Genomic DNA, 57,207 nt, shown 5'->3' with positions numbered 1-57,207 from the left:
GCGAACTATCCCCGCACGGAACATGAAGACGCGCAAAAGCTGGCCCCTTATGGCGTGGATGCGATCTATGTGCCGGACCTTCAGGAAATCTATCCCGACGGCTTTTCCACCACGGTATCCGTGGCCGGTTTGACCGACATGATGGAAGGCCCTTTCCGCCCCGGCCATTTCGAAGGCGTGGCAACTGTAGTGGCCAAGCTGTTCCTGCAAACGCAGGCGGATCGAGCCTATTTCGGGGAAAAAGACTACCAGCAGCTGCTGGTGGTGCGCCGCATGGCCCGCGATCTGGACATTCCCATCGAGGTTGTTGGCTGCCCAACCGTGCGCGAGCCTTCGGGGTTGGCGATGTCGTCGCGCAATCTGCTGTTGTCGCCCGAGGGCGTAAAGGTCGCGTCCCGCATGAACGAGGTCATGCGGCGGGTGGCGGATAAGCTTGCCGCTGGCAAGGAATTCACGGTGCTGGCGCAAGACGCAAAAGCCGCATTATTGGACGCTGGTTTTAACGAGGTGGAATATATCGATCTGCGCTGCGCCGAGACGCTGGAAAGCCTGCCCAATGCCTGCAAACCCGCGCGCTTGTTCGTCACGGCCTGGGCCGATGGCGTCCGCCTGATCGACAATATTCCCGTCGATCCGGTCTGATTTCTGCTCTGGCCCCGGCGCCGTTGTTTGCGCTAAAGTCGCGCAAAATGACACCGGGGGAGAGCGGACATGACCTATATTTTAGCAATTGATCAGGGCACCACGTCCTCGCGCGCGATCCTGTTCGACGGGCAGATGAACCGTGTTGGCACCGCTCAGCAGGAGTTCCCCCAGCATTTCCCGCAAGAAGGTTGGGTTGAACACGACCCCGAGGATATCTGGTCCAGCGTTCTGCATGTGTGTCGCGAGGTGATGGAAAGCGCCGGTGTTTCGGCTGACCAGATCACCGGTATCGGCATCACCAACCAGCGTGAAACCACTGTGGTCTGGGACAAGCAGACCGGCAAGGCCATCCATAACGCGATTGTCTGGCAGGACCGCCGCACCGCCGAAATCTGCGCCCGATACAAGCAGGCCGGGTGTGAGGATGACGTCACCGCCCAGACCGGCCTGCTGCTGGACCCTTATTTCTCGGGAACCAAGGTCAAATGGCTGCTGGACACCGTTTCAGGCGCACGCGCGCGGGCTGAGGCCGGAGAGTTGCTGTTCGGCACCATCGACAGTTTCCTGATCTGGCGTCTGACCGAAGGTCGTGTCCATGCCACTGACGCCACCAACGCCGCCCGCACCCTGCTGTTCGACATTCACAAAGGCGCCTGGAGCGCTGAAATTTGCGAGTTGCTGGATGTACCCGTTCATATGTTGCCGAACGTGCAGGATTGCGCCTCGGATTTCGGCGCAACCACCTTGCTTGGTGGGAACATCCACATTCTGGGTGTGGCAGGCGATCAGCAGGCAGCCACCATCGGTCAGGCCTGTTTCCAGCCCGGTATGATGAAATCAACCTATGGCACGGGCTGTTTCGCACTGCTGAACACAGGTGCGCAGCCGGTTGAATCGAAAAACCGTCTTCTGACGACAATCGCTTACCAATTGGACGGTCAGCGCACCTATGCGCTGGAAGGGTCGATCTTTATCGCCGGGGCCGCCGTGCAATGGCTGCGCGATGCGTTGCAGATCATCGATTCGGCCCCGCAAAGCGGCGATCTGGCGGCGCAGGCCGACCCGAACCAGCATGTGATTCTGGTGCCAGCCTTTACGGGTCTTGGGGCTCCTTACTGGAAGCCGGATTGCCGCGGTGCGATGTTCGGGCTGACGCGCAATTCCGGCCGGGCCGAGATTGCCCGCGCCACGCTGGAAAGCATCGCCTTTCAGACCCGCGACCTGTGGCACGCCATGCAGGGCGACTGGGGGGCCGAGGCGGATGTCATCCTGCGCGTCGATGGCGGGATGAGTGCATCTGACTGGACAATGCAAGGTCTTTCAGATTGTCTGGGTGCCCCGGTGGATCGCCCGGTTATGCAGGAAACGACCGCCCTTGGCGCCGCATGGCTGGCAGGTATGAAAGCCGGGATATACCCGGATCAGGCCGGTTTTGCCCAAACATGGGCGCTGGACCGCCGGTTCGAGCCAACGCAAGAACAAGCCGAACGCGACGCGGCCTATGATCGCTGGCAACGGGCGGTTCAAGCGGCGATGGCGTTCTAGCTGTGATCTTTCAACAAGCGCTGCTTCTGCCTTGACCAGTCACGCTTGGCCTGAGTTTCGCGCTTGTCGTGGGTTTTCTTACCCTTGGCGATGCCGATTTTAACCTTGGCCAGTCCTCTGTGGTTGAAATACAGAACCAGCGGCACCAGAGTCATGCCCTTGCGCTGCGTCGCGTTCCACAGGTTCGACATCTGCTTGCGGGACACCAGCAGTTTGCGGCGGCGACGTTCTTCGTGCTTGAACATCTTGGCCTGCTCATACGGCGCGATATAGCTGTTGACCAGCCAGAGCTCTCCGTCATCGACCGTGGCATAGCTTTCGGCGATGTTCGAGCCGCCCGCGCGCAGGGATTTGACCTCGGACCCTTGCAGGATGATGCCACATTCAATGTCCTCTTCGATTGCGTAATCGAAGCGGGCGCGCCGGTTTTCGGCGATTACCTTGTAATTCGGGTCTGTCTTCTGCTTGGCCATGACGCGTTGATTTAGGCGGCTTGGGCCGCCCTTGCAAGGCAGGGATTTTCGGAGTGCGTCAGGATTTGGCAGAAATGATCAGGTCCGGGCCGAAAATCGTGTCCGCATGGTTGTGCAGGTAGATCTTGAGCCACGGTGTAAACCGGTCCGGGTGGCGGGCCACTTCGGCCAACAGGTCATGGTAGTCGATCCAGCGGATATCCATGACTTCGTCCGGATTAGGTGAGATTTTCAGCGGTCCGCGCACATGGGCCAGAAAAACGTCGACAACTTCGTTTTCCACCATGCCGTTCCCAACATCGGCGTGGTATTCCAAACGGTGACGGTATTCAGGGTAAAGACCTGTGATCCCCAGCTCTTCGTTCAAGCGGCGCACGGCGCAGGTTGAGGAGCTTTCGTCCCAGTCGGGATGCGTGCAGCAAGTGTTCGCCCACAGGCCGGGCGTGTGGTATTTGCCCAGCGCCCGGCGCTGCAACAAAATCTCGGTGCCCCTTACGACAAACACCGACACGGCCTTGTGCTTGAGGCCCTTTTCGTGAGCTTCAAGTTTGTCTACCGGGGTCAATTCACCATCAACCCAAGCCGGGATCATAATGCCCATCTGTCCTCTCCTGCTGCCAATCCGCCTGACGGGCGCTGATGTTGGGTTTAGCTATTGCCGGGTTGGCTTGGCGTTGCGGCACACTCTGCGGTTTGCCGTCAGATACCAAAGTGGCGCTGTTCTACACTGGTATCAATCGCACCAAAGGCCGCAGGGGCTGCGGCCTTTGGTCCTTGTGCGTGGGTGCACAATGTTAGCGTTTATTCGCCTGATACACTGACTATATAGGCAAAGACGTCTTCACTGCCACTTTTCAGCTTGAAGGTCATTTTCGACTTGGCAGCGGTGTCGTCCAGATAAGATTGCAGGAAGCCCTTAGGGTCCTGCGTGTATTCCACAAAGGACGTCTCATCCCAGACCAAACCCTTCTCACCGGCTGCGACGATGCTGTCGCCATATTTGAAGTCTTCGTAGGTTCCGGCAGAGCGGCCAGCGACGCCATAGAGGTTGGGGCCGGTTTTTCCGCCTTTGACGATGACTTCTCCGGCCGGATCAGCGATCATGTGGCAGGACTTGCATTTGTTGAAAGCTTTCTCACCGGCTTCGGCATCGCCTTCGGCATGAGCGGGCAGCGCCAGCAGGCCAGCGATTGCGATAGTGAGGATACGATTCATAGCTTGTGCTCCGATACAAATTGGCTGCACCGAATGGACCCCCGGCGCATAAAAGTGTCAACGCGCGGATTGCCGCGCGCATCTACAGTGCCACTGCGACACATGGTGTGTCCTTAACTTAAGTCATGTACAGTGGTCCAGCAGGGCAACAGGTCTCCTTCCGCCGGGGTCGCCAGATAGACCGCCCGCGCAATGGCCCGGGACAGGCACAGCGAGGCCGCGTGCCCGATCAGAGTTAGATCGGCCTCTGACTGCAACGGACGTGCTGCTGTGCTGAGGGCAAAGACCAAATCGCCGTCGTTGGGGGTATGGGCAGGCAGGATGGCCCGAGCGATTCCGTCATGCGCCGCTACTGCAAGGCGCTGGCATTGTGGTTTGGTCAGAACGGCATCGGTGGCGACAATGGCGATGGTCGTGTTTGTCTGTTCGGGTTCCGCTGGACTCATGGCCAACGCCTTGCGGCTGCGGCGGATCCGGCTTTGATCCGGCGACATATCGGGGCCCAGCCCGCCAAATTCATCGCCAACTTCGAAGGGGGCTGCCCAGAAATGCCGGTCACCCGGTGTTGTGACACTGCCCAGCGGGTTCGCCGCAACGAGGGCCCCGACCGTGACTCCATCAGGCAGAATGGACGAGGCAGAGCCAAGCCCGCCCTTCTGCATTGCGGCCAACGCCCCGGTGCCCGCCCCGACGGACCCCAAATCAAAATCTCTTGAAGCGCCCAGATAAGCAGCCCGCCCCAGCGCACGATAGGGGTTTTCCGCCCAATCCTTTGCACCGCCATTGAGCAGGTCAAACAGGATCGCGCCGGGAATGATCGGAACCTTCGCTGAACCGACGGGAAACCCGCGCCCTTCAGCCCACATCGCATCTGAAACACCCGAGCAGGCGTCCAGTCCAAAGGCCGATCCGCCGGACAGAACCAGCGCGTCCACCCCTGTGACGGTTTTATCAGGCGCAAGCAGATCGGTTTCGCGCGTACCCGGTGCACCGCCCATCACATGGACCGACGCAACGAACGGTTTATCTGCCGTGAGGACCGTGGTCCCGGACTTCAGCGCATCGTCCTGAGCGTTTCCAACTGCCAGGCCGGGGACATCGGTAATCAGGTTTCTTGGTCCAGGGATCATCTTGAACTCGGGATTGGTGCGGGGAAGCGCGCGGGCGCGCGCTGCCTCCGGCGGGGATATTTTTGGCCAGATGAAGATCGGATCAGATACATCGGCCGCCATCGACCTCGAGCGCGGTGCCGGTGATCATGCTGGCCTCGTCCGAACACAGGAAACAGGCGGCGTTGGCCATATCTTCGGGTGTTGAAAACCGTCCCAGTGGGATGGTCGCCAGGAACTTGGCGCGGATCTCGGGCGTGTCTTCGCCCATGAAAGATTTCAACAGCGGTGTTTCGCCCGCCACTGGGCAGATCGCGTTCACGCGTATGCCGGTTGGGGCCAGTTCGACCGCCATGGTCTTGGTTGCCGTGATCATCCACCCTTTGGACGCGTTGTACCAGTTCAGATTCGGGCGCGGAGACAGGCCCGCCGTCGAGGCTACGTTCAGAATTGCACCCGCGCCGCGCGCCTTCATATGGGGAACAAATGCCCGGGCGGTCAGATAGACGGACTTCATGTTCACCTTGAAGACCCGGTCGAAATCATCCTCGGTGACATTTTCCAGAGGGGTTGGCAAGTGGGTGACACCTGCGTTGTTTACCAGAATATCGAGCGCCCCAAAGGCGGCGAGTGCCGTGTCCGCCATCTTTTGAACTGAAGCCCTGTCGCCGACGTCGACCTGGTGCGCCAATACCCCGGCCCCAAGTTGCCCCGCCATATCAGCGGCTGCGTCACCATTGATGTCCGCGATCATGACGCGTGCGCCTTCGGCCAGGAATTTCTGCACGATCCCCGCGCCAAAACCCGATGCACCACCGGTGACGATTGCGGTTTTTCCCTCCAGCCTCATGACGTTGCCCTTTTGCAGCCTTTGCGGGCCAGACTATCAACGCCCCGGCAAGATGCCAGATCAATCTTCAGACACCTTGCCCCGCAGCGCCTTGACGTCGCCACGCGCCTTTTTCGCGGCAAGTCGACGCTTGACCGAACCATAGGTCGGTTTCGTTGCGATCCGCCGTTTGGGTTTGACCAGCGCGCGGGCGATCAGTTCTGCCAGCCTCGCGCGCGCGATTTCACGGTTGCGGGCCTGCGAGCGTGTTTCCTCACATTGAATGATGATCGCGCCGTCTTTGGTCCAGCGTCGCCCGGCCAGTCGCTTTAGCCGGACCTTGACCGGATCGGGCAAGGACGGTGAGCGTACCGCTTCGAAGCGCAGCTCGACTGCGGTCGACACCTTGTTGACATTCTGCCCTCCGGGACCGGACGACCGCACAAAGCTCTCGGTCATTTCCCAGTCTTGCAGAGCAATATCTTCGGTGATGCGCAGCATGTCAGTGTCAGCTTGGTGACTTGGGCGAATGAAAAGGAAGAGTCGCGATCCTGACCCGAGCCGTCGGAAACCCGCAACAAGCGGGCGGGCGTAAGCCATAGCGGCACAGCATTTCAGCAAGTCTCCTCATCCTCGGTGCCTAGCGCAGTGCATATGTGCGATCAAGCCTGCTTTGGCAGTTCGCGCAATGCAGAATCCTGGCGGTGGCTGGGACGTCCGTTCGCATCAGTTGCGTTCGCCGTCAGGTATTCCAAGCCCAGCTCATTTAACGTCAGGTGCCGCCAACGCTGTGGCCATATTGCGTTACTTATGCAGAATCGAATGCGCGAAGGGCTGCAACGATCTTTCGTGAATGTTGGTTGTGAAAGGGATCGTCATGGATATGAGGCGCGTGCTCGAAGACTTTGATGAAGCGTACAATCAGGCATTTAACCGAGGCGATGCTGCTGGCTGCGCTGCGTTCTTTACCGAAGACGTCATGTTGTTGGCGCCCGGAGAACCCCTGCTGCGCGGGCGCGAGGCGTTCATCGCAGCCTATCGGGAAAGAATGAAAGAAAACACCGGTGGAACGCATACAAATGAGTTGATCGATTTCAGTGTGGATGGAGGTACCGCCTATCAGGTCGGGTCTTTTGCTATCGCTGATTCTGACCCGCCGGAGAAAGGGAAGTTTGTGAACGTCCTGAAACGCCAGACGGATGGCACCTGGACAGTCAGCATTTCCATCTTTAACAGTGACTTTCCATAGCGGCCTTGAATGTAGAGTGAGCAGACATGGAACCGGGGTGTCAGGCTATTGATTGGCCCTGAGCACCGCGGGCGATGTCACGCAACACATTCAGCTCCAACTCGTCTTCCTCATGCACCCGTGCCAGGATTTCTTTACTGCTGACGATGGCAATTGCTTTTCCATTCTGAGTTACGACAAGATTTCGGATTTTGTGTTTGGCCATCAGATTAAGACCACTGGACAACTTCGAGCCCAGCGCGCAGGTGACAGGTTTTTCCGTCATCCAGTCACCCACTGTCTGCTTGTAGAAAGCTGAGCCGGAATCCGCCAGGCACAGCAGCACGTCATGATCCGTGATTATCCCGACCAGCTTCCCTTCGCTGAGAACCGCCAGCGCGTTCACATCCAGCAACGCAATGGTGACGGCCGCATCGAACACCGTTGTGTCAGTGTCGCAAAATGGCGGCTTTTTAAGGTTCTGCGTTTTGACAATGCTTGAGATCGTCATGTCTTCCTCGTGGTTGAGCGCCCGACCCCTGTGTTGATCGGGGCGCATGAAAAACACTAATTCAGGAGCGGCATCATCGCTGTTGCAAGGCTCAGGACCAGGAAAAACCCTGCCATGTCTGTGATCGTTGTCAGCAAAGGGCCACTGGCGACCGCCGGGTCCTGACCGATGCGCTTTAACAGCAAAGGCAGAACGCCACCGATCGATACCGCGATGATCGTGTTCAAACCCAGCGCGCCGCCAATCACCAAACCCAGAAACGGGTTTCCTTTCCACATCCAGGCAACGAGTCCGATCAGCAGGCCAAGGACACAGCCGTTGATGATGCCGACCGAAACCTCTTTTAGCCAGACCCGCATAGCATCAATGGGCCGGACCAGACCAAGCGACAGCTCGCGCATGCTGACCGCAACGGCCTGATTGCCGGAACAACCGCTCATATCCGAGACCATCGGCAGGAACACAGCCAGAGCGATCACGGCAGAAAGGGTCTGTTCGTAGGCGGCAATCACGCTGGCCGCGATTACGTTGAGCACGATGTTGGCCGACAGCCATTGAAGCCGCCGCCGCGCCCTGAGCGGCAAAGGCATCGATCGCAGTTCGTCTCCAAAGACACCATGGCGTTTCAGGCTTGCCGATTCCGCGCGCTTCAGCAGGGCCTCATTCACGGCAGAGCGGGAAACGACACCCACAAGATTCCTGTCCGTTTCGACAACCGGCAACCCAAGAAAAGGGTGCTCATCGAAAAGGTCCTCCAGTTCTTCCAGCGGCATGCTGGCCGGAACCGTGATAGGGGGCACCATGATATCGGTGAGTTTGATGCTTCGCCGTGTGGACAGCAGGCTACGTAATGAAAGCACCCCGACAGGCACGCCATCGGAATTCAAAACGTAAGGGTGCTGGCCACGGTAACGTTCAAGGTCGTACTCTTCATGAGCGAAACGCCGCAGAACCTTTCCGACTGTATCACCATCGGAAAAGGTAAAGGCTTCGGCCACCATCAGACCACCGGCGACATCGTCGTCATACTCGACCAGTCGCCGGACATCCGCCGCATCTTCCGGATTCATCCGGGCAAGGATCGCTTCTGCATCGGCGTCTTCAAGTTCCCCGATGACATCCGCCTGAATGTCGGAATCCAGCTCAAGGATAATTTCGGCGGCCTGATCGGAAAACATGCGTTCAACAAGATCGACCGCCAGCGCGTTTGGCGCTTCTTCGACCAGTTCGGCCGCACGTTCCGGCGGCAGCAACGAGAGCGCGGCGCTTCGCTGGTCAACGGGCAGGTTGAGCAATTCCCGCAAGGCATCGCTGAGCGAAAGCGGATCAAGCAGGTCTGCCAGCGCCGCCCCGTCGCGATTTTCCAACGCCAGCTGAAGCTGCGTCCCTGTTTCCCTTGGTAAGGAGTCCGTATCGCTCATCCGCCGACCTGTGGGGGTAAAAGTTTCTTACTTTCACCCATATAACAGAAAATATTTGCCTATAGACAAAAAAATTTCTGATTTGTAAGAAAGTGCATGCAGGAAAATGACTGGATATCAGCCGCAGCCGAACGTCTGGCCGCCTTGTACGATCAGGAGTTTGGCGGCAAGGTCAGCGGACGGTATCGCATTCCGGACAAGCTGGTGCGTCGGATCGCCAGGCGCAGGCGTTTGTATGAAACAGATATCCGCGCCCTGTCGATCGCGCTTTTTGAACTTGGGTACGTGTTAATCGATATGGATAGTTTTTACGTTGTAATGAGCGCGAATTCGTTTGTGAATTACCGGCGCGCCAATGATGACAGCGTGGCTTAGTCGCCATGGTCAAACAAACAGGATACCCCGAAGTCATAGGATGGCGCGAGCGGATCAGCCTGCCTGATTTCGGGATCGAGCATATTCCGGCAAAGATAGACACAGGTGCCAGAACCGCAGCCCTGCATGCCGTGGACCAGACCGTGTTCGAGGTTGATGGCGAACGATGGGTCGAGTTCATGATCCCGGTCCATAACCGCCGGTCATCGGGCCGGGTGCGTACGCGGGTTGTAGACGAGCGGGAAATCAAGAACACTGGTGGCATTCCGGAACGCCGGTTGATCGTCAGAACACAGCTTCTGCTTGGACGGCATCGGTGGCTAATCGACGTTTCGCTGGCCAATCGCGCGAGGATGGAGTTTGATCTGATCCTTGGCCGTACCGCCATTCGCAGGCGTGGGATCCTTGTCGATCCCGGCCACTCATATCTTCTGGATGCACGAAAAGATCCGAAAAAGATGAAAAGCAAGACAAGATCCAAGGACGCAGAAGGACGACATCAATGAAGCTTGTCATGCTTGCCCGAAATCCAAACCTGTATTCCCACCAGCGTCTGAAAGAGGCTGCTGAACAACGCGGGCACCAGTTGGATATCGTGAACACGCTACGCTGTTACATGAATATCGCGTCGCGCCGACCCGAGGTTTATTACGACGGTAAGAAGCTTGGGCGCTATGACGCGGTGATCCCACGGATCGGCGCTTCGGTCACATTCTATGGGCTGGCCGTGTTGCGGCAGTTCGAAATCATGGGTGTCTTTCCGCTCAACGAGTCGGTTGCAATTGGCAGATCCCGTGACAAGTTGCGGTCCATGCAGCTGATGGCACGTGACGGGATCGGATTGCCGGTCACCACCTTCGCGCATGACCCGAAACAGACCGACGAAGTTCTCAAACTGGCAGGGGACGCTCCGCTGGTGGTCAAGCTGCTGGAGGGCACGCAGGGCATCGGCGTGGTGCTTGCGGATTCAAACCGGTCGGCAAAATCCGTGGTCGAGGCGTTTCGCGGTGCCAAGGTCAACATCATGGTACAGGAGTTCATCAAGGAAGCAGGCGGCACGGATATTCGTGCGCTTGTGGTCGGTGGAAAGGTGATCGCGGCGATGCAACGAAAAGGGGCCGAGGGCGAGTTCAGATCAAACCTGCATCGGGGTGGCAGCGCCAAGCCCATCAGAATCTCGCCCGAGGAACGCTCGACAGCCGTGCGTGCGGCCAAAGCGATGGGCCTGAATGTCTGTGGTGTCGATATGCTGCGGGCCAATCACGGTGCCGTGGTTATGGAAGTGAACTCCTCACCCGGGCTTGAAGGCGTTGAAAAGGCCACCGGCATCGATGTCGCGGGCAAAATCATCGAATTTCTCGAAAAGAATGCGGCCAAAGGCAACACGAAGACACGAGGCCGTGGGTAGAGGCGATGCGCGGTCCCTTTGAAATCGGGGGTTTTCGCGTACCGCCCGGTACACGAACCACTCTGGATTTGCCGGTCAGCGTGCTGTCGGATCATACCCCAGTGAGCATGTCAGTACACGTGGTTCACGGCCGCCGCCCCGGACCGGTCCTGTTTGTCAGTGCCGCCGTTCACGGCGATGAGGTGATCGGCGTGGAGATCGCACGGCGGCTGCTTCGGGCGCCACAGCTTGACAAGCTTGCGGGTACCTTGCTGGTTATCCCGATCGTGAATGCCTTTGGTTTCATGACACATTCCCGATACCTTCCTGACAGGCGCGACCTGAACCGATCCTTCCCCGGCAGCGAAGGAGGGTCGCTGGCCGGTCGGCTGGCGCATCTTTTCATGACCGAGATCGTCGAGCGGTCGGACCTGGGGATTGATCTTCATTCTGCCGCGATACACCGCACCAATCTGCCGCAGATCCGCGTCTCTCCGGCTTCGGATGTCACCCTCAAATACGCTGATGCGTTCGGTGCGCCTGTTGTGCTGATTTCAAAGCTGCGCGACGGGTCACTGCGCAAGGCCGCGCAAGAGCGTGGTGTGGATATCCTGCTGTTCGAAGGTGGTGAGGGTCTGCGTTTCGACGAACTGTCTGCGCGGGCGGGGGTTGCAGGCATCCTTCGGGTGATGAACGCAAAGGGAATGGTTGCCAAGCGTGGCATTGCCGCTGTGCGCGAAAAGCCTGTCCATGTCAGGTCAAGTTCGTGGATGCGCGCGCCCGCCGGTGGCCTGTTGCGGACTTTCAAAGCCGCCGGAGAATACGTCGCCGCTGGTGACCTGCTTGGACGCATTTCCGACCCGTTCGGAGAACTCAGGACCGATATCATCTGCGAAACCACGGGTATCATCGTTGGGCGTACAAATCTGCCTGTCGTTCATGAAGGCGACGCGTTGTTTCATATTGCTGAAACGACCGGCTCGGATGTCGAAATGCGGGTCGATACGATTGCCAGCCAGCTTGACGGCGATCCGATGTTCGATGAGGACGAGATCATTTAGATTTTGGAGCCAAAAGAAAACGCGGGGCAGTTGCCCGCCCCGCGCCAGCCTACAGGATTGCACGCAATCTGTTGCTCGCCAGCGCCTCCCAAGCGGCGAGCGCGATCAGCGCAGATCCCGTGAGCCAAGCATTTGCCACTGCCACACCATGACCGGTAAAATGCAGCACCTCCGGCGCGGCGATCAGTATTGCCCCAACCGCCAATACCGGAGCCACCCGTGCGAGAAGGTGGCCCCGGCCGCTAGCGCCTGACATGACCAACACACCAATACCGATCGTCATGAAGGCGAGCGACTCACGGTCAGACGAACCGTGAGCTAGGGTTTTCTGGCTGAACAGTACAAATGGGGACAGCACTAACCAGATACCCATCCCGGCAAGCATCCACCTGTAGGGTGGAGAGGGGTTTCTCATGTTCTTGGCAACCCCGGCTTATTCGTCACCTTTGGGATCAGGAAGCAACTCGGCCTCGACCGCGGCGACCATTTCTTCGTCATTGACGAAACCATCGGCATCCGTGTCAATTTCGGCAAAGCTCTCACTGGTAATATCGGGGTACTTTGTCTGTAGCTCGGTCAGCGAAGCCAGACCATCACCGTCCGTGTCCAGTCCTACCGGCAAGGCAGCGGCCGGAAGGGCAAGGAATGACGCGAGCAGAGCAACAACAGAAACTCGACTCATTTTGTTCTCCATCAGGGAATGGGCGGTTTACCCATTGAGGGGTTGGTGCAGCGCTAGGGTGTCGGAGGCTTATCTAAGGCAGACAGATTGCACCTGTTCCGCAGATCGGGTTGTCCACTTTGCGATGAAAACTGTTGATTGGCGGTCCGATCCGGTGGGGGCACTTTCGCGCTACAAGGCGTATATCGCACATTCGCATAGCGTTGAATAACGAATTTATATCGCCAATAATATCGAATATTCAAATAGGTGAACGATGGATATTGAACTCGCCCGAACCTTCCTTGCGGTCGTTGAAACCGGCACTTTTCTTGATGCAGCGGACAAGGTCCATGTTACGCAATCGACCGTTAGCATGCGAATCCGAACGCTCGAACAACAGCTTGGACAGCCCGTGTTTGAACGCAGCAAGTCTGGTGCGACCTTGACCATTGCCGGGCGGCATTTCCTCAAACATGCACAGGTTCTGGTGCGAACGTGGACCCAGGCCAAGCTGGATGCCGGTCTGCCTGCCTCGATGGCAGCTGCTTTGGAAATCGGCGCAACACCAAGCCTTTGGGACGGCTATCTGATCAACGCCCTTCCCGAGTTGATGGCGGCACTACCTGACGTCGCTATCCGGGCGACAGCGGCCCCGTCGGAAACACTCACGCGCGAGATCGAGGAAGGCAACCTGGATCTTGCCATCATGTACCGGCCGCGAAACGCACCTGGCTTGACCGCGCTCCAGCTTTTCGAGGACGAGTTTGTTCTTGTCAGCAGCGGCCCGGAAGCCCTCCCCGCTGATCTGGGCAACGCTTATATCCTGATAGACTGGGGCCCGGAGTTTCGCGCCGATCATATGCTGAACTTTCCAGGGCTTGATGCGCCGCGCCTTCAGCTGGGCATAGGCACCCTCGGCCTGCAATATCTTCGGTCGGTTCCCTCGGCCGGATATTTCCCTAGGCGCGTTGTCGAACCGGAACTTTGCAACGGGTGGCTCAAGCTGGTCGAAACGGCACCCAGATTCGCTTATGCCGCCTATGTCGTGTTCGATGAAAGCGAGGAAGAAGGATATCCGGGTCAGGCCGCTCGGCAGCTTTGCCAGACATCAAGTGCACGCGGCCAGGCACCGAAGCTTTGACAACACGTATTCACGCCTTTGCCGCGATCGGGTTCTAACATTGGATCGAACTCAGCCAGCCCCAGCGCATAGTGAATTTTGACCGCCCCCAGAAGGTGACGGGAACAAAAAGGGCCGCCCCAGCAAGACGGCCCTTCGAAAGTTCAGGAGGTCGGGTCGGTTAGATCAATCGACCAGCCGGAGCGAGCGCTCCGCCAAGGGCTGCCCTAACGGGCGATCCCCCCGGTTGTTCCGACACCTCTCTCCAATCTCTTTCTTGACACTGGATCACCTCCTTTTCTATCTGTTGCGGTTGAAAAGAAGCGTGCCACAAGTTGTGCCATTCTCAAAGCGTTTTTTTACACAGGCTGCGCAGTCAGCCGCGCAACGATCACCTTGAACGGGATCAGGGCGATCAGCGCCAGTGAAAGCTTCACCATCCAGTCCGCAAAAGCCAGCGTCACCCAATGCGGTGCCATCGGGCCGGACAGCATGAAAGGAACAGGTTCCCACGCCCAGTTGATTGCAGCGTCGGCATTGGCGCCGAAGAAAGTGACCGAAGCCGAAAAGGCAAGCGTGAAGAAGATCGCGGTATCCAGTGCCGACCCTACCAGCGTCGACACCAGCGGCGCGCGCCACCAGCGACCACCGCGTAGGGAATTGAACACGGTAACATCCGTCAGTTGCGCGATCAGGAAAGCGGTTCCCGATGCAACGGCGATGCGCAGCGGTACGGCAGCATAGGTGAACCCGTCACCCTGCAACATGATCTGGCTGCCGATCAGCGAACAGATGACACCGGTGACAAATCCGGCAAACACGACCTTGCGGGCCGGACCAACGCCATAGACGCGGTTCATGATGTCAGTGACCAGAAAGGCCAGCGGATAGGTGAAAGCACCCCAAGTCAGCAGACCGTCAAGGATCAGGAACTGGACCAGAATGTTCGAGGCCACAACAATGGCGGCCATGGCAATAATGCCGGGAATATAGTTACGTTGCATGTTTTGATGCCCGTTTTGACAAGGTAGCGGCGACTTGGCCAAGGGACCGTCCCAAGGCAAGCCGTGCCTTTAGACCTTTGCCTGCGCCCTGTCAATCGGGCAGCAGGTATTCCACAAGTTCGGTCCGCTGCACCGCCAGAAAGTTGTCATCAGAGATCATCGTGGCGCGCAACAGGCCCTGCCCGTCGCGCCAGACCGACAATCCTTCGAGGTTGTCATGCGCGCCCGTTCCGGTTTCGAACAGGGTTTCCTCGGCGCCTGGGTTCTCGTTTACCACGACCCATCGCCGCAGTCGTGATCGGAAACCGACCAAGGATACCTTGCGTTCCAAAACGTAAAACCGCCCATCGGGACCGAAATCCGCGGCAACGGGTTTAAAGCCGCCACGCTGTGGCAGAACAAACGGGGTCGACCATGTGTCGCCATTCCAACGGTAAACCGGAATGTCCCCCTTAGCGGTGCGGTTCTTTTCCGGCAAAGTGTAAAGCCAGCCGCGTCCATCAATGGCCAGAGCTTCGAAAGAACCATTTTCGGCAAGGTTCCGGAACGCATTCGGGCGTGGCAATACGCGCGCGCTGGAGCCCGGCGCAAGGTAATAGGCGACACGGTGCACCCCTTCGAACGAGATGAATATCCCGCTATCCGGCGTCACTGCGATCCCTTCGGAGTCACCTACGCCGCCTTTCATGATGTGTCCTTGGCTGGACAGCACCGGCCATTGACCAAGAACGTGAATATCCGCGATCTGGCCTTCGCTCCGCTCAATCAGCGCAGTCACGATCCGCGCCCGGTCGCTAAGCGCAATCATATGGCGTCCGTCGTCCGAGATGTGAATCGCTGAAAACCCGCCAAACCAGCTTGCTGGATGCCGCCAAACGAAACTATTCAGGTGGGCTGCGGATTTCACATCCAGCGCGGCGGCCACCGGGGCAAGAAACAGCGCTACACTCAGTTGGATTGCAAAACGGCGGAGCATTGTTGCGGCAAGTCGGACAGAACGTATTCCCGGCGTTTCTTCGGCGGCGGCGCATTCGGATCGGGTGGCGGCGGGTTCAGGATGTTGTGTACCCATTGACGGGCCTCAGCGCAGCCATCGCCCTTGGGGGGTGGGTCTTGATTCACGCAGCCCTTTGACCCTCTGGGACAGTTCAGTCGCACGTGGAAATGATAGTGATGTCCCCACCAGGGCCTAATCTTGCGCAGATAGTCGCGGTTCCCCTTTTCATCGTCGCACATCTGAACCTTGGCCCCAGGAAACACGAAGATCCGGGCGACGCGCTTGTCTTTTGCCGCTTCGCGCAACAGCGCATGATGCTGCTTGGTCCAGTTTCCGTTGACGTAAGCGCCATTGGAACGACGAAGAGAGATGGACGAGATATTTTCGCGCGACTTGCGGCTCAGGCGCATGTTATCGCCGGGCAACATCCAGACATCGATGTCCAGCCCCAACTGATGACTGCGATGGCCCGAGGTCATCGGCCCGCCGCGTGGCTGGCTGATATCCCCTATATAGAGACCGTTCCATCCCGGCTGGCTGGCTGCAAACCTGCTGAGGTCCTGAACGTAGTCAATCGTCTGCGGATGCCCCCAGTTGCGATTGCGCGACAAGCGCATTGCCTGCCATGTAGGCCCCGTTTCAGGCAGTTGAATTGCCCCCGCAGCACATCCGCGCGAATAACTGCCGAAAGCGGCCGGTTTTTGCTGGGAAGCTTGTTTCTGCGCCCCGAACAACTGCTTTGCCAGCGGTTCTGCCGCCGCAGTGCCTGCAAAAGCAAGCGCAGCCAAAACGATCAAAAAGCGTTTTATTTTCATCTGCTCTGATCCCCTTCAGGTCTCACCCAGCGCATCAGGAATAGACCCAGAATAAACAACAGAACGATGGGTGACACCCCCAGACGAGCGCTACCGGTCACCGTGGTGGCGATCCCGATCAGAAGTGGCGCAGCAAAGGCGGTGGCACGACCCGACAGACCATAAAGGCCAAAGCTCTCGACGGGGGTTGCCGGGTCCGTATGCCGGACCATCATCGACCGGCTACAGGACTGTAGAATGCCGCCCATGCCTCCGATCAGGATACCGCAGCCAAAGAAAACCACATCCGGCAAGCCTGACCCTTCGGACATGGCGATACCGAAAATCTGGGACCGGTCCATTGAGACGATGGTGATGCAGACAAGGATCAACACCCAGATCGCAACGATAATCACGGGCTTGGGGCCATATTTCTTATCCAGTTTGCCGCCCACCCAGGAAAAGGCCGCTGCGGCCAGAACGCTGACGATGCCGAAAACACCGATCTTGATCAGGTCCCATTCCAACACCAGCCGGGCATAGACCCCGCCAAAACTGTAAAGCCCGTTCAGCGCATCCCGATAGAACATGGATGAGCCCAGGTAACTGGCCAAACTGGTGCGATGGCGCAGGTTAGACACTGATTTTGCCAACAGTCGCAGCGCCTCGGCAACGCTGCCCTTTTTGTTTTTCGGTTCGTCGTCATGGACCCAAAGGAAGTAGGGCACCATGAACAGAATGAACCACCCAGCAGTAAACGGGCCAACAAAGCGCGTGCCCTGCTGTTGCGACGCATCCAGCCCAAACAAGGGGTCCATTCCGATCAGCGTTTTGCCGTTGGCCTGCTCCACAAACAGCGCAAGCATGATCGCCAGCGAGATCAGGCCACCGAAATAGCCAAAAGCAAAGCCCGAGCCGGAGATTTCGCCCACTTCGCTGTCATCACCCAGATCGGGCAGTTGGGAATTGATGAAAATCAGGGCGTACTCCGCACCGATGAAACCCAGACCGAAGGCAGACAGCATCAACCACATGTTCGAGCCATCGGGCATCGTGTACCAAAGCGCGCCGGAACCTACGGCGTACATCACGGAAAAGGCGAATATCCAGGGGATGCGCCGACCCGACACATCAGCCATCGCCCCCATCAGCGGCGCACCGAAGGCAATAATCAAACCGACTATGGTCATGCAGTTGGCCCAGACCACCTGTGCCTGTGCGTCTGCAGACCCTGCGTCCAGGCCGGATGCCAGATAATACTCCGCAGCGACACCTGCGAAATAAGGGCCGAACACGAACGTTACCAAAAGGGTGTGATAGGGCTGACTGGCCCAATCGAAGAACCACCAGCCCCAGATACGCCTGCGCTTGGATATTTCTGCCATTTCTGCCCCTGTTTTCTTGTTGTGGTCATAAAACGGGGCTTTGGGGCAATTCGCAAGCGCAGAGTTCAGCCTACTTGCTCTTTGCTGAAAGGGTGCTTAGGTCTCGACCAACAAGAAAACGGAGACCCCATGCTGTCGCTGATCCAAATCCTGCTGCTGATCCTGGACATTGTCTGGTTCATCATTCTGGCCCATGTGATCATGAGCTGGCTGATTAACTTTCAGGTGCTCAACCTGCACCAACAACTGGTTGCACAAATCTGGTACGGGTTAAATCGCATTTTAGAGCCTATTTACGGGCCGATCCGCCGCGTTCTACCCAATATGGGTGGGTTGGATTTGACCCCGCTGGTGGTGCTGATCGGCGTCTATGCTTTGCGGATCATCCTTATCAACAACGCGCCCTATTTTTACTGACCACTTGTTCACTGAATCTTAGTATGTGATTGTCCTGTCTTAAGAGCAGATAAACCTTAAAACAGGGCACCCCCGCATATGTTCGACGCCGCACCCTTGCTGCGAGATGTCTTTGGATTCGACGCCTTCCGCCCTGGGCAGGAAGAGATTGTCGACGCCGTGAAGGCAGGTGAAAACGTGATGGCGATCATGCCCACGGGTGGCGGTAAATCCTTATGTTTTCAATTGCCTGCCCTGCTCCGCGACGGGGTGACGGTGGTTATATCTCCACTCATAGCCCTGATGCGCGATCAGGTACGCGGCTTGCAAGAGGCCGGGGTCGAGGCCGGTGCGCTGACATCCGGCAACACGCCCGAGGAAACCGAGGCCGTCTGGGATGCGCTGGAGGACGGGCGGCTGAAGCTGCTTTACATGGCGCCCGAACGTCTGGCTGCCGGGTCTGCGCTTGGGATGCTCCGTCGGATCAACGTCAGCCTGATCGCTGTGGACGAAGCCCATTGCGTCAGTCAATGGGGGCATGACTTTCGCCCTGATTACCTGCGGATCGGAGAGTTGCGGCGCGCCCTGAAAGTGCCGCTGGCCGCGTTTACCGCCACGGCGGACGCCGAAACGCAGGATGAGATTGTCGAAAAACTGTTCGATGGCATTGAGCCGCGCAAATTTCTGCGCGGATTTGACCGGCCAAACATTCATCTGGCCTTTGCCGCAAAGGACGGGCCGCGCAAGCAGATCCTTGATTTCGCAGATGCGCGCAAAGGCCAGTCCGGCATCGTTTATTGCGGCACCAGAAACAAAACCGAGGTGATTGCTCAGGCCCTGCGCGCCGAGGGACACTCGGCCTGCTACTATCACGGTGGAATGGACCCCGAAGATCGCCGCATTGTCGAAACCCGTTTCGCGCTTGAGGACGGGTTGATCGTCGTCGCCACAGTGGCTTTTGGCATGGGCATCGACAAACCCGATATCCGTTGGGTCGCCCATGCGGACCTGCCCAAATCGATCGAAGCCTATTATCAGGAAATCGGACGTGCCGGACGCGATGGCGGCCCGGCCGAAACGCTGACCCTGTTCGGCCCCGATGACATTCGCCTGCGGCGTTCACAAATTGACGAGGGTCTAGCGCCGCCCGAGCGCCGCATGGCCGATCATGCGCGCCTGAACGCCTTGCTGGGTCTGGCCGAAGCCTTGGAATGCCGCCGTCAGACATTGTTAGGTTACTTTGGCGAGACCATAGCACGCTGCGGCAAATGCGATCTGTGCGACAGCCCGCCCGAAGTTTTCGACGGCACAACTCCGGTACGTATGGCCCTGTCCGCGATCCTGCGGACCGAGGAATGGTTCGGTACAGGCCATTTGATCGATATCCTGTTGGGAAACGAGACCGACAAAATCTGCGCCCGCCGCCATGAGGATTTGTCCACCTTTGGCATCGGAAAGGATTGGACGCGCCCGCAATGGCAGGCCATTTTCCGGCAGATGATGGGCCACGATCTGGTCCGCCCCGACCCCGACCGTCACGGCGCATTGCGCATGACCGAGGCGGCAAAACCAATCCTGAAAGGCGAGGCGCAAATCAACTTACGCAAGGATACGTTGCGCAATGCGGTACGTCGGCCTGCGGTCAAGGCAATGGTTTCCGAAGAGGACGCCCCGCTGCTGTCAGCGCTCAAGGCCAAACGCCGTGCCCTGTCTGAAGCTGCACGTGTTCCGGCCTATGTGATCTTTCCCGACCGCACGCTTATCGAGATGGCTGAAAAGCGCCCTGTAACGCTGGACGATATGGCCCGGATCGGCGGTGTTGGCGCCAAAAAGCTGGAACGCTATGGCGATACGTTCCTTGAAGTAATCGCGGGCGAAGCAAGAAGCGTTCATCCGGCGCGGCGAAAGCTGGCTGGACGCGATCAGGGTGAGATTTACGACCGCTTGATGAAAGTTCAGTCTTTGCTGTCGCGCGGTCCAGCCGGGATCGACAAGCCCCTGACCTGCTCGGCCTCACAATTGGCAAAAGTTGCGCAACTGCGCCCCGATGATCCCCGTGGAATTGCACAGGTGCTGGGTGATCGACGTCACGAAAGGTTTGGCGCCGCTTTTCTGGAAGTGCTGCGTGAGGCGGGCTAGATACCCCCGAACAGGCAAGAAAGAGGGCGGATATGCTGATCGTGATTTCCCCGGCCAAACGGCTGGACTGGGCAGAGCGGAATGTCGGGGTAACGCAGCCCGATTTTCAGGAGGATGCGATCCGGCTGTCCAAAACCGCTCGCAACCTGACGCTGGGTGATCTGAAGAAACTGATGGACCTGAGCGACGATCTGGCACGCCTGAACCGCGACCGGTATCGCGCTTTTTCGGATGCACCCGACGCCAAGGTCACACGCCCGGCTGCGCTTGCTTTTGCTGGCGACACATATCAAGGGCTTGAAGCTGCTTCGCTGGACGAAGACGAGCTGTTATGGGCGCAAGACCACTTGCGCATCCTTTCCGGGCTTTATGGTGTGTTGCGGCCACTCGACGCGATACAGCCCTACCGGCTTGAGATGGGCAGCAAGCTGAAAACCCGAAGAGGGAAGAACCTTTACGAATACTGGTGCGATCAGCTCAGCAAGGCACTGAACGCGCAAGGAGCCGAAATTAACAGCGACATTCTGGTGAATTGTGCCAGTCAGGAGTATTTTGGTGCGGTGGATTTGAATGCCCTGAACCTGCGCGTCATCACACCGGTCTTCATGGAAGATAGGGGCGGCACCCCAAAGATTGTGAGCTTTTTTGCCAAAAAGGCACGCGGTGCCATGGCGCGGTATGTCATCCAACACCGCCTGACCGATCCTAAGGCGCTGCTGGATTTCGACAGTGGCGGCTATGAATACCGCCCTGATCTGTCGGAAGCGGATAAGCCCGTTTTCGTCAGACCATATGCGGCCTGAAACCCAGGTCACTTGAACTTGCAACCCGGTGTTAATCGCCTGAAGAGTCCGCCAGGCGAGGTTGGGTCCGGGTTTGCGCCACGCTCACGCCGGGCTTTGGCGCCGGGCATGGTGTCTGCGACCGAGCAGACGCAATCGGGTTGGTGTTGCAGGATCATCTGGTGAATGCGGTTCTTGTGTAGCGGTTTGGTCAGGTAGTGGTCCAAGCCGGCTGACAGAATTCCCTGATCATCCCCCGCCATGGCATGGGCCGTCAGGGCAACGATTGGAACGTGGTGACCAGTTGAAACCTCGAGCCTGCGAATTTCCGCTGTTGCCTGTTTGCCGTCTATCTTCGGCATGGAAATATCCATGAAGATCAGATCTGGCTCGAACTCCTGATAGATCTCAACCGCTTCAATCCCATTCGAGGCAAAGCGAAGATCGATATTCAGATCCTTGACCATCTTCTTCAGGATCAATTGGTTAGTGCGGTTGTCCTCGGCGGCAAGAACCCTCATGTGTCGGGGGTGCACAGATTCAGAATCTTGCTTTTTAGAGACTGTTTTGTCCACATCCAGAGCGCCCCTTTCCAACGATTTGCCGTCGAGTGCCATCAGCCTGCCATACAACTCGGATCGAGGGATGGGTTTCTGCAAGACACCGTCGATCAGGTCACGGGCAGGATGCGCGTGAATCAAACCGGGGCTTGCAGACATCACGACCACCGGAATGTCACCCCACCCGCGATCCCTGAGCGCGACCGCAAGATCCAGCCCATCCATATCCGGCAGATCGTGGTCACAAAGAACCAGATCAATCTGATCATTCATCTGTGACAGCGCCTCGGTCCCCGACGTGCAAACCGTCACCTCAGCCCCCAGTCGCCCAAGCTGTTTGGCAAGAATGGCCCGGTTCACGGCAAGATCTTCGACCAGCAGGACATGTTTCAAACAATCCGCCAGGTTCGGAGGTTCGGGTCGCGGGCCTTCTACCGTGGGCAGTGTCACGCGAAAACCGAAACAGGATCCCTGGTCCGGCTCGCTTTCGACCCAGACCGTGCCACCCATCAAGGTGATCAGCCGCTTGGTGATGGCAAGGCCAAGCCCGGTGCCTTCAAATTGGCGGTTACGCTCGTCTTCGACTTGATTGAACTCGCCAAAAATATGGCCGGTTTTTTCTGCGTCGATGCCAATACCGGTATCTTCGATCGCAACATGGATATCACAGATCTGCGCATCCGGATTGGGCACCCCTGTCACCCGGACCAGCACATACCCTTCGGAGGTGAACTTGACGGCGTTGCCGACCAGATTGGTCAGAACCTGCCGTATCCGACCAGGATCGCCCACAAAAAGGGTTGGCAAGAACAAGTCGTAATCAACCAGCAATGTCAGGCCTTTATCGCGCGCACTGGGCTGTAGCAGCATCGCAACCTCAAGAATGCAGCGTTCAAGATCGAACTGCTCCGGGTGCAGAGCCAGCTTGTCCGCCTCAATCTTGGAATAATCCAGCACGTCGTTGATGATGACCAGCAACGCCTCGCCCGAATTTCGGATCGTGTTGACGTATAGCCGCTGCTCTTCGTCCAGCGTTGTCTCGTCCAGCAATTCGGACATGCCAACGATGCCGTTCATCGGAGTACGGATTTCATGGCTCATATTGGCCAGAAAGGCCGACTTGGCCCGGTTTGCCGCTTCGGCTCGCTCGCGCGCCGCCTTAAGCTCGATTTCATGCCGGACCGACGCTGTGATGTTGAGAGCAAGGCTCACCATATCATTGCCGCTGCCGCGCTGGTCGATCAGGCGGATATAGTGACCGTTCCAAAGCTGCATAACGATTGGAGGCGGGTTGGCGCGGCTCCAGCGGGCCAGCATTCTGTCCTGCCAGTCTTCCGCGGATTCGTCCCCGATATCGACAATACCTTCTGACGTCAGCAAATGCAGAATACGCGGGTATGATATTCCCGGCGCGACTTCGTCCAGACCTTCAAAAACGCTCAGATACGCGGTGTTTGCGCCGATCAGCCGGTTGTCACCGTCAAAAAAGGCAAACCCGTCCTGAATTGTCTGAATCGAGTGCCACAAGCGGCGTTCGGCAACCTCGATCTTGGCGTTGGCCACGCAGAGGTCGGATTTGACCTTTTCGTTTTCATCCCGAACGGTTTCAACCTCAGCCTGCGTTTCGCCAATTCGTTTGGTCAATGCCATGGCATGTTGACCCAGTTTGCGATTGGCTGCCGAAAGCTCGGCCTGTTTCAGGGCCAGCATCCGTTCAGCTGCCAAACGCGCGCGCCGTTCCTGTGCCAATTTATGTGCAAGAGTCATTTGATTGATTCCAGAACGCTCTGCGCACAGCATCCCGGCAGAGGATGAAAAACTGTTTAAGCCGTTGCACAACAGGCGCACGCCATGCAACGCTGTGCCCAAAGAGGAGGGCACCATGCGCCGCTTTGTTTTTATTTCAATAACTTACATCATTTCACTTTTAGTCTTGCCCAGCGCCACCCAGGCGCAGGATGCAGTGCCTGATTTCCGCTATGTCACGACGCGGGACGCAGATTTTTACGGCTCGGATCTGGATGCCCTTTTCGATACCGATCTGAAGTCCTGCATTCAGGCCTGTTCCGCCAATACGCTTTGCACTGCGTTAACCTACAACACCCGATCCAATGCCTGTTTTCCAAAAAGCGGTGTAAACCGGCAAGAGGCCTATCAGGGGGCAGTATCTGCGCAGAAAGTAACTACCCCAGATCAGACCCAAGCATTGGCTGATGCGCGTGCAAACGCGTTAAGCGCACTTGGTGCCGCCGACCTGAAGCAAGCCGTTGATCAGGCGCGCGATCTGGGCTTTGTTCATATGGCGCAAGGTAACGACCTGCAGGTTGTTCTGGACGCGGCACGCAGCGCCGGCAGCCCGCGACTGGCAATGATTTGGACTGGTGTGGCCGTATCGCTCAGTGACGCGCCCGATCTATGGGTGGAATACGCGCGCTTGTTATTGGCGATAAACCCTACGGACCGGAGTGAAGGGCGCGATCTGCACAACCGTGCGCTGAATGCCGCAACCAATGGCTATTTGCGCGCGGACGCTCCCGGCACGCAGATTGCCGCCCTGATGACATTGGCCCGCGCCCTGGAAGAGGTCGAGCGCGGGCGCGATATGATCCCCGTGCTGCGGCTGGCCCAGGAAATCCAACCACGCGAGGATGTACTGGTCGCGCTGAATGATGCCATCGGGAAATACGGGTTTCGCGTGGTCGACAGTTCTGTTGAAAGCGACGCCGCCGCGCCGCGGATCTGTGTTGAGTTTTCGGAACCGCTGGTCAAGGCAGGGGTCGACTATGACCCGTTTGTCCAGCGCAATGATGACGGGTTGGTGGTACAGGCTGAGGGCAGGCAGCTTTGCGTTGACGGTGTCGCCCATGGTCAGCGTTATCGCCTGACGCTACGCGAAGGCTTGCCCTCCGCCTCGGGCGAGGCGCTGAACCGCAATGTTGAGCTTGCCCATTACGTGCGCGACCGGGCGCCTTCGGTCCGGTTTCCCGGGCGCAGCTACGTTTTGCCGAAATCCGCTGACGCCGCTTTGCCTGTTGAAACAGTCAACGTCACCGAGCTGGATTTGATCCTGCGGAGGGTCAGCGACCGGAACCTGTTGCGCGCGGTTCAGCAGGATTTCTTCGGCCGCCCGCTCAGTGAATGGCAGGAAGCAGAATTTTCCGATGAAATTGCCCAGGATATCTGGACCGGCACCGCCGAAGTGGCCAACGAACTGAATCAGACCATGACTGCGCGCCTGCCCATGGCAGAAGCGATCGCGGATCAGCCCGCTGGCATCTATGCGCTGACCGCCCGTGTTCCGGGGGCCGATCCCTATGACGACCCGGGCGCGACGCAATGGTTTGTTCTGTCCGATCTTGGGATCAGCAGCGTGCTTGGCACCGATGGGCTGCACGTCACGGTGCGCGGGCTGAGCGACGCGGCTCCCCGTGCTGGTGTCGAGGTTTCACTGGTCACAAGCGCAAATGCGGTCATCACCCAAGCGCGGACGGATGAATCAGGTTATGTCCGGTTCGACCCCGGTCTGACGCGCGGCAAGGGGGCCAGCGCGCCTGCACTGGTGATGGCGTCGACCGGGGACAGCGATTTCAGCTTTCTATCCCTGACCGATCCTGCTTTTGACCTGTCAGATCGCGGTGTTGAAGGGCGTGCGCCCGCGGGGCCGGTCGATGTTTTTCTAGCCACGGATCGCGGCGCTTACCGGGCGGGAGAGGTGATCCACCTCACCGCCCTGTCGCGCGATGGTGAGGCGCAGGCTATCGAGGGTCTGCCCCTAACCGCAATTCTGTATCGCCCTGACGGCGTGGAATACCGCCGAACCGTCTCGGATGGCGGCATCGCCGGGGGGCATATCTTTCGTCTGCCTGTTGCGGCAGATGCACCACGCGGCGCTTGGCGGATCGAGATCAGATCTGATCCCAAAGGCGATGCGCTGGCGCGACAAACAGTGCTGGTAGAAGACTTCCTGCCGGAACGTATCGATTTTGAGCTGAACCTGCCGGACGCGCCCCTGCGTCCCGGCGACAGCCCACCGCTTTCGATCGACGCGCGCTATCTGTTTGGTGCGCCGGGGTCCGACCTGAGCATAGACGGTCAGGTTATCGGACGCCCGGCGGACACAGTGCCAGGCTACGAGGGGTATCGCTTTGGCCGCTATGACGCCGAGACATCGATCAAAAGCACCTATTTCGGTGACACGCGCACAGACGCAAACGGCAAAGCATCCATAGCTGTTGAAATCCCTGCATTAGAGACGGAAGGGCAGCCAATTGAAGCCGAGGTTATTGCGCGACTGGCCGATGGCTCGGGCCGCCCTGTTGAACGTCGCCTGAGCGTTCCTGTCCTGCCGTCGCAACCTGTGATCGGTGTCAAACCCATGTTCGAGGACGTAATCCCCGAAGGTACCGAGGCCGCATTTCAGATCATTGGCCTTGCACCCGACCTGACCCCCAGCCCGATGCGCATGCGTTGGACGCTGAACAAGATCGAAACGCGGTATCAATGGTATCAGCTTTACGGAAACTGGAATTGGGAACCGACAACCCGACGCACTCGCGTTGCCACCGGAGACGTTGACGTCGCCACTAACCCTTTGACGTTGTCCCAGCCCGTGGACTGGGGCCGTTACGAGTTGGTGGTTCAACGCGTAGACGGCACCTTTACGGAAACCGCTGTCGATTTCCATGCAGGCTGGTATCAGGCCGCAGATGCTTCGACCACGCCTGACCGGCTTGAGATGTCGCTGGATCGCGACAGCTATCGGGCCGGGGAAACCGCACAACTGCGCATCGTTCCGCGCATGGCAGGTATCGCCCAGGTCGAGGTGCTGTCGAACCGCCTGATCCATCGCCAAATGGTTGCCGTGCCGGAAGGCGAGACAGTTATCCCGATAGAGGTGACAGAAGATTGGGGTGCAGGTGCCTATGTCACGGCCACAGTGATCCGACCAATGGATGTTGCGGCCGGTCAGAACCCGGCACGCGCCATGGGCGTCGCCTATGCCGCCATTGATCCTGCGGATCGCACGCTGTCGGTTGCCATTGAGGTGCCCGAGGTTACCTCACCCCGTCATACACAGAAGGCCCTTGTTAGGGTCGAAAATGTTACAAGCGATGATCCAGTCTGGCTAACCCTTGCCGCTGTGGATGTGGGCATCCTTAACCTGACGGAGTTCGAAAGCCCAAACCCGCAAGAGTACTATTTCGGGCAACGCCGGCTGGGTGTGGACCTGCGTGATGTTTACGGGCGGTTGATCGACGGCATGAACGGAACGATAGGTACAGTTCGCTCTGGCGGCGACAATGACAACGGGATGCGCCGCCAGTCCCCGCCACCGACGCAAGATCTGATGGCAGTGTTCAGCGGCCCGGTTCAGGTCGGTGTGGGTGGCGAGGTTGAGGTCGACATCCCTCTGCCCGCCTTCAATGGTACGGTCCGCCTGATGGCCGTCGCGTGGTCACAAAAAGCCGTCGGGCAGGCCGAGGCTGACATGATCGTCCGCGACCCGGTGGTGGTTACGGCCAGCTTGCCGCGGTTTCTGGCCCCCGGCGATCAAAGCCGGATGCGGCTTGAGATTGTCCATGCGGATGGTGCATCCGGAGACATGGCGCTTGGCCTGACCACCACCGGTGGGCTGGAACTGAGCCCGGTACCGGCACGCTTTCTGCTGGAGGATGGTGGCAAAGCGGTGTTCGACATCCCTGTAACGGCCCATGTCATCGGCAATCCAGAGATCAGCGTTTCCATCACCACGCCAGATGGGCGCGATCTGTCGCAAACCCTGCGGATGCCGGTGCGGGCCAACGATCCCGTAATTGCCCGGACACGGCGCTTTTCGCTGGGTGCGGGTGACAGCTTTCTGTTTTCGCAGGATGTTTTTGACGGGTTTCAACCCGGCTCAGCCAAGGCCATCCTGTCAGCCGGAGCGCTGGCAAAGTTCGATATGCCCGGCCTGCTGGATCAGTTGAACCGTTACCCTTATGGATGCACCGAGCAGATCACCAGCAAGGCACTGCCGCTGCTTTACCTGTCATCTGTCGCGCAGGCCTCGGGGCTGGGCAATAGCCCGGAGGTGGATCAGCGCATCACGGACTCGATCCGAAGTATCCTGACTCGTCAGGCTGCAAACGGTGCCTTTGGCCTGTGGCGCGCAGGCAGCGGTGATTTCTGGCTGGACGCCTATGTGACCGATTTCCTGTCACGCGCCCGCGTGCAGGGACACCCGGTGCCGGATCAGGCTTTTGCGCAGGCCATGGATAACCTGCGCAATCGGGTCAATTATGCGCCGGATTTTGACGAAGGTGGTCAGGATATCGCTTATGCCCTGATGGTTCTGGCGCGGGAAGGCGCGGCGGCGATGGGCGATCTGCGCTATTATGCGGATGTCAAAGGGGATGCTTTCGACACGCCGTTGGCTGCAGCGCAACTGGGCGCTGCGCTGGCCTCGTACGGGGACCAGACCCGCGCAGACGCGATGTTCGTCCGTGCGGCGCGGATGCTGCAACAGGTGCCGAACGATCAGGAAAACCACTGGCGCGCGGATTACGGCACCCGCCTGCGGGATGCGGCGGGCCTGCTGACTCTGGCGGTAGATGCGGGCAGCGAGGCGATTGACCGCAACGCATTGATCCAACGGGTAAGCACGGGCCGCACTCCCCTGTCCACGCAAGAGGCCACATGGTCCCTGCTGGCGGCGCACGCGCTGGTGTCTGATCCGTCCGGCTCCGGTTTGACGGTCAATGGCGTGTCAGTATCCGGCCCCTTTGTTCAGGTTCTGCAATCCGGGCAGGCGGAAGAGGTCAACATCACTGCGACCGACGGTCAGGCAACCGATATCACCCTGACGGTGACCGGAATTCCCGAAGATCCGCCTGGGGCCGGTGGCACCGGCTATGCAATCGAACGGCAGTATTATTCGATGGACGGCGATCTGATTGACGCGGGCCGATTTGCCGTGGGGGACCGGTTCGTCACGGTTCTGACGGTCACGCCGTTTGAAAGCGGTGGGGCGCGTCTGATGGTAGACGATCCTCTTGCCGCCGGGATCGAGATTGACAACCCGAACCTGCTGCGATCGGGCGATGTACGGTCGCTGGACTGGTTGAATCTGTCTGATGCCACGCATACCGAGTTCCGATCGGACAGGTTCCTGGCTGCGGTTGACCTGTCGGGGCGCCAGACCGTGACGCTGGCTTACGTCGCCCGTGCCGTCACACCGGGCGTGTTCCACCATCCGGCGGCCTCGGTCGAAGATATGTATCGCCCCCAGAACCGCGCACGAACGGCGACGGGACGGGTCGAGGTGCAGTGACCGGCCATCGTTCATATCCTTGTTTGGGCGGCGCTCATGCCTAGGGTGCCGCGCCTGTTATTTGCGTTGGCCGGCGCTCTCTATCTGGCGGCATTGGCGCGGGATGGCGTTGACCGCTGGGTCGACGCCACAGTGCTGCCGCCTGTTCTGACTGAAACTTCGGTCGAGATACGGGATCGTAACGGTGACCTCCTGCGCGTGTTTCCGGTTGCAGATGGCATCTGGAGGCTGCAACCCGGTGCGGTCGATCCCAATTTCACCGCCATGCTGCTCCGGTACGAAGACAAGCGTTTCTGGACCCACGCGGGCGTGGACCCTGTCGCATTGCTGCGCGCAGCCGGGCAAAGCCTTTGGAATGGGCGCGCGGTTTCAGGCGGTTCAACTCTGACCATGCAGGTCGCGCGGCTGATCGAAGATGGATCGACCGGACGCTGGAGTGGCAAATTTCGCCAGATTAGAGTCGCATTGGCATTGGAGCGGCAGCTGAGCAAGACACAGATCCTGAACCTCTACCTGACCCATGCCCCCTATGGCGGCAATCTGGAAGGTATCCGTGCCGGTGCCCGCGCATGGTTCGGCAAAGAAGCGACCCGGTTGACTGCCGCACAGGCGGCCCTACTGATCGCTTTGCCGCAATCCCCGGAAGCGCGACGTCCGGATCGCAGACCCGAGGCAGCCCAAATTGCCCGAGATCGGATTTTGCGCAGGTTGGAGCGCTACGGCGTATTGACCAAGGCTGAGATGCGCGCAGCCCTGACGGAGACCATTCCTGATCGAACGGTCCCGTTCCCGCGCCTTGCACCCCATCTGACCGACCGCGTGAAAGGCCAAACCCTTGCAAACGGTGTATTTGATCTGACCCTGGATGCAGAGGTGCAAGCCCGGTTGGAAACTTTGGTCGCTCGGGCCGCGGCGCGCATAGGGCCGCGCGTGTCCGGAGCCCTGATCGCAGCAGATCATCGCGACGGCAAGATTTTGGCCTCGGTCGGGTCTGCCGGGTATCGGGATGCGCGACAAGGTTTCGTGGATATGACGCAAGCCGTGCGGTCGCCCGGATCGACGCTGAAACCTCTGGTTTACGGGCTGGCATTCGATCAGGGGCTGGCCCATCCGGAAACCCTGATCAGCGACAGCCCGGTGATGTTCGGGCGCTACGCCCCGCGAAACTTCGATGGCGTTTTCCGGGGCGATGTAAGGGTTCGGGACGCGCTGCAATTGTCACTGAATATCCCTGTCGTACGCCTGACGCACGAGCTGGGCCCCGCGCGCGTAATGGCGGCACTGCGGACAGCAGGATCAGAACCGCGCCTGAGCAGTGGTACACCCGGATTGGCAATATCCTTGGGTGGCGTCGGGCTGAGCCTGCATGATCTCGTACAGATCTACGTGACGCTGGCCGCTGGTGGGCAAGGCCCGATCCTGCGCCATGACACCCTGGCTGATGCACGGCTCACCTCTCGTGTTTTGTCCGAAAACTCAGCATGGCAGATTGCGGATATCTTGTCCGGGATCACAGCACCCACGGGCAGCACTTCAGGGGCGCTGGCCTTCAAAACGGGAACCTCTTATGGGCACCGCGATGCCTGGGCCATTGGCTTTGACGGGCAGCATGTCATCGGGGTCTGGCTGGGACGCGCGGATGGCACACCTGTTCCCGGCGCATTCGGAGGCGGCGTTGCCGCGCCGCTTCTGACCGAGGCTTTTGGTCTGTTGAAACCCGAACTCACGCCCCTGCGCCCACCGCCGCCATCAACACTGTTGGTTGGCGCAGCACAATTGCCGCAACCGTTGCAACGTTTCCGGCCCCGCGCGGCGGCTTTCGAAACGGACCAAACCGCACCTGATCTGTTGTTTCCACCGGAAAACGCTCTGTTAGAGACTTTCGGTAGCCCTCTGACAGTGAAACTACGCGGTGGTGTCGGGCCGTTTTCCGTTCTGACTAACGGCGTGCCTGTATTGACCGGGCAACGGCAGCGAGAATTCGAAATTCCCAATCCCGGACCCGGGTTTACCTCACTTGTTGTGGTGGATGCACAGGGCCAATCCGACCGGGCCTCGTTCCGGATCGACCAGAGCGCGCCCGGTTCCCGTTAAAAAACAGCAACGGGCCAGCGTTAACGCCGCCCTTCCCGCAGCCAACCGCCTAGCAGGAACCCCCCAGCCAGCAGCAAGACAAGCCAGGGTGGCAGCAACCCGGCCTGCGTGACATCCCGCGTTTCATACGCGTTGCGTGGGGTCAGACCGATCCAGCCCCGACCGGCGGCGGGGCGTCCTGCGCGCACGTTGCGGATCGATGGCAGCCCATCTTCCAATCGGATCACACCGCCCCGCAACCCGGCCAGCACCGGTTCGAGGACATCACCTGTCGCGATGGTACGCTCGAACTCTTTCGGTGCAGCAGGGCCAAGGCCGATCACAGCCATGTGGTCACCTTCCTGCAAGCGATAAAGGCCGATCTCAGGGCCGTAATACTGCGCTTCAAACCGACCCGGAGAAACCTCTTTCAAAGTAATCTCCAACGTCTCGCCATTCGGCAAGGTGACTGTTACAGGGCCGACCTCTGTCCCAAGCGTCTGACGAATGATGCGCATGGACTGACCGTTGGCCTCGGCCCACAACGCCTCTTCTTCAAGTTCCGGTTCTTTCATCATCCAATGGGCCAGCCTGCGCAACAGCTCCAGCTGCGGGCCACCTCCTTCGAAACCGCGACTCCAAAGCCAGGCGTGGTCGGACGCAAGCATCGCAACGCGCCCTTCGCCAACACGGTTCAGGACAAGCAGCGGACGATCCTCGACCCCGGTCATCAGCACGTCGCCCGAGCGGTGTTTCACGTCGATCTGACGCAACCACGCCCCCCAATCCTCGGACTCTCCAAGATTGGTCGTGACCGGGTGACGATGCCCCAGATCACTGACCATCGGCACATATCGTTCCTCGATCACCCGCGCGGTTGGCTGGGCCGGCAGAACTGGCGCCAAGGGAGAGCGGAAGATGCTGTCGGCACCGGCGAAATCGGGACCGGCGGCAACCAGGACCGCGCCGCCTTCGTTGATGTAGCTTGTGACATTGTCCAGATAGATCGCAGGCAGAATCCCGCGCCGCTTGTAGCGGTCAAAGATGATCAGGTCGAAATCGTTGATCTTTTCCAGAAACAACTCGCGAGTCGGAAAGGCGATCAGCGACAGCTCGTCAACGGGCACACCGTCCTGCTTTTCAGGCGGGCGCAGGATAGTGAAATGCACCAGATCAACAGAACTGTCAGATTTCAACAAGTTACGCCACGTGCGACCACCCGGATGCGGTTCACCCGAGACCAGCAGCACACGCAGGCGGTCCCTTACGCCGTTCATCTGGATCAGGGCCGTGTTGTTGCGATCAGTCAACTCGCCTTCAGCCTGAGGGACAGAAAACTGGATCACGTTGCGCCCACCATGGGGCAAAGTGACGGGCAGTTCGACATCGCGACCGATTGGAATGCTGAACTGCTCGGGCTCGCCCCCATCCACCGAAATTTCCAACGGCGCTGATGTTGCACCTGCAGGGGCTGCTCCGCTGTCCTCCACGCGCAGGGTCAACGTCACCGATTCACCAATGATGGCGAAAGCAGGGGCGTTTCGGACAATAAGCCTGCGATCCCAGTCGCTTTCCCGCCCCGTTTGCAGCAGGTGCATCGGTGCGGGCAGATCCAGGGCCTGATCGACATCATGCACAATCCCGTCGGACACCACGAGGATACCGGCGATGCGCGCGCGCGGCTCTTCCGCCAGGGCTTCGTTCAGGGCTGCCATGATCTGCGTGCCCTCATCGCCTTCACCATCGCCGACCCGGATGCGTCGCAGTTCTGTATTGTCGCGTGCCTCGATCTCGGCGGCCAGATCTTCTGCGGCCATTGCCGTTTGTACCACCCGGTCTGAAAGCGTCTGGCTGGCGCTTTCATCCTCGAACATCAGAACGATATCTGTCAGCGGTGCACGATCCTCGATCTGGTAGACCGGGCCGGACAGCGCAGTGATGATCACCAGCACCGCCAACCCACGCAAGGCCCATCCCGACAATCCGCGCCACAAGGCCAGCGCGACCCCGGCCACGGCAATCATACCCACGACAAGCAGTATCGCCCACGGGATCAGCGGATCAAAGATGACGGTTCCTGTCATTGTCCCAACCTGTCCAGAAGGGCGGGCACGTGAACCTGATCGGATTTGTAGTTCCCCGTCAGCACATGCATCACCAGATTGACACCAAAACGATTGGCCAACTCGCGTTGCCTTTCCCCGGCATAACCGCGCCCGACGGGCAACAGGGCCTGCCCGTTGCGATCCACCGCCCAAGCACCGGCCCAGTCATTGCCGCCAATGACCACTGGCGTCACATTGTCGTTCAGATTGCGGAAGGGCATCCCGTCGATCTGTTCTGCATCCAGCGGCGCGGCTTCGACCCAAACCTCGGTGCCTGAATATCGGCCCGGAAAATCCTGTAAAAGGTAGAACGTGCGTGTCAGAACATGATCGCGCGGAATCGGCTCTAATGAGGGTATATTCAGCGGCCCGGCCAGTTGTTGCAGTTTGCGGCCATTTGGGCTGGAGGCACCGAAACCTGCGATATCCGCATCACGCGTGTCAAACAGGATCATCCCTCCGGACCGCAGATAGGCGTTCAGCTTGACATAGGCCTCGGCCGAAGGTTGCGACTGGTTCGCTGAGATCGGCCAATAAAGCAACGGAAAGAACGCCAGTTCATCCCGTTCCAGATCAACGCCGATGGGGTCTGCCGGTTCAACCGATGTGCGATAGAGGAGGGTTTGACCAAGCCCCCGCAACCCGGCTTGCGCAATATCATCTACTTGCGCATCGCCAGTCAGGACATGCGCCAATACCAGTTCGTGGGTCGCAGCCAATGCAAACTCGGTGTCCTCAGGCGTTTGTGCGTGACCTTCGGGTACCAGAAGGAAACCGGCCAGCGCCAAGGCCGTCGTCCGGGCCAGACCCAACCTGCCCGACAAAGCAAGCGATGCAATAACATCGATCGTCAGCAAAATCAGCGCAAGGCTGAGCAACAGACCGCCGAGCGGCATTTCCGTGCTGACCTCCTGCCCTTTGATCGGCACATTTGCGGGCCAGACAACAGGACGCAGCTGAGTTTCTTCCGAGACGACGTTCAACGCCAGCTTCTGCTTGCCACTTTCATAAAGACCCGGGCGCAGTTCCGGCCCGATCTGGCCCGATATCAGCTCAACCCCGTCGACACCGGCCAGGGTTCCGGCATCTGACAATGTGCCAAACCCGTCCATGATCTGTACCGGCTCCCATGTTGTTCCCAGTAACTGAGCCTCTTGCCGTGACTTTGCGGCCGAGGCCACGGCCAGCCGATCCAGCATTTCAACGAACAGGCCCGACAGTGGCAGGCTGGACCATTCTGCATCGGCGGTCACATGGAACAACACCACCTGCCCCAATCCCAGCGCCTTACGTGTCACCAAAGGCGTGCCGTCAGACAGCGAGGCAATCACACGATCCGCCAAGTTAGGGTCTGGTTGCGCCATGACCTGAGTGGAAACGACCACGTCATCAGGGATGTCCAATCCATAGAAAGGCGAGGTTTCGGGGAATGGTGCCAGGGTCTTGGCCTCACCCCAGCTCATCGCGCCGCCGACAGATCGCCCACCGCTGCGCAGCCGCGCAGGCAGCAGGGTGTCTTCGGTGTCACGCCCAAGATCGCTGGCCGCCATACGCGGGCCGGCAAAGCGCAGCAGCAAACCGCCCTGTTCGACCCATTCAATCAGGTCCGCCTTTTCAGGTTCCGACATCTGGGCCACATCTGACAGAACAATGACATCCGGATTGGCGGGCAGAACCTCAGTCAGACCGCCATCGACGAAATCCGCCGTGGGGCTCAGGACCTGAGTCAGATAATGCAGGGGTGACAGCAGCTCCAGACCTTCGCGGTTCAAACTCCCGGCAATCAGCGCGACCTCACGGCGACGCAGGCTGTCATCGGTCAAGGTCACGGTCCCGGCGGACCTTTGGCCCTGGATTTCGAACCGCGTGATCCGGGCGCGGAGTTCGGATGGCAGCGCCAGATCGACCTGCGCCGATGAATCCCCGGCTTCAAGGGTCAGTTCCACAGAATGCAGCACTCGGGCGGTTCCCGCCGGGTCGCGCCCTTGTGCCAATACTGTCACACGTTCCTCGGGGCCGGGGCCTGCGCGCTGCACTGTCACTTTGATCAGCCCATCCTGATAAGCCGCTGGCAGGATCGCCATGGGCCGGGACGCCGCCTGATACACCACGACATCGCCACGAGCCTGCAAGCTGGAGACCAGCGCCGCATGATCCACATAATCCAGCCGGTCACTGAACCAATGGGTGTCAAACCCCCCATCAATCGAATTTAACGCCGCAATGGCCTGTGCGATCTGAGGTTCGGTCGGCTGCCATGGGTTGGGCATCAGTCCCGGCAAATGTCCCCGCCAAGCCTCGGCCCCCTGAAAAACGGGTGTTTCCGGTTCGGTCAGGCGCAGGATAGCCACCGTGCGCCCTGCGCGACCGGCCTCGGTCAGTTGCGCATCGATCTGATCCAGCGTGGCCGACCATCGGGTCGCGCCTGCCCAACTGGCGTCCAGCACCATCAGCAGCGGCCCGGACCCGATCTCATCCCGCGACGGGTTCAGAACCGGACCGGCCAGACCTATGATCACCGCCGCAGCTGCCAGCATCCGCAGCAGCAAGAGCCACCACGGCGTGCGGTCCGAAACGCTTTCGTCATCCTTCAGGCCCAGCAGCAGCGTCACCGCCGGGAACATCCGGCGGATCGGCGCGGGCGGCACCGCGCGCAGGATCAGCCACAGGATCGGCAGGGTCAGAAGACCCAGCAGCACCCATGGAGCGGTAAAGCCGATGCCTGCCAGAACCGTCATCGCGTTCCCCCGTCCAGCGCACGGTATATCCACAACAGTGCCGCTTGTGCGCTATCGCCCGTGTGATGCAGGCCCATTTGCCAGCCAGTCGCCCGGCAAAGTTGCGTCAGCGCATCCTTACGGTGGGCGAGGCGTTGCAGATAGCGGTCCCGCAGCTCTGCCGCCTTGAGCGTTTCGTGTCGGACGGACCCACCGACGCTTTCGAAAATCGTACGTCCACGATAGGGAAATGTCTCTTCTCCCGGATCAAGCACCTGAAGGATCACGCCGCGAACACCGCGGTCGGCAGCTTTGGTCAGGGCCAGTTCAACTTCATCCATTGGACCAAGAAAATCTGAAATGAACACGGCACGGGCATGCGGGATCATGGCGCGATGTTCGGGTGGCGCGTAATCCGATTGATCATCCTCGGACCAGGCTTGCGCCAGCCGGATGATCTGTGCATTGCCACGCCGGGGTGGCAAGGTCGTCCCTGTCAGGCCCACACGTTCACCGCCGCGGACCAGCAAGATGGACGTTGCAAGTCCCAATAGCCGGGCGCGATCCGCCTTGGTCGGCAACGATATGTCGGACGCAAACCGCATCGACGCCCCCTGATCGACCCAAAGCATTACCGATTGCGCGATCTGCCATTCGCGTTCCCGCACATATTGCTGATCTCCACGCGCCGAACGACGGTGGTCGATCATCCGGCGGCTGTCCCCGATCTGCGCAGGGCGGTATTGCCAAAAATCATCCCCCATGCCAGAGCGCCGCCGACCATGGTCTCCCAGCAGAACGGTGCCAGCCAGATGTTCGGCCCGCGCCAAAAGGGGCGGCAGCCGCGATGCCTCGGCCTCGGATCTTTCGCGAAGGGTCAGCGCGGCATTCACGCCGCCGCCTCGGTCCGGATCAACCCGACAGCGGTCGAGTCGATCAGGTCAGCCAGACTGTCACCGCGTGCCCGTGCCGCAAAGTTGAGAGCCATCCGGTGGCTAAGCACCGGGCGCGCCATATCCAGCACATCCTCGGCATTGGGTGCCAGACGCCCCTGCAACATCGCACGTGCCCGAACCGTCATCATCAGCGCCTGCGCAGCGCGTGGACCAGGACCCCACGCGACGGTTTCGGCAACCCGTTCGGATACGCCAGCTTCTTCCGGGCGGAAGGCCCGCACCAGATCAAGGATCAGCTCCACAACCGAGTCCCCGACCGGCATCCGACGCAACAGGACCTGCGCAGCCAGCAGTTCTTCCTTGCTGAAAATCTGGTACGCTTTGTCTTCTTCAACACCGGTCGTGGCCAGCAGAATATCCCGTTCGGTCTGGCGGTCGGGGTATTCTACATCGATCTGCACCAGAAACCGGTCCAGCTGCGCTTCGGGCAGGGGATAGGTGCCTTCCTGTTCGATCGGGTTTTGCGTGGCCAGAACATGGAATGGCACACCAAGGGAACGGTCCTCACCGGCTACTGTCACCGTACGCTCCTGCATCGCTTGCAGCAGCGCGGATTGCGTTCGCGGGCTTGCCCGGTTGATCTCGTCCGCCATCAGCAGCTGACAGAAGATCGGGCCGGGAATGAAACGGAAATGGCGGCTTCCATCGTCGGCCGTATCCAACACCTCGGACCCGAGAATGTCAGCGGGCATCAGGTCGGGCGTAAACTGAATGCGATTGCCATGCAGGCCCATCACGGTCGACAGTGTCTCGACCAACCGTGTCTTACCCAAGCCCGGCAGACCGATCAGAAGCGCGTGACCACCGCACAAAAGCGCAGCCAGAGTCAGGTCCACGACCCTTTCCTGCCCGATGAAGCGGCGGGTGATCGAGGCCTTGGCCTCTTGCAGCTTGTTTTCCAGCGCTTCGATCTCGGCTACGAGGTCGGCAGGTTCGTTCATGACTTTCCCTTCCGTGGACGAATATGATTGAAGTGTATCGCGCTGAGAGGAAATGGCAAAAGCAATGAGCGGACAAAAACCTGTGAAACCCTCGCCCGACGGATTAGCCGCATCGGTAAAAGCCGCCAAAACCCGGGGTTTACCGCCCGTTCACCTGTGGAATCCCCCGTTTTGTGGCGATCTGGACATCCGTGTCGCAAAAGATGGTACATGGAGTTATTTAGGCTCGCCCATCAATCGGTTCGAGCTTGTGAAGCTTTTTTCCTCAATTCTTAAGAAAGAAGACAGGAAATACTATCTGGTCACGCCGGTTGAAAAGGTGGGAATCACTGTCGAAGACGCGCCGTTTATCGCCGTGGATTTCGAGCAAACCGGCGAAGGTCAGACGCAGAACCTGACCTTTCGCACACAAGTGGACGACGTCGCTGTTGCAGGGCCCGCGCATCCGATCCGGATTGTTATCGATCCTGAGACAGAAGAACCGTCACCCTACATACTGATCCGCACGAACCTCGAAGCGCGCATAGATCGCAAAAGCTTCTATCGCCTCGTCGAGATTGGTAGCCACCATGAGGGCTGGTTTGGTGTCTGGTCAGGCGGGCAGTTCTTCCCGCTGATCCCTTCAGCCGATCTTGGTTGACCGCGGTGCGCGGTCCTGAGCCAGCACGACGGCCAAAGCGACAACGCCCGCGCCCAGCGCACGGGTCCAGTTCCAGTCCTCCCCCAGCATCAGCATGATCAGCATCACGTAAAACGGGGCAATATTGATGTGAAACGAAGCCAGCGCCACGCCCAGCTTTCCCACAGCCGAGATGAACAACACCTGGCTGAGCCCCAGTGATATCAAGGCATAGATCCCAAGCATCCCCCATTGCTGTCCATCAATGGCCGCGGTTGGCAGCACATCCATGCCCAGCTGGGTCGCTCCAAAACTCAGCACCGCGGCCATGAGCAACCCACCGACGAAGGTAATCGTACAGCGCCCGATCTGACTAAGCTCCGGGAAGTCGCGCGCGGTGGCCATGCTACCCCAACAAAACAGGCCCGTTGCAAGGATCGCTAGAACCGCACCCAGCCCCAGCTGTTCGGGCGCGGCGGTGCTGGTTGCAATCAATCCACCCAGAACCGACACCAGAACACCCAACGCAAAGGTCCATTTCAGCCTTCGAGTTCCTGCCATCAGTTCCAGTACTGTTGCAAGCAAGGGCGCACAGGATGCAATGATCGCGACCGTCACCGGATCCGTCATTTTCTGCGCGACGATCAGCAAAAACATGGCAAAGCCAAAACCAAAGCCGCCGACAACCATCGCCCGACCCCATCTGGCGCGTAACACTCTGCTTGGACCGTCCAGCAGAATCCAGACCGGAATCAGAACGGCAACCGCCAGCACCAGACGCGCGGTCAGCAATGCAACAGGGGGCCAGGTTTGCAGCAGAACTTCGGCCGCCGGGAAACCCGCTGCCCAGGTAATCATGGAGGCAACCGCCAACCCATTCCCTGACAACGCAGAGTTTTGACCGCCGGGCAGAGCGGTAGTTGCCCCGCGTACGGGTTCCGGGCTCATCGCCATTGGATTCGAACCTTTTGTTAAGGCGGCGCCCGTAATGACGCGCCGCGCTGAGCGGACCCTTGCTGATTCGGTGCAGGCGATCTGGTCGATTTTCGACAATCTGTCGTTTTCGATCCCTTCCCCGAAAATCATCTCTTGGTTATGGTCGGATAACCACAACCGCTGACCGCCTATGCCCAGATTTGCCGCCAACCTTTCGCTTCTGTTTACCGAAATGCCTTACCTGGAGCGGTTTCAGGCGGCGGCAGATGCCGGGTTCACCGCGGTCGAGGTTTTGTTTCCCTACGACATCGCCGCGACGGAAACCCGCCGCGCCTTGCTTGCCAGCGGGTTGGAGCTTGTGCTGATCAACGCGCCACCGCCCAACTACACCGGCGGTGCGCCGGGTTACGCCGCGATCCCCGACGGTCAATCGCGGTTCCAGTCGGATATCCGCCGTGTCCTGCGATATGCCGGGGTGCTGCGCCCCGGCCTGATCCACGTCATGTCCGGATACGCCACCGGAACGGATGCATTGAATTGTTTTGTGCAAAACCTGCAATGGGCCGCCGATTTCGCCCCCCAGCAAAAATTCACCATCGAACCGCTCAACCCGGTTTCACAGCCCGGATATTTTTTGAACGACTACGATCTGGCAGCAGATGTGCTCAACCAGGTGGATCGCCCGAATGTCGGCCTGCAATTTGACAGCTTTCACGCTCATATGATTCATGGCGACGCGCTGGCTGTCTGGGACCGCTTTCATCCGCAGGTGGTCCATGCCCAAGTTGGCGCAGCCCCGGATCGCACGGAACCGGGTCGTGGACCAACGGATTTCAAGGCCTTGTTCTCGACCATGGACGCGGTAGGTTATAGCGGCTGGGTCAGCGCGGAATACACACCCACAACACAACGCACCTGCGACACACTTGACTGGATGCGGGACTGACACTGGTAATTTTCATTCAAATACCGCACATCAGCGGCATTGTGACCATTAGGATGCCTGCCATGATACCAGCCCGCTATGCCCGTGCCGTTTTCAGCCTGATCATGTCCGGCCTCATGTCCTTGATTGTAACAGGGATCGCGACGGTCAAAGCGATTGGGTTTAACCCTGGAACAGTTGGCGACTGGATGGCGTCCTGGGCTTTTTGCTGGCCTATCGCCTTCACCGTAATCCTGCTGTTTGGCCCGTCTGTGCAACGAATGGTGAACCGCATGGTCAGGCCGCAGGGCTGACCCGATGCATGCACAGCCCGCCGAGACCTGATGAACAACGCCGCTAGTGCGCCTCGGCCCAGTTCGCCCCCTTCCCGGCATCCACGACCAGCTTCACATCCAGCTTGACCGCAGGGTCCGAGGCGCCCTCCATCACGTCACGGGCCACGTCGATCACCTGATCCACCGCATCTTCGGCCACCTCGAACAACAACTCGTCGTGAACCTGCAACAGCATCCTGGCAGGCAATCCGGCGATCGCGTCCGGCATTCGCACCATCGCGCGCCGGATCACATCCGCCGCAGTACCTTGAATTGGTGCATTGATCGCCGCGCGGCGCGAGAACCCGGCATGTGGCCCCTTGGCATTGATCTCGGGCGTGTGGATCTTGCGCCCGAACAGGGTTTGCACATAGCCGTGCTCTTTCGCGAATTCGACTGTGTCGTCCATATAGCTGCGAATGCCTGGGAAACGTTCGAAATAACGATCAATAAAGCCCTGCGCCTCGGCCCGTGGAATACGCAGGTTCCGGGCCAGTCCAAAACCCGAAATGCCGTAGATCACACCGAAGTTGATTGCCTTTGCCTGACGGCGGATATCAGGCGTCATCTCACCCAACGGCACATCAAACATTTCGGACGCAGTCATGGCGTGAATATCCAGCCCGTCCGAAAACGCCTGTTTCAGAGCCGAAATATCAGCGATATGGGCCAGAATCCGCAACTCGATCTGGCTGTAGTCGAGGCTGACCATCACATTGCCCGGCTCGGCGATGAATGCCTCACGAATACGCCGCCCTTCTTCTGTCCGCACCGGAATGTTTTGCAGGTTCGGATCGGTCGAGGCCAGACGCCCCGTGTTCGCTCCGGTGATCGAATAAGACGTATGCACCCGGCCTGTGTCGGGGTTGATATGGGTCTGTAGCGCGTCGGTATAGGTCGATTTCAGCTTGCTCAGCTGCCGCCAGTCCAGAACACGGCGCGGCAACTCGTGTTCGGTTGCGAGGTCTTCCAGAATATCTGCCCCGGTCGAGTATTTCCCGGTCTTGCCTTTCTTCCCGCCTTCCAGACCCATCTTGTCGAACAGGATTTCGCCCAACTGAGCGGGTGATCCGACATTAAAGCTTCCCCCGGCCAACTCGTGAATTTCAGCCTCTAACCCGGCCATTTTCTGGGCAAATGCGTTGGACATCCGGCTCAGGACATCTCGGTCGACCTTGATGCCATGCATCTCCATCTCGGCCAGCACCGGCACAAGCGGCCGTTCCAGCGTCTCATAGACCGTTGTCACCTGCGCCCGATGCAATTGCGGTTTGAACAGCTGCCACAAACGCAGGGTGATGTCCGCATCTTCGGCGGCATAGGCCGTGGCCTCGTCAATCGCGACCTTGTCGAAGGTGATTGCCGACTTCCCCGACCCCAGCAGCGGTTTGATCGGGATCGGTGTGTGGATCAGATAACGTTCGGACAGAGTGTCCATCCCATGCCCATGCTCACCGCCATGCATGGCGTAGGACATCAGCATCGTATCGTCGAGGGGTGCCACGTCGATGCCATGCCGCCTGAAGATCTTGGCATCATACTTCATGTTCTGCCCGATCTTGAGGACCGACGGATCCTCGAGCATCGGTTTCAAAAGCCTCAGGGCTTCTTCCAATGGCATCTGCCCCTCGGCCAAAGCATCCGACCCAAACAGATCATCCGCTGATCCATCGCGGTGGGTCAACGGGATGTAACAGGCTTCTCCGGCCTCGACACACAGCGAAATACCCACCAGACCGGCAATCATCTCGTTCAGGCCCGTGGTCTCTGTGTCTACAGCAACCCAACCACGCTCATAGGCCTGGTCAATCCACTTTTGCAGGGCCGCTGCATCACGCACGCATTCGTATTTCGAACTGTCAAACGGGATCACCTCGGCCTCGACCTCTTCCACCGCTGGCGCAGGGGCGTCGGCAATCACCGGAGCCTCAACCCCCAGCTTGTCAGCGATACGCTTGGTGAGGGTGCGGAACTCCATCTCGGCCAGAAACGCCAACAGCGTGTCAGCATCGGGGTCCCTCACCTCAAGGTCATCCAAGGTGAAATCCAGCGGAGTATTCTCATCCAGTTGAACCAGTTTCTTCGAAAGCTCGATCTGGTCTCGCATTTCGATCAGGGTCTGGCGGCGTTTGGGCTGCTTGATCTCATCTGCCCGGTCCAGCAGGGTTTCCAGGTCGCCGAATTCATTGATCAGCAAGGCCGCCGTCTTGACCCCGATCCCCGGCGCGCCAGGAACATTGTCGACGCTATCACCAGCCAACGCCTGAACATCGACCACACGTTCCGGTCCGACCCCGAACTTCTCGACCACGCCATCCCGGTCAATGCGTTTGTTCTTCATCGCATCCAGCATTTCGACGCCGTCACCGACCAACTGCATCAAGTCCTTGTCGGAACTCACGATGGTCACGCGGCCACCGGCATCCCGTGCCTGAACAGCAAGGGTCGCGATGATGTCGTCAGCCTCATAGCCCTCCATCTCCTTGCAGGCGATGTTGAACGCTTTCGTCGCCTCACGGGTCAGTGGCATCTGTGGGCGCAGGTCCTCGGGCATCGCCTCGCGGTTGGCTTTGTAGAGGTCGTAAAGATCGTTCCGGAAGGTATGGGAGCCCTTATCAAAGATCACCGCCACATGGGTCGGCGCATCTGGCCCCGTATTTCCCTCGACATATTTCTGCAGCATGTTGCAAAAGCCCGAAACAGCCCCAATTGGCAACCCATCCGACTTGCGGGTCAGTGGCGGCAGCGCATGATAGGCCCGGAAAATAAAGGCCGATCCATCGATCAGATGCAGGTGACACCCTTTTCCGAAATTCGTGGTCATTTCGCGCCCTCTCTGATCACTTGCGAAAACACTAATGCCACGGGCGCAACGATAGAGCCACCCGCACCACGGCCGTAATCTTCATCTTTTCATAAATACTCAATGCCCGCACCGGGCAACACGGGCTCAGGCGTCAGTCTGATGCCCGGCCAGAACATATTTGCAGTCGCAATAGGGGCACTCGACCCAGCCCGCGTCTTCGGGGATCTGCAGCCACACGCGCGGATGACCCAACGCACCTTCGCCGCCATCACAGGCAACACGGGCGGTTTCGACGATCTTGGTTTCCGGCGCTTCGATGGTCACGGCTGGCGATCCTTCTTCGGTTGTCGGCCTCGCGGGCATGTATTAGGTGCGTTTATGAGCGATGATCAAACCGGGGGCAAGTGCCACATGTATGACGCGGCAATCAGGATCGAAGGGCTGCGCAAAACCTATCGCGGTGGCAAGGGTCAGCCCGAGAAACATGCGCTGAATGGCATTGACCTGACCGTCCCGCGCGGCTCGGTTTTTGGTCTGCTGGGTCCGAACGGTGCAGGAAAATCGACCCTGATCAACATCCTGGCTGGTCTGGTGGTGAAATCGGCGGGCCGCGTAGCGATCTGGGGCTTCGATCAGGATCAGAATCCACGCCAGTCACGATCGGCCATTGGTGTGATGCCGCAAGAGCTGAACCTCGACCCGTTTTTCACCCCGCGCGGCGCGCTTGAGGTTCAGGCTGGTCTCTATGGTGTTCCGAAATCCGAACGGCGCAGTGATCGGATTCTGGAACTGGTCGGTCTCAGCGACAAGGCCGAGGCCTATGCCCGCACTCTCTCGGGTGGAATGCGGCGGCGGTTACTGTTGGCCAAGGCACTGGTGCATCACCCGAAAATCCTTGTGCTTGATGAGCCGACAGCAGGTGTGGACATCGAACTGCGCCAGATGCTCTGGGCCAATGTTCGCAAGCTGAACGAACAGGGCATGACCATCATCCTGACCACCCACTACCTGGAAGAAGCGCAGGAGATGTGCGACGAGATCGCCATTATCAACCACGGTGAAAAGGTCGCGCAGGACAGCACCGCCAACCTTTTGGGCCGCATGGATAGCCGCACTATGGTGATTGTGCCCGACAGCCCGATCATTGATCTGCCTGCGTCGGAAGGCGTCGAGGCAGCTCTCCGCGATGATGGCAGCCTTGTCCTGCAATACCGCAACATCCAGACCAGCGCCGAGCAGGTTCTGGAATCGGTGCGCGCCGCGAATATCCGCATCCGCGACGTCCGCACCGAAGAGGCCGATCTTGAGGATGTATTCCTTGCCCTGACCTCGTCCCGTACCGAGGATCATCCGGCGGATGATCAGGATCAGCCACGCCGGGGCATCCACCGGGTCAAGCTTTAGGCGCGGTCTATTCGCGCCTGATAGCAGTTATTCCGCGCAGACCGCACGTGAATATAGGCGACGTCGGATCGGGAAAAGATTTCCCTGACTTTTGCGCCGATCTGGTCCGTCGGCGTGACCGCCCCGGTGCCATAGACGATCCTGTCATCCGCACCGTAGCCCTTGATCAGATAGTCGGGCGAGTTGGTCAGAATTTCGGGCAGCGCGTCTTCCTCGTACCGTTCACACGGTGTTGCACACAGAAAGATCGGGCCGGTTTCCGCATAGGGATGTGTCTCTGAAAAGGGCCGATGCGCCAATATCAGCATCTCATCGCCCTCTGGAATATGTCGCAGGCAGTGGCGGCACGGGTTACCTGTACCCGTCGACACAGCGCGCTCCGGCGTTGAACCATATGCATCCGGGCCACCCGCCTGAAGAGCGCGTACATCGTTTGTGGGCAAAGCGGTGATTTTGAACATCTCGGATCTCCTTTTTTGCTGACCATGCCCGTGTGACCGGACCCAATCGACCCGTTTCCTGCGCAAAGGACTCGAAAAAGAACAAAACGTGAATATAATATGGAATCGCCATGTATGCCGAGCTGTCGATCACGTCGAATTTTACCTTCCTCACCGGGGCCTCGCACCCCGAGGAGTATATGGAGCGTGCCGTCACCCTGGGTCTGCCTGCCATTGCGATTGCCGATGACAACTCGGTCGCCGGGATCGTCCGCGCCCATACTCAAGCACGCGAGATCACCCGCAAGGTCCGCGAACGGCTGGCGTGGGAGGCGCAGAACACATCCATCGGTCCACCCTGCCCCGATCACATCCCCAAGCCGCCCTCCTATCCCATCCACGCGGTTCCCCGCCTGATCCCGGCGGCGCGGCTGATCTTCACCGATGCGCCCACTGTCACCGCCTTACCCCTGAACCGACAGGGCTGGGCCAACCTGTGCCGCATCCTGTCCAGGGGTCGCCTGCGCGCCGAGAAAGGCGATTGCATCCTGCACCTGTCTGACCTGCTCGAATTTTCCGATGGCCTCCACCTGCTGCTGTGGCCACAGACAGCGGGCTCTCCAGGCGGCGCGGGCGCGTGGCGGACACAGGCGCAGCAGCTGACGCGCCGCTTTGCCGGGCGGATGCATCTGTTGATGCACCCTCGGTATGATGGCGCCGATGGTTCGTATTTCTCTTTATTAGAGATTGAGGCAAAACAGCTTGGCATCCTCACGCTCGCCAGCGCGACACCGCTGATGCACCACGGCACCCGCCGCAAACTGGGCGATGTGCTGACCGCCATCCGCCTGCGCCGCAAAGTGGACGCATTGGGCCGGGACGCTTTGGCCAATGGTGAACAGCGCCTGCGCTCCGAGGCCGAGATGCTACGCATCTTCAAGGGTCATGAAGGTGCCGTTGCCCGCGCCCATGTGCTCAGCGAAGAGTTGAAGTTCTCGCTGGGTGAGCTGCGTTATGAATACCCCAGCGAGGGCAGCGAACAGGAAACCCCGACCCAGCGCCTGCACCGTCTGGCGCATGAGGGGCTGAAATGGCGCTATCCCGCCGGGGCGTCCGAAAAGGCGAAAAAAATGCTGGTGCATGAGCTGACGCTGATCGGCAAGCTGAAATACGAACCCTACTTCCTGACCGTCCGCGATATCGTCCATTTCGCCCGTTCGCGCAGCATCCTGTGCCAGGGGCGCGGGTCAGCGGCCAATTCGGTCGTCTGCTTTTGCCTCGGCATCACCGAGGTCAGCCCCGAGATGGGCACCATGGTGTTTGAACGCTTCGTCTCCGAGGCGCGCGATGAACCGCCAGACATAGACGTCGATTTCGAACATGAACGCCGCGAAGAGGTGATCCAGCACATCTATGACCGCTATGGCCGCGAACGCGCAGGCCTTTGCGCCACTGTCGTGCATTATCGCGGCAAACGCGCAATCCGCGAGGTTGGCCGCGCCATGGGCCTGACCGAAGACACGATCTCGGCACTTTCCTCACAGCTTTGGGGGTTTTTCTCGGCCTCGGGGCTTGAGGCACAACGGATGCGCGAAATTGGCCTCGACCCCGAAGATCGGCGCCTGAAACAGACTTTAATGCTGGTTTATGAGATCGACGGCTTTCCTCGCCACCTCTCGCAGCATGTCGGCGGGTTCATCATCACCGAGGGTCGGCTGGATGAGCTTGTCCCCATCGAAAACGCCACGATGGAGGGCCGCACTGTCATCTGCTGGGACAAGGACGATATCGACAGTCTTGGCATCCTCAAGGTCGATGTCCTCAGCCTCGGGATGCTCACCTGCATCCGCAAGGCGTTTGACCTGATCGGCCAGCATCACCAGACCAGCTACACCCTTGCCACCCTGCCGCCCGAGGATCCGGTGGTCTATGACATGCTCTGCAAGGCGGACAGCATCGGCGTGTTTCAGGTGGAATCACGTGCACAGATGAACTTCCTACCGCGAATGCGGCCGCGTAATTTCTATGATCTGGTGATCGAGGTTGCCATCATCCGCCCCGGCCCTATTCAGGGCGACATGGTCCACCCCTATATCCGCCGCCGTAATGGCGAGGAGGAGGTCTGCTTCCCCTCGGACGCGCTGGGCGAGGTATTGGGCAAAACGCTGGGTGTGCCGTTGTTTCAGGAACAGGCGATGCAGATCGCCATTGTCGGCGCGGGCTTCACCCCGGAACAGGCCGATCGGCTGCGGCGGTCGCTGGCAACCTTCAAGAAACATGGCAATGTCAGCGAATTCCGCGCGCTCTTTTTGCGCGGGATGAAACGCAACGGGTATGAACAGGATTTCGCGGAACGTTGCTTTTCCCAGATCGAAGGCTTCGGCTCGTACGGTTTCCCGGAAAGCCACGCGGCCAGTTTTGCGCTGCTGGTCTATGCCTCTGCCTGGATCAAATGCCACCATCCGGGCATCTTCGCCTGCGCCCTGCTGAACTCGCAGCCGATGGGGTTCTACGCGCCGGCCCAGATTGTGCGGGATGCGCGCGAACATGGGGTGCAGGTGCGCCCGGTCTGCATCAATGCCAGCTTTTGGGACAATGTGATGGAGCCTGATGGCCATGGCGGTCTGGCGCTGCGGCTGGGCTTTCGCCAGATCAAGGGCCTGAGCGAGGAAGACGCCAGCTGGCTGACCGCCGCACGCGGCAATGGCTACACCCAGGTCGACGATGTCTGGCGCCGCGCAGGCCTTGGGCCGTCGGTGATCGAACGGCTGGCCGAGGCTGATGCCTTCGCCGCCTGCGACCTGACCCGGCGCGAGGCGCTCTGGCAGGCCAAGGCAATTGCCACCGCCAAACCTCTGCCACTGTTCTCGCAGGACTTGGAGGGCGAGGCGCTGGATGAACCCAAGGCTTACCTGCCACAGATGACGCTGGGCGAGCAGGTGGTCGAAGATTACGTCGCCACCCGCCTCAGCCTGCGGGCGCACCCGGTGGCCCTGCTGCGGCATCTGCTGACGCCGGATGGGCGCGACAAAACCACCTCTGTTCCGTAACGCCGGAACACCCTATCTGCCGAAAACAGAGTCGAAATTCAGGCTGTCATGACCAGACCCATCCTTCCCCCGCGCTTTCCCGCGACGCCCGAGCAAATCAACGCGCAAGTTCGCGCCTTTTATGCCCGTGTCCGGCAAGACGCGGTACTTGGGCCCGTATTCGCAAACCACGTCACCGACTGGCCCGCGCATGAGGACAAGATCGCCGCCTTCTGGCGCAATGCCATCCTGTATGAGCGCTGCTATGACGGTAATCCGCAACGGGTCCATATCGAACGGCCCGATGTGAAACCGGAGTTCTTTGCCCATTGGCTGGATCTGTTCGAAGAGGTCGCCACCCGGACCCTGCCCGCGGAAACGGCCACCCCATGGGTCGTCTTGGCCCGCCGCATCGGTGTCGGCATGAAGGCAGGTGTTCAATCCGCACGACAGCCCAAAGATGCGCCGCCGATCCTGCGATGATCCCAGATCATGGTAGTTTTGACATGTTAGCGGTAAAATAAGGGCTATTCGTGCCCTCAGAATAGGGTTAAGCAGCAATAAAGACAGCCAGGAACCCTGCCTGCGCTGCCACGATGTATCGTCACCACACCAACATAGGCCGAGGCCGGATCGATGAGCGCTCAAAACAACACCCTTGGGGGGCTTGGCTATGCATTTCTGGGATTTGCCGTCTTTGCCAGCCACGATGCGCTGATCAAGGTGCTGGGCGGCACCTATTCAGTGATGCAGATCATCTTTTTTGCCACGCTGTTTTCTTTCGTTCCAATGGCGGTCACGATCCTGACCGACCGAACGACGGGGAACTTTCTGCCGCATCACCCATGGCTGGTATTGCTGCGCTCGGGCCTGATGGTTACGGCCATGTCCTGCGCATTTTACGCGTTTTCGGTTCTGCCACTGGCCGAGGTCTATTCCCTGCTGTTTTCATTCCCGCTGATCGTCACGGTGCTGTCAATCCCGATTTTGGGGGAAGTGGTCCGCGCCCAGCGCTGGGCTGCGGTTGGCGTCGGCCTGATTGGCGTCCTGATCGTTCTGCGCCCCGGTGCAACGGATATCACATTGGGCCATATGGCCGCCCTGATGGCCGCCTTCTGCAGCGCCTTCGCCTCGGTTCTGGTGCGCAAGATCGGGAATGAGGAACGCTCGGCCGTGCTGATCCTCTATCCGATGCTATTGGCCATCGTTGTGATGAGCCTTGCCCAACCGGCTGTATATCAGCCGCCTTCCCTGCTGCATCTGGCGATGATGGCGCTGGTCGGGGTGTTCTCGGTCATCGCGCAACACCTGATCATTCTGGCCTACCGCGCCGCGCCCGCCGGTGTCGTCGCCCCCAGCCAGTACAGCCAGATCATCTGGGCAACGCTGTTTGGCATGATCTTCTTCGACGAGCGCCCTGACATCTGGGTCGCCGTCGGGGCCAGCATCATCATCGCGTCCGGCGTCTATGTTGTGTGGCGAGAAAGCCGGGCCAACACCACCTCGGCCAATACCCCGGTTCTGCGGGTTCGTTCACCCCGGGCAGACACAGGGGCAACACGACCTGGAAAGTAGGTTCAACAAAAACGGCGCACCGATCAGCGCGCCGTTTTCGAGAACTTTGGTGTTTACCCTTAGTAGATAACCACCGACCGGATGCTTTCGCCCTTATGCATCAGGTCGAAGCCGTGGTTGATGTCGTCCAGACCCATGGTGTGGGTGATCATCGGGTCGATCTCGATCTTGCCCTCCATGTACCAGTCGACGATCTTGGGCACGTCCGTGCGCCCACGCGCACCACCAAATGCGGTACCGCGCCACGACCGGCCGGTGACCAGCTGGAATGGCCGGGTCGAAATTTCGGCCCCTGCAGGTGCCACGCCAATGATGATCGACTCACCCCAGCCCTTATGCGCCGATTCAAGTGCTGCACGCATCACGCCGACATTGCCTGTGGCGTCAAACGTATAATCCGCACCGCCCTTGGTCAGGTTGACGAGATACGGCACCAGATCGCCTTCAACCTCTGACGGGTTCACGAAGTCGGTCATGCCGAACCTGGTGGCCATTTCCACCTTGGAGGGATTCAGGTCGACGCCAACGATCTGGTCTGCTCCGGCCAGACGCAGGCCCTGAATGACGTTCAGGCCGATACCGCCCAGACCAAACACGATTGCACGGCTGCCGATTTCCACCTTGGCCGTGTTGATGACCGCGCCGATACCGGTTGTGACACCACAGCCGATATAGCAGATCTTGTCGAACGGCGCATCCTCGCGCACCTTGGCCAGCGCGATTTCAGGCAGAACCGTGTGGTTCGAGAAGGTCGAGCAGCCCATGTAATGCAGGATCGGATCGCCATCCAAGGTCGAGAAACGAGAGGTGCCATCGGGCATCAGACCCTTGCCCTGGGTTTCCCGGATCGCCTGACACAGGTTGGTCTTGGGGTGCAGACAGTATTCACACTCGCGACATTCCGGCGTGTAAAGCGGGATCACATGATCGCCCGGCTTCAGGCTGGTCACTCCTGGGCCGACCTCGACCACCACGCCTGCGCCTTCATGGCCCAGAATGGCCGGAAACAAGCCTTCGGGGTCGGCACCCGACAGGGTGAATTCGTCGGTATGACAGATGCCGGTGGCCTTGATCTCGACCAGAACCTCGCCCGCCTTGGGGCCTTCGAGGTTTACATCCATCACTTCCAAAGGTTTGCCTGCCTGAATGGCGACGGCGGCACGGGTACGCATGGTACTTATCTCCCTGTCACTTTTGCCCCGACCCTGCGTCAATTGCAGGGTGTTTTCAACCGTGCTTTCATGGCAGATTGGCTAATTAATTGATATTGCAGAAACGACATTGCCAGAATGAGGAACGCCAATGCACCGATTTTTCCCGATCCTGATCTTTCTGGCGGCCTGCGCTGAGACTCCGCCTGCGCCCGAAGACGCTTTGCTGCCGCCGGAACCTGCCCCGGTCGATCTGGCCTTTTGTCAGGGCGAAGATTTTTCGGATACCGTTGGCCAGCCGGTTTCAACCATTCAGGCAAACCTGCCCGCGCGGTCGCGCGTGCTGGGGCCGGATGACATCGCCACGCAGGATTACCGCATCGACCGGCTAAACGTATACGTGAATGGTGACGGGATCATCCAGCGGCTGACCTGCGGATAAGGGCGGACTCGACTCAGGCATCGATTCTAACTTAAGAACAAAGTAAGAACATTATGATGCTTGAAAATGCCCAAACGCCGAATACTTTCGCTATGGTTCCCCCGTCTGGGGGCTGAACGGCTGATCCGCGCTGCGCGGGGGCTGCATACCGGACCTTTGGCCATCGTGGCCGAGCAGTCGAACATGCAGGTTATTACCTCAGTGAATGCCGATGCGCAGGCTGCCGGGCTGCGCGTAGGCCAGCCGGTGCGGGATGCTCATGCCATGTGTGCCAACCTGATCACGCGCCACCGTAACGCCCCAGCCGAAGCCGCGTTCCTGGCCGCATTGCGTCGCTGGGCGGGAAAGTTCAGCCCATGGGTGGCCGAAGAGGCCCCGGACGGGCTGATCGTCGATCTGTCAGGTTGCGCCCATCTGTTTGGCGGAGAGGAGGCGTTGCTGAACGTTCTTGAAACCGACTGTGCGGATATGGGCCTCAGCGTACAGATGGGCATCGCCGACACGCTGGGCGCAGCCTGGGCTTTGGCGCGCTATGCGGGGCAAGCGGCCACATCCGACCGCAATGGCGACGCCATCAGTCAGGAGGCCCGTGCCACCCGCGCCCGGGCGGGCAAACGGCGGCACTGGACCAAAGGCGGCACTGCGCCGCAAGTGAGGGCCCTGGGTGGAGGCGCGCGGGTCGCACCGGCGGGGCAATCTTATGGCGCACTCAGCCCCCTGCCCATCGCCGCGCTGCGGTTGGAAGATCAGGTTGTCGTGCAGCTGAACCGTCTGGGCCTGCGCCGCATCGGCGATCTGCTGGGCCAACCCCGCGCCAGCCTTGCGCGGAGGTTTGGGCGCGGGCTGGTTCTGCGGTTGGATCAGGCCATGGGCAGCGCGCCCGAGCCTGTCTCACCCGCCCGCCCGCCGCATCACTTCGCGGTGCGGATGACCCTGCCCAACCCGATTGGTCTGGTTGAGGATGTCATGGCTGCGGTTGATCGGGTTCTGCCAACGCTTTGCACCAAGCTGGAAGAAAAGGGGCGCGGTGCCCGCACCCTGCGGCTGGAGGCTCACCGTGCCGATCAGGCGGCTGAGGTTATCGAGGTCGGTCTGGCCCGCCCAACTTACGATAAACACCGCATTCGCCCTTTGTTAGAGATGAAAATCGACAAGATCGACGCAGGCTACGGCATCGACATGCTGCGGCTTGAGGCGGTGCAGACGGAACCCATCCACGCCCGTACCGTGGCCGGCCATGCCGAAGCCCGCCGTGTGGCCCGCAACCGGCTGGCGGGCAATACCGCCGTGGATGACCTGATCGGCAAGCTGGGCGCGCGGGTGGGGCTTGAGGCGATCACCCGGCGCCATCCGGCGGCCTCGCACATCCCTGAGAAAACGGCGCAAACGCTGGCGGCGGCATGGTCGGAACCTGCGCGCGACTGGCCTGTGCCGCCACGCCCGCGCCCCCTGCTGATGTGGCAGCCTGAGCCGGTAATGGCCCCGGAAACCCCCGACGTGCCCAGCGCCTTTCGCTGGCGCGGACGTAACTGGCAGCTGGCGCAGGCCACCGGCCCGGAACGGATCGCACCGGAATGGTGGCTGGATGACCCGAACTGGCGCAGCGGCGTGCGGGACTACTGGGTTGTGGTGACACAGCAGGGCGAGCGGTTGTGGCTGTTTTACGGCCATGGCGGAACCGTGTCTGCAGGCTGGTTCTGTCACGGGCAGTTTGGTTAGGGTCTATTTCCCTCAGTAAATCTACAGATCCGGCGAGCGGCATTGCCGTTTGTAAACAGCCAATCCCGTCCAGACCTTGCCATCAGAAGAAAATGAACTCGTCCACCGGTATCTGCACCAACCTTCTGGTTGCGCCCGCCATGTTTACACTTGGCCCGTCCGGCGTTGCAGCGTCCTGACGGCCTCCGTCTTCAATTTTCAAACGGGCGCGCTCAATCTCGCCCCACAAGAAAAAAAGACCGTCCCGTTTGCCTACAAGACCGGCAGGTATCGTGGTCCGCAAAACACGAGTTTTTGCCTGTGACATCTGCTCTCTTACTGCCTCCGGTGTTTTCCACCTTTTACAGAAAATCTACCGGTTATTTCGGGAAAAGCCAAATTTTTATGGGCAGAACCCAATTTTCAACCCTCCGTTGACGGGCGTGTTCGCAGCTCTCTCTGAAGAGCGTTGTCTTGACTGAGAATTTGCAGATACCGCCGATTGCCACTCCTTCGGTTGACGGCGGGTTTCCCCGCCTTGTCGACAGTGGTCCCTGCTTTGATAACCTCTAGGCTATGGAACGCTCCGGATCATGCAGCCGACTGCTCTGACACGATCTCTCCGAACCGCGTAAAAAACTTTGCCGACAACTTCTTGGCGGTTCCCGCAATCAACCGACTGCCGAGCTGAGCAATCTTGCCACCAACATCAACCTTCGCCGTGTATTTCAGCACGGTTTCGTCCCCTTCTTCGGTCAACGATACGTCTGCGCCGCCCTTGGCAAATCCAGCCGCCCCGCCCTTGCCTTCACCCATCAAGGAAAACCCATTTGGTGCATTGGCCGTGTCCAATGTGACCTCACCTGCAAAGCGCGCTTTGACCGGGCCTATTTTCAGAACAACTTTCGCCTCAAGCTCGGTTGGTGATTTCTGCGTCAGTTCCTCACATCCCGGGATGCATTCCATCAATATGTCGGGATCGTTAAGCGCGCGGTAAACGACGTCCCGTGGCGCTGCGATACGGATTTCATCAGTCAGTTCCATTCAGGTCTTTCCTTTGTTCAACAACATCTTCGGAATACGCACGTTGCAACCTTGGCTATCCTTTGTTCCAGCCACGCAGGCCACATGCGGTAAAGGCGTTCAAGCAAGCTTTTCATCATGCGACACCTTTGCTGCCTTTTCACCGTTCCGCCACATCACGATCTCAGCCAAAATCGACAGGGCGATCTCATGCGGGTCTATGGCATATAAGTCCAAGCCCGCCGGAGATTTCAGGCGCTCAACCTTCAAAGGGTCCAATCCCTGGGCGATAAGCTTTGCAGTCAGGGCAGCTGCCTTGCGGCGACTGGCCACCATCGACACGCGTGCCGCATCGGTTTCCAATGCAGCCTTCAAGGCGGACGCATCGCTGCGCCCCTGCGCAGCCACCACGACATAGTCCCGCGGCTCCACGCCCAACACATCGACCTGTTCCAAGGCGAACCGCACATGGTTTCCAGCAATATCAAGCCCATCCTCGACAACCGTACGAAACCCCGCCAAAGATCCATGCGCCGCCAGAGCTTTGGCAATCAACCCCTCGCCGAAAATCACCAGCCGGGGCGCGTGTTGATAGGGCTCGACCAATAGATCAACGGTACCGCCGGACGGGCACCCACTTCTGAATGTTTGTACACCATCGGGATCCGTCATGTTCACCACCTTTTCCGAAGGTTTGACACGGATTATCTGCGGCATTCCGGACGCCCAAGCCTGTTGCGCCGCTGCCCGGACCGCGCGTTGCACACAAGCCCCACCAAGATGACCCAGAATTTCACCCGCCTGGGTAACCGCCGCCTTCCCCCCAGCTTTGGCCGAGGTCGCATCCGCCGTGCGCAAAACCGTCGCCACACAAAAGGCCTCTCCGGTTCCGCGCAGCTGATCGATGGTGTCAAAAATGTCGAAATTCGCCAAGGTCAGACTCCTTTCACAGCTTTTGGAACTGCAGCTCAAGCGCCGCCAATGCATCCAGCGTATTGGCCGGTAAATGCGCATCCAGATAGGGTTCAGCCGCCTGCATCGCTGCCGCAATTGGTTGATAGTCCTTCCAGCCCTTCAAGGGGTTCAGCCAGACGATACGGCGTGCCTTGCGCCTGATACGCGCAAGCATATCCCCCAGAGCCTGCGGATCAGAACTGCAATATCCGTCCGACAGGATCAGAACGACAGTACGCCCGTTCAGTGCCCGCGCGCCGTATCCCGACAGAAATCGCTCAAGACTGCCGGAAATATCGGTGCCGCCGCCGAAGCCTTCGGCCATCAGCGACAACCGACCCGCGGCCCGGAGAGTATCATGGTCGCGTAACGCATCTGTAACCCGCATCAATCGCGTGTGAAACAAATACGCATCTGCTTTGATCCCGCTGCCGATCAACCCTTTCAGGAAAGCCAGAAACACACGTGAGTACACGGTCATCGAGCCGCTCACGTCGCACAATGCCACAATCTGCATCGGGCGCGGCGGCCGCGCTCGGCGATACAGGTCCAGCGGCTCACCGCCTCGCGCCAGACTGGCGCGCTGTATTCGGCGCATGTCCAGAACAGCCCCGCGCAACGCCCGTTTCCGGCGGCGCGATCGCCTGTCCCGAAAAGCCCGCGCCAAGGCCAGCGCGGCTGTTTCAGCCTGCTTTAGGGCCTCGTCGTCCATTAACTCTCGCAAATCCCGGCGTGACAGGTTGGCCGTTCGCGTGGCGATCAACTTGCCGTCCACCCCTTCGGCTTCCCCTTCACCGCAGTCAGGCATAGTGGCCTCTTGTGCCGACCCGGATCGTGGTTCGTCTTCAGCTTGAGTTCTGGTCTGCCAGATCATTGGCTTGGCGGACTGCACCCGCACATGCTTGTTTTTCGCTTTTCCCGAACGCTGCGCACCAGCGTTGAACCAATAAGCATCGTACAGTTCATCAAACCTGCGCCAATCGTCCGCGTCTCCGGTCAAGACCGCGCACATGGCTTGCCGGGCTTGATTGGCATCCGTTGCATCCACTTCGGATAGGGCGGCAAGCGCGTCCCCCGCATACAAGGCGCCCAATTGCATGCCATTCATGCGCAAATGCGCTATGAAACCCGACATGCGGTCAGCAAGCCCCAAGGCCCGGGCGGGAAAGCGCGTGGCCTGCATCACGCGACCTTTCCGATCAGGCGATCCATCACTTCGGGCGGTGCCGCATTGTAATCTGCGGCAGTTTTCAGCAAACACACTAGCGTCGCCTGCACGTCTTCGCGGGATTTGGCCAGATCATTGACACCCAACCCGGACAGGGCCGCTGCCCAATCCAGCATCTCGGCGATGCCCGGTTTCTTCTCAAGGTCTTCCTGACGCAGCGCCTGCACAACCCCAATGATCTGACGCGCTAGAATCCCCTCAATTTCAGGCAGTCGTGCCCGCAGGATCGCCAATTCGGTCTCTCTCGAAGGATAGTCAAGAAAGCTGTACAAACATCTTCTGCGCAGCGCATCCGACAAATCCCGCGTCCCGTTGGCCGTCAGAATGACGACAGGCCGAACTTGTGCCTGCACAGTTCCCAGCTCGGGTATCGTGATCTGAAAGTCTGACAGGATTTCCAGAAGGTAGGCTTCAAACTCCTCATCCGCCCGATCAATCTCATCAATCAACAGAACCGGAGGTTTTGTTTCCGAGATAGCCTCTAACAAAGGCCTTTTCAGCAAATATTCATCCGAAAACAGCTGCGCCTCCGCGACGCCACCCTGCGCTTCGCTCGCCCGGATCGCCAATAGCTGTCTTTGATAATTCCATTCATAGATGGCATGGCTGGCATCCAGACCTTCGTAGCACTGCAGACGTATCAATCGCGTATCGCGCCAGGTTGCCACCGCTTTCGCAACTTCGGTTTTCCCCACACCCGCCGGCCCCTCCAGCAACAACGGGCGCCCAAGTTGTTGCGCGAGATGCAACGCCATGGCCACCCGATCATCGGCAACATAGCCCTGCGCAACCAACCCGTTCTGCACATCTTTCAAGGTCAAAACCAGGATCCTATCTTCATCTGGCCCCAAATATCCCGGGGGAGGTTCGGAGGGGGCAGAGCCCCCTCCGTCGGGGGGGG

Annotated in this window: 51 protein-coding genes (1 of these 51 only partly in view); 22 read left to right on the top strand and 29 right to left on the bottom strand. The window is 59.3% G+C overall.

The window, feature by feature from the left end; all coding sequences use genetic code 11:
• Together panC and glpK are read left to right on the top strand one after the other, a co-directional pair.
• Window positions 1–642 carry the 3' portion of a pantoate--beta-alanine ligase gene (gene panC, locus AC2FLU_RS17255; protein WP_496808127.1) on the top strand. 210 nt of this gene lie to the left of the window's left edge, so only the last 642 of its 852 coding nucleotides appear in the window; its start codon lies beyond the left edge, outside the window; the stop codon is at window positions 640–642.
• 69 nt (window positions 643–711) lie between these two features.
• The gene (gene glpK / locus AC2FLU_RS17250; RefSeq protein WP_496808126.1) at window positions 712–2,190 is read left to right on the top strand and encodes a glycerol kinase GlpK; all 1,479 of its coding nucleotides are present in this window, start codon (window positions 712–714) and stop codon (window positions 2,188–2,190) included.
• Here the strand turns inward: glpK and smpB are convergent.
• From smpB to arfB, 6 genes are all read right to left on the bottom strand, one after another.
• A complete protein-coding gene (gene smpB, locus AC2FLU_RS17245; RefSeq protein WP_267365868.1) occupies window positions 2,187–2,663 on the bottom strand; it encodes an SsrA-binding protein SmpB in 477 nt (158 codons plus the stop codon). The two genes, glpK and smpB, sit on opposite strands and share 4 nt — an antisense overlap.
• A 58-nt stretch (window positions 2,664–2,721) precedes the next feature.
• On the bottom strand, window positions 2,722–3,264 hold the full coding sequence (gene idi, locus AC2FLU_RS17240) for an isopentenyl-diphosphate Delta-isomerase (protein WP_496808125.1): 543 nt from the start codon (window positions 3,262–3,264) through the stop codon (window positions 2,722–2,724).
• A gap of 200 nt (window positions 3,265–3,464) precedes the next feature.
• Entirely contained in the window at window positions 3,465–3,878 is a 414-nt protein-coding gene (locus AC2FLU_RS17235; protein WP_480625091.1) for a c-type cytochrome, read from the bottom strand.
• A gap of 113 nt (window positions 3,879–3,991) precedes the next feature.
• A complete protein-coding gene (locus AC2FLU_RS17230) occupies window positions 3,992–5,008 on the bottom strand; it encodes a P1 family peptidase (protein WP_496808143.1) in 1,017 nt (338 codons plus the stop codon).
• Between the two features lie 82 nt (window positions 5,009–5,090).
• On the bottom strand, window positions 5,091–5,837 hold the full coding sequence (locus tag AC2FLU_RS17225; protein ID WP_480474526.1) for an SDR family oxidoreductase: 747 nt from the start codon (window positions 5,835–5,837) through the stop codon (window positions 5,091–5,093).
• Window positions 5,838–5,897: 60 nt separating this feature from the next.
• Window positions 5,898–6,317, bottom strand: coding sequence for an alternative ribosome rescue aminoacyl-tRNA hydrolase ArfB (gene arfB, locus AC2FLU_RS17220; RefSeq protein ID WP_480555116.1), 420 nt, complete (start codon window positions 6,315–6,317; stop codon window positions 5,898–5,900).
• Window positions 6,318–6,678: 361 nt separating this feature from the next.
• Here arfB and AC2FLU_RS17215 point away from each other — a divergent pair, with 361 nt between their 5' ends.
• Window positions 6,679–7,065, top strand: a complete 387-nt coding sequence (locus AC2FLU_RS17215) for a YybH family protein (RefSeq protein ID WP_496808124.1) — start codon at window positions 6,679–6,681, stop codon at window positions 7,063–7,065.
• 40 nt (window positions 7,066–7,105) lie between these two features.
• Here the strand turns inward: AC2FLU_RS17215 and AC2FLU_RS17210 are convergent, their stop codons facing one another.
• Together AC2FLU_RS17210 and mgtE are read right to left on the bottom strand one after the other, a co-directional pair.
• Window positions 7,106–7,555 carry a CBS domain-containing protein gene (locus AC2FLU_RS17210; RefSeq protein WP_480474520.1) on the bottom strand — a complete coding sequence of 150 codons (450 nt, stop codon included), beginning with the start codon at window positions 7,553–7,555 and terminating at the stop codon, window positions 7,106–7,108.
• Between the two features lie 56 nt (window positions 7,556–7,611).
• The gene (gene mgtE, locus AC2FLU_RS17205; protein WP_496714617.1) at window positions 7,612–8,976 is read right to left on the bottom strand and encodes a magnesium transporter; all 1,365 of its coding nucleotides are present in this window, start codon (window positions 8,974–8,976) and stop codon (window positions 7,612–7,614) included.
• Window positions 8,977–9,072: 96 nt separating this feature from the next.
• On the opposite strand from mgtE, the gene AC2FLU_RS17200 reads away from it, so the two are divergent.
• From AC2FLU_RS17200 to AC2FLU_RS17185, 4 genes are read left to right on the top strand one after another with little or no spacing between them, the layout of a single operon-like run.
• A complete protein-coding gene (locus AC2FLU_RS17200) occupies window positions 9,073–9,351 on the top strand; it encodes a hypothetical protein (RefSeq protein WP_480474516.1) in 279 nt (92 codons plus the stop codon).
• 5 nt (window positions 9,352–9,356) lie between these two features.
• Window positions 9,357–9,857, top strand: a complete 501-nt coding sequence (locus AC2FLU_RS17195; RefSeq protein WP_480474514.1) for an ATP-dependent zinc protease family protein — start codon at window positions 9,357–9,359, stop codon at window positions 9,855–9,857.
• Complete coding sequence (gene rimK, locus AC2FLU_RS17190) at window positions 9,854–10,759, top strand: 30S ribosomal protein S6--L-glutamate ligase (protein WP_480474512.1); 906 nt, start codon at window positions 9,854–9,856, stop codon at window positions 10,757–10,759. Before AC2FLU_RS17195 ends, rimK begins: the two co-directional genes overlap by 4 nt.
• Window positions 10,760–10,764: 5 nt before the next feature.
• The gene (locus AC2FLU_RS17185; RefSeq protein WP_480474510.1) at window positions 10,765–11,799 is read left to right on the top strand and encodes a succinylglutamate desuccinylase/aspartoacylase family protein; all 1,035 of its coding nucleotides are present in this window, start codon (window positions 10,765–10,767) and stop codon (window positions 11,797–11,799) included.
• A 49-nt stretch (window positions 11,800–11,848) separates the two neighbouring features.
• Here the strand turns inward: AC2FLU_RS17185 and AC2FLU_RS17180 are convergent, their stop codons facing one another.
• Window positions 11,849–12,184: an SPW repeat domain-containing protein gene (locus AC2FLU_RS17180; protein ID WP_496714616.1), complete on the bottom strand. Its 336-nt coding sequence runs from the start codon at window positions 12,182–12,184 to the stop codon at window positions 11,849–11,851.
• Window positions 12,185–12,232: 48 nt separating this feature from the next.
• A complete protein-coding gene (locus AC2FLU_RS17175; protein WP_480474506.1) occupies window positions 12,233–12,481 on the bottom strand; it encodes an EF-hand domain-containing protein in 249 nt (82 codons plus the stop codon).
• Window positions 12,482–12,737: 256 nt separating this feature from the next.
• Here AC2FLU_RS17175 and AC2FLU_RS17170 point away from each other — a divergent pair, with 256 nt between their 5' ends.
• Window positions 12,738–13,604 carry a LysR family transcriptional regulator gene (locus AC2FLU_RS17170; protein ID WP_480494973.1) on the top strand — a complete coding sequence of 289 codons (867 nt, stop codon included), beginning with the start codon at window positions 12,738–12,740 and terminating at the stop codon, window positions 13,602–13,604.
• A 338-nt stretch (window positions 13,605–13,942) separates the two neighbouring features.
• On the opposite strand, the gene AC2FLU_RS17165 is transcribed toward AC2FLU_RS17170, so the two are convergent.
• The 4 genes from AC2FLU_RS17165 to AC2FLU_RS17150 all read right to left on the bottom strand — a co-directional run bounded on the left by AC2FLU_RS17165 (window position 13,943) and on the right by AC2FLU_RS17150 (window position 17,763).
• Window positions 13,943–14,587, bottom strand: a complete 645-nt coding sequence (locus tag AC2FLU_RS17165) for a queuosine precursor transporter (RefSeq protein ID WP_496808123.1) — start codon at window positions 14,585–14,587, stop codon at window positions 13,943–13,945.
• Between the two features lie 91 nt (window positions 14,588–14,678).
• Window positions 14,679–15,563: an esterase-like activity of phytase family protein gene (locus AC2FLU_RS17160; RefSeq protein WP_496808122.1), complete on the bottom strand. Its 885-nt coding sequence runs from the start codon at window positions 15,561–15,563 to the stop codon at window positions 14,679–14,681.
• A complete protein-coding gene (gene mepA, locus AC2FLU_RS17155; RefSeq protein ID WP_480474498.1) occupies window positions 15,536–16,399 on the bottom strand; it encodes a penicillin-insensitive murein endopeptidase in 864 nt (287 codons plus the stop codon). The genes AC2FLU_RS17160 and mepA overlap by 28 nt, the downstream gene beginning before the upstream one ends.
• Window positions 16,396–17,763, bottom strand: coding sequence for an MFS transporter (locus AC2FLU_RS17150; protein ID WP_480474496.1), 1,368 nt, complete (start codon window positions 17,761–17,763; stop codon window positions 16,396–16,398). The genes mepA and AC2FLU_RS17150 overlap by 4 nt, the downstream gene beginning before the upstream one ends.
• Before the next feature lie 129 nt (window positions 17,764–17,892).
• On the opposite strand from AC2FLU_RS17150, the gene AC2FLU_RS17145 reads away from it, so the two are divergent.
• The 3 genes from AC2FLU_RS17145 to yaaA all read left to right on the top strand — a co-directional run bounded on the left by AC2FLU_RS17145 (window position 17,893) and on the right by yaaA (window position 21,101).
• Window positions 17,893–18,180, top strand: coding sequence for a YggT family protein (locus AC2FLU_RS17145; protein WP_170382138.1), 288 nt, complete (start codon window positions 17,893–17,895; stop codon window positions 18,178–18,180).
• Between the two features lie 78 nt (window positions 18,181–18,258).
• A complete protein-coding gene (gene recQ, locus AC2FLU_RS17140) occupies window positions 18,259–20,298 on the top strand; it encodes a DNA helicase RecQ (protein WP_496812058.1) in 2,040 nt (679 codons plus the stop codon).
• Between the two features lie 32 nt (window positions 20,299–20,330).
• Window positions 20,331–21,101, top strand: coding sequence for a peroxide stress protein YaaA (gene yaaA, locus AC2FLU_RS17135; protein WP_480606139.1), 771 nt, complete (start codon window positions 20,331–20,333; stop codon window positions 21,099–21,101).
• A gap of 8 nt (window positions 21,102–21,109) precedes the next feature.
• On the opposite strand, the gene AC2FLU_RS17130 is transcribed toward yaaA, so the two are convergent.
• Window positions 21,110–23,407, bottom strand: coding sequence for a response regulator (locus AC2FLU_RS17130; RefSeq protein WP_496808120.1), 2,298 nt, complete (start codon window positions 23,405–23,407; stop codon window positions 21,110–21,112).
• Window positions 23,408–23,522: 115 nt separating this feature from the next.
• Here AC2FLU_RS17130 and AC2FLU_RS17125 point away from each other — a divergent pair, with 115 nt between their 5' ends.
• Both AC2FLU_RS17125 and pbpC read left to right on the top strand, forming a co-directional pair.
• Window positions 23,523–28,949 (top strand): alpha-2-macroglobulin family protein, encoded by a 5,427-nt coding sequence (locus AC2FLU_RS17125; RefSeq protein ID WP_496808119.1) that lies wholly within the window; start codon window positions 23,523–23,525, stop codon window positions 28,947–28,949.
• A gap of 36 nt (window positions 28,950–28,985) precedes the next feature.
• Window positions 28,986–31,043 carry a penicillin-binding protein 1C gene (pbpC, locus tag AC2FLU_RS17120; RefSeq protein ID WP_496808118.1) on the top strand — a complete coding sequence of 686 codons (2,058 nt, stop codon included), beginning with the start codon at window positions 28,986–28,988 and terminating at the stop codon, window positions 31,041–31,043.
• 20 nt (window positions 31,044–31,063) lie between these two features.
• On the opposite strand, the gene AC2FLU_RS17115 is transcribed toward pbpC, so the two are convergent.
• Genes AC2FLU_RS17115 through AC2FLU_RS17100 form a run of 4 tightly spaced genes read right to left on the bottom strand, consistent with a single transcriptional unit; the run spans window position 31,064 to window position 37,741 of the window.
• Window positions 31,064–33,106 carry a hypothetical protein gene (locus AC2FLU_RS17115; RefSeq protein WP_496808117.1) on the bottom strand — a complete coding sequence of 681 codons (2,043 nt, stop codon included), beginning with the start codon at window positions 33,104–33,106 and terminating at the stop codon, window positions 31,064–31,066.
• Window positions 33,103–35,865 (bottom strand): DUF4159 domain-containing protein, encoded by a 2,763-nt coding sequence (locus AC2FLU_RS17110; RefSeq protein WP_480519562.1) that lies wholly within the window; start codon window positions 35,863–35,865, stop codon window positions 33,103–33,105. The genes AC2FLU_RS17115 and AC2FLU_RS17110 overlap by 4 nt, the downstream gene beginning before the upstream one ends.
• A complete protein-coding gene (locus AC2FLU_RS17105) occupies window positions 35,862–36,737 on the bottom strand; it encodes a DUF58 domain-containing protein (RefSeq protein WP_480623209.1) in 876 nt (291 codons plus the stop codon). Before AC2FLU_RS17105 ends, AC2FLU_RS17110 begins: the two co-directional genes overlap by 4 nt.
• Window positions 36,734–37,741 (bottom strand): AAA family ATPase, encoded by a 1,008-nt coding sequence (locus AC2FLU_RS17100; RefSeq protein WP_480519558.1) that lies wholly within the window; start codon window positions 37,739–37,741, stop codon window positions 36,734–36,736. Before AC2FLU_RS17100 ends, AC2FLU_RS17105 begins: the two co-directional genes overlap by 4 nt.
• 64 nt (window positions 37,742–37,805) lie before the next feature.
• Here AC2FLU_RS17100 and AC2FLU_RS17095 point away from each other — a divergent pair, with 64 nt between their 5' ends.
• Window positions 37,806–38,381: a DUF1285 domain-containing protein gene (locus AC2FLU_RS17095; protein WP_480625104.1), complete on the top strand. Its 576-nt coding sequence runs from the start codon at window positions 37,806–37,808 to the stop codon at window positions 38,379–38,381.
• On the opposite strand, the gene AC2FLU_RS17090 is transcribed toward AC2FLU_RS17095, so the two are convergent.
• Window positions 38,364–39,218 (bottom strand): DMT family transporter, encoded by an 855-nt coding sequence (locus tag AC2FLU_RS17090; RefSeq protein ID WP_480625105.1) that lies wholly within the window; start codon window positions 39,216–39,218, stop codon window positions 38,364–38,366. The two genes, AC2FLU_RS17095 and AC2FLU_RS17090, sit on opposite strands and share 18 nt — an antisense overlap.
• Window positions 39,219–39,486: 268 nt before the next feature.
• On the opposite strand from AC2FLU_RS17090, the gene AC2FLU_RS17085 reads away from it, so the two are divergent.
• Both AC2FLU_RS17085 and AC2FLU_RS17080 read left to right on the top strand, forming a co-directional pair.
• Entirely contained in the window at window positions 39,487–40,242 is a 756-nt protein-coding gene (locus tag AC2FLU_RS17085; protein ID WP_496808115.1) for a hydroxypyruvate isomerase family protein, read from the top strand.
• Window positions 40,243–40,304: 62 nt separating this feature from the next.
• A complete protein-coding gene (locus tag AC2FLU_RS17080; RefSeq protein WP_480474477.1) occupies window positions 40,305–40,535 on the top strand; it encodes a DUF2798 domain-containing protein in 231 nt (76 codons plus the stop codon).
• 43 nt (window positions 40,536–40,578) lie between these two features.
• On the opposite strand, the gene polA is transcribed toward AC2FLU_RS17080, so the two are convergent.
• Both polA and AC2FLU_RS17070 read right to left on the bottom strand, forming a co-directional pair.
• Window positions 40,579–43,380, bottom strand: coding sequence for a DNA polymerase I (gene polA, locus AC2FLU_RS17075; RefSeq protein ID WP_496808114.1), 2,802 nt, complete (start codon window positions 43,378–43,380; stop codon window positions 40,579–40,581).
• A gap of 126 nt (window positions 43,381–43,506) precedes the next feature.
• Entirely contained in the window at window positions 43,507–43,686 is a 180-nt protein-coding gene (locus tag AC2FLU_RS17070) for a zinc-finger domain-containing protein (protein ID WP_267364399.1), read from the bottom strand.
• A gap of 87 nt (window positions 43,687–43,773) precedes the next feature.
• Here AC2FLU_RS17070 and AC2FLU_RS17065 point away from each other — a divergent pair, with 87 nt between their 5' ends.
• Window positions 43,774–44,766: an ABC transporter ATP-binding protein gene (locus AC2FLU_RS17065; protein ID WP_480555160.1), complete on the top strand. Its 993-nt coding sequence runs from the start codon at window positions 43,774–43,776 to the stop codon at window positions 44,764–44,766.
• Here the strand turns inward: AC2FLU_RS17065 and AC2FLU_RS17060 are convergent.
• Window positions 44,763–45,227 carry a DUF1203 domain-containing protein gene (locus AC2FLU_RS17060; protein ID WP_480519548.1) on the bottom strand — a complete coding sequence of 155 codons (465 nt, stop codon included), beginning with the start codon at window positions 45,225–45,227 and terminating at the stop codon, window positions 44,763–44,765. The genes AC2FLU_RS17065 and AC2FLU_RS17060 overlap by 4 nt on opposite strands.
• A gap of 110 nt (window positions 45,228–45,337) precedes the next feature.
• Between AC2FLU_RS17060 and AC2FLU_RS17055 the strand changes: the two genes are divergently transcribed.
• The 3 genes from AC2FLU_RS17055 to AC2FLU_RS17045 all read left to right on the top strand — a co-directional run bounded on the left by AC2FLU_RS17055 (window position 45,338) and on the right by AC2FLU_RS17045 (window position 49,810).
• Complete coding sequence (locus tag AC2FLU_RS17055; RefSeq protein WP_496714607.1) at window positions 45,338–48,256, top strand: error-prone DNA polymerase; 2,919 nt, start codon at window positions 45,338–45,340, stop codon at window positions 48,254–48,256.
• Window positions 48,257–48,304: 48 nt separating this feature from the next.
• Entirely contained in the window at window positions 48,305–48,718 is a 414-nt protein-coding gene (locus AC2FLU_RS17050) for a group III truncated hemoglobin (RefSeq protein WP_480519544.1), read from the top strand.
• Between the two features lie 153 nt (window positions 48,719–48,871).
• Window positions 48,872–49,810: a DMT family transporter gene (locus AC2FLU_RS17045; protein WP_480555150.1), complete on the top strand. Its 939-nt coding sequence runs from the start codon at window positions 48,872–48,874 to the stop codon at window positions 49,808–49,810.
• Window positions 49,811–49,869: 59 nt separating this feature from the next.
• On the opposite strand, the gene AC2FLU_RS17040 is transcribed toward AC2FLU_RS17045, so the two are convergent.
• The gene (locus AC2FLU_RS17040) at window positions 49,870–50,982 is read right to left on the bottom strand and encodes an S-(hydroxymethyl)glutathione dehydrogenase/class III alcohol dehydrogenase (RefSeq protein WP_267364409.1); all 1,113 of its coding nucleotides are present in this window, start codon (window positions 50,980–50,982) and stop codon (window positions 49,870–49,872) included.
• A gap of 130 nt (window positions 50,983–51,112) precedes the next feature.
• Between AC2FLU_RS17040 and AC2FLU_RS17035 the strand changes: the two genes are divergently transcribed.
• Together AC2FLU_RS17035 and AC2FLU_RS17030 are read left to right on the top strand one after the other, a co-directional pair.
• Window positions 51,113–51,403: an I78 family peptidase inhibitor gene (locus tag AC2FLU_RS17035; RefSeq protein WP_480474470.1), complete on the top strand. Its 291-nt coding sequence runs from the start codon at window positions 51,113–51,115 to the stop codon at window positions 51,401–51,403.
• Between the two features lie 66 nt (window positions 51,404–51,469).
• Window positions 51,470–53,122, top strand: a complete 1,653-nt coding sequence (locus AC2FLU_RS17030) for a DUF6504 family protein (RefSeq protein WP_496808113.1) — start codon at window positions 51,470–51,472, stop codon at window positions 53,120–53,122.
• Window positions 53,123–53,204: 82 nt separating this feature from the next.
• Here the strand turns inward: AC2FLU_RS17030 and AC2FLU_RS17025 are convergent, their stop codons facing one another.
• The 5 genes from AC2FLU_RS17025 to AC2FLU_RS17005 form a co-directional block, all read right to left on the bottom strand.
• The gene (locus AC2FLU_RS17025) at window positions 53,205–53,429 is read right to left on the bottom strand and encodes a hypothetical protein (protein ID WP_480519534.1); all 225 of its coding nucleotides are present in this window, start codon (window positions 53,427–53,429) and stop codon (window positions 53,205–53,207) included.
• A gap of 263 nt (window positions 53,430–53,692) precedes the next feature.
• On the bottom strand, window positions 53,693–54,145 hold the full coding sequence (locus tag AC2FLU_RS17020; protein ID WP_480474467.1) for an SRPBCC family protein: 453 nt from the start codon (window positions 54,143–54,145) through the stop codon (window positions 53,693–53,695).
• 99 nt (window positions 54,146–54,244) lie between these two features.
• Window positions 54,245–55,057 (bottom strand): XdhC family protein, encoded by an 813-nt coding sequence (locus AC2FLU_RS17015; protein ID WP_496714606.1) that lies wholly within the window; start codon window positions 55,055–55,057, stop codon window positions 54,245–54,247.
• Window positions 55,058–55,070: 13 nt separating this feature from the next.
• Window positions 55,071–56,261, bottom strand: coding sequence for a vWA domain-containing protein (locus AC2FLU_RS17010; protein ID WP_496714661.1), 1,191 nt, complete (start codon window positions 56,259–56,261; stop codon window positions 55,071–55,073).
• Window positions 56,261–57,127 carry an AAA family ATPase gene (locus AC2FLU_RS17005; RefSeq protein WP_496808112.1) on the bottom strand — a complete coding sequence of 289 codons (867 nt, stop codon included), beginning with the start codon at window positions 57,125–57,127 and terminating at the stop codon, window positions 56,261–56,263. The genes AC2FLU_RS17010 and AC2FLU_RS17005 overlap by 1 nt, the downstream gene beginning before the upstream one ends.
• Window positions 57,128–57,207 lie beyond the last annotated feature (80 nt).

Source organism: Ruegeria sp. SAZD013 (assembly GCF_059612525.1).
Note: the sequence above shows the minus strand (reverse complement) of the source record. Positions and strands in the feature narration are given on the sequence as shown.

Excerpts from the sequence above, each read along its gene's own strand:
- glpK (WP_496808126.1), top strand. The coding sequence starts at position 712 with ATGACCTATATTTTAGCAATTGATCAGGGCACCACGTCCTCGCGCGCG.
- smpB (WP_267365868.1), bottom strand. The coding sequence starts at position 2,663 with ATGGCCAAGCAGAAGACAGACCCGAATTACAAGGTAATCGCCGAAAAC.
- idi (WP_496808125.1), bottom strand. The coding sequence starts at position 3,264 with ATGGGCATTATGATCCCGGCTTGGGTTGATGGTGAATTGACCCCGGTA.
- AC2FLU_RS17235 (WP_480625091.1), bottom strand. The coding sequence starts at position 3,878 with ATGAATCGTATCCTCACTATCGCAATCGCTGGCCTGCTGGCGCTGCCC.
- AC2FLU_RS17230 (WP_496808143.1), bottom strand. The coding sequence starts at position 5,008 with ATGATCCCTGGACCAAGAAACCTGATTACCGATGTCCCCGGCCTGGCA.
- AC2FLU_RS17225 (WP_480474526.1), bottom strand. The coding sequence starts at position 5,837 with ATGAGGCTGGAGGGAAAAACCGCAATCGTCACCGGTGGTGCATCGGGT.
- arfB (WP_480555116.1), bottom strand. The coding sequence starts at position 6,317 with ATGCTGCGCATCACCGAAGATATTGCTCTGCAAGACTGGGAAATGACC.
- AC2FLU_RS17210 (WP_480474520.1), bottom strand. The coding sequence starts at position 7,555 with ATGACGATCTCAAGCATTGTCAAAACGCAGAACCTTAAAAAGCCGCCA.
- mgtE (WP_496714617.1), bottom strand. The coding sequence starts at position 8,976 with ATGAGCGATACGGACTCCTTACCAAGGGAAACAGGGACGCAGCTTCAG.
- AC2FLU_RS17200 (WP_480474516.1), top strand. The coding sequence starts at position 9,073 with ATGCAGGAAAATGACTGGATATCAGCCGCAGCCGAACGTCTGGCCGCC.
- AC2FLU_RS17195 (WP_480474514.1), top strand. The coding sequence starts at position 9,357 with ATGGTCAAACAAACAGGATACCCCGAAGTCATAGGATGGCGCGAGCGG.
- rimK (WP_480474512.1), top strand. The coding sequence starts at position 9,854 with ATGAAGCTTGTCATGCTTGCCCGAAATCCAAACCTGTATTCCCACCAG.
- AC2FLU_RS17185 (WP_480474510.1), top strand. The coding sequence starts at position 10,765 with ATGCGCGGTCCCTTTGAAATCGGGGGTTTTCGCGTACCGCCCGGTACA.
- AC2FLU_RS17180 (WP_496714616.1), bottom strand. The coding sequence starts at position 12,184 with ATGCTTGCCGGGATGGGTATCTGGTTAGTGCTGTCCCCATTTGTACTG.
- AC2FLU_RS17175 (WP_480474506.1), bottom strand. The coding sequence starts at position 12,481 with ATGAGTCGAGTTTCTGTTGTTGCTCTGCTCGCGTCATTCCTTGCCCTT.
- AC2FLU_RS17170 (WP_480494973.1), top strand. The coding sequence starts at position 12,738 with ATGGATATTGAACTCGCCCGAACCTTCCTTGCGGTCGTTGAAACCGGC.
- AC2FLU_RS17165 (WP_496808123.1), bottom strand. The coding sequence starts at position 14,587 with ATGCAACGTAACTATATTCCCGGCATTATTGCCATGGCCGCCATTGTT.
- AC2FLU_RS17160 (WP_496808122.1), bottom strand. The coding sequence starts at position 15,563 with ATGCTCCGCCGTTTTGCAATCCAACTGAGTGTAGCGCTGTTTCTTGCC.
- mepA (WP_480474498.1), bottom strand. The coding sequence starts at position 16,399 with ATGAAAATAAAACGCTTTTTGATCGTTTTGGCTGCGCTTGCTTTTGCA.
- AC2FLU_RS17150 (WP_480474496.1), bottom strand. The coding sequence starts at position 17,763 with ATGGCAGAAATATCCAAGCGCAGGCGTATCTGGGGCTGGTGGTTCTTC.
- AC2FLU_RS17145 (WP_170382138.1), top strand. The coding sequence starts at position 17,893 with ATGCTGTCGCTGATCCAAATCCTGCTGCTGATCCTGGACATTGTCTGG.
- recQ (WP_496812058.1), top strand. The coding sequence starts at position 18,259 with ATGTTCGACGCCGCACCCTTGCTGCGAGATGTCTTTGGATTCGACGCC.
- yaaA (WP_480606139.1), top strand. The coding sequence starts at position 20,331 with ATGCTGATCGTGATTTCCCCGGCCAAACGGCTGGACTGGGCAGAGCGG.
- AC2FLU_RS17130 (WP_496808120.1), bottom strand. The coding sequence starts at position 23,407 with ATGACTCTTGCACATAAATTGGCACAGGAACGGCGCGCGCGTTTGGCA.
- AC2FLU_RS17125 (WP_496808119.1), top strand. The coding sequence starts at position 23,523 with ATGCGCCGCTTTGTTTTTATTTCAATAACTTACATCATTTCACTTTTA.
- pbpC (WP_496808118.1), top strand. The coding sequence starts at position 28,986 with ATGCCTAGGGTGCCGCGCCTGTTATTTGCGTTGGCCGGCGCTCTCTAT.
- AC2FLU_RS17115 (WP_496808117.1), bottom strand. The coding sequence starts at position 33,106 with ATGACAGGAACCGTCATCTTTGATCCGCTGATCCCGTGGGCGATACTG.
- AC2FLU_RS17110 (WP_480519562.1), bottom strand. The coding sequence starts at position 35,865 with ATGACGGTTCTGGCAGGCATCGGCTTTACCGCTCCATGGGTGCTGCTG.
- AC2FLU_RS17100 (WP_480519558.1), bottom strand. The coding sequence starts at position 37,741 with ATGAACGAACCTGCCGACCTCGTAGCCGAGATCGAAGCGCTGGAAAAC.
- AC2FLU_RS17095 (WP_480625104.1), top strand. The coding sequence starts at position 37,806 with ATGAGCGGACAAAAACCTGTGAAACCCTCGCCCGACGGATTAGCCGCA.
- AC2FLU_RS17090 (WP_480625105.1), bottom strand. The coding sequence starts at position 39,218 with ATGATTACCTGGGCAGCGGGTTTCCCGGCGGCCGAAGTTCTGCTGCAA.
- AC2FLU_RS17085 (WP_496808115.1), top strand. The coding sequence starts at position 39,487 with ATGCCCAGATTTGCCGCCAACCTTTCGCTTCTGTTTACCGAAATGCCT.
- AC2FLU_RS17080 (WP_480474477.1), top strand. The coding sequence starts at position 40,305 with ATGATACCAGCCCGCTATGCCCGTGCCGTTTTCAGCCTGATCATGTCC.
- polA (WP_496808114.1), bottom strand. The coding sequence starts at position 43,380 with ATGACCACGAATTTCGGAAAAGGGTGTCACCTGCATCTGATCGATGGA.
- AC2FLU_RS17065 (WP_480555160.1), top strand. The coding sequence starts at position 43,774 with ATGTATGACGCGGCAATCAGGATCGAAGGGCTGCGCAAAACCTATCGC.
- AC2FLU_RS17060 (WP_480519548.1), bottom strand. The coding sequence starts at position 45,227 with ATGTTCAAAATCACCGCTTTGCCCACAAACGATGTACGCGCTCTTCAG.
- AC2FLU_RS17055 (WP_496714607.1), top strand. The coding sequence starts at position 45,338 with ATGTATGCCGAGCTGTCGATCACGTCGAATTTTACCTTCCTCACCGGG.
- AC2FLU_RS17050 (WP_480519544.1), top strand. The coding sequence starts at position 48,305 with ATGACCAGACCCATCCTTCCCCCGCGCTTTCCCGCGACGCCCGAGCAA.
- AC2FLU_RS17045 (WP_480555150.1), top strand. The coding sequence starts at position 48,872 with ATGAGCGCTCAAAACAACACCCTTGGGGGGCTTGGCTATGCATTTCTG.
- AC2FLU_RS17040 (WP_267364409.1), bottom strand. The coding sequence starts at position 50,982 with ATGCGTACCCGTGCCGCCGTCGCCATTCAGGCAGGCAAACCTTTGGAA.
- AC2FLU_RS17035 (WP_480474470.1), top strand. The coding sequence starts at position 51,113 with ATGCACCGATTTTTCCCGATCCTGATCTTTCTGGCGGCCTGCGCTGAG.
- AC2FLU_RS17030 (WP_496808113.1), top strand. The coding sequence starts at position 51,470 with ATGCCCAAACGCCGAATACTTTCGCTATGGTTCCCCCGTCTGGGGGCT.
- AC2FLU_RS17025 (WP_480519534.1), bottom strand. The coding sequence starts at position 53,429 with ATGTCACAGGCAAAAACTCGTGTTTTGCGGACCACGATACCTGCCGGT.
- AC2FLU_RS17020 (WP_480474467.1), bottom strand. The coding sequence starts at position 54,145 with ATGGAACTGACTGATGAAATCCGTATCGCAGCGCCACGGGACGTCGTT.
- AC2FLU_RS17010 (WP_496714661.1), bottom strand. The coding sequence starts at position 56,261 with ATGCAGGCCACGCGCTTTCCCGCCCGGGCCTTGGGGCTTGCTGACCGC.